General features: G+C 40.4%; 55 protein-coding genes and 1 pseudogene (1 of these 56 running past the window's edge). 44 read left to right on the top strand and 12 right to left on the bottom strand.

The annotated features are described in order from the left end of the window. The 26 genes from terL to MKL36_RS16615 form a co-directional block, all read left to right on the top strand. Nucleotides 1–816, top strand: partial view of a phage terminase large subunit gene (gene terL, locus MKL36_RS16740; protein WP_270909007.1) — the 3' portion only. It extends 711 nt beyond the left edge of the window; only the last 816 of its 1,527 coding nucleotides appear in the window; its start codon lies off the left edge, out of view; its stop codon occupies nt 814–816. Between the two features lie 8 nt (nt 817–824). Beyond that, the gene (locus tag MKL36_RS16735) at nt 825–2,159 is read left to right on the top strand and encodes a DUF1073 domain-containing protein (RefSeq protein WP_270909006.1); all 1,335 of its coding nucleotides are present in this window, start codon (nt 825–827) and stop codon (nt 2,157–2,159) included. Next, complete coding sequence (locus MKL36_RS16730) at nt 2,104–2,916, top strand: phage head morphogenesis protein (RefSeq protein WP_270909005.1); 813 nt, start codon at nt 2,104–2,106, stop codon at nt 2,914–2,916. Before MKL36_RS16735 ends, MKL36_RS16730 begins: the two co-directional genes overlap by 56 nt. 51 nt (nt 2,917–2,967) lie before the next feature. Continuing rightward, complete coding sequence (locus tag MKL36_RS16725) at nt 2,968–3,453, top strand: DUF1643 domain-containing protein (RefSeq protein WP_119062756.1); 486 nt, start codon at nt 2,968–2,970, stop codon at nt 3,451–3,453. 77 nt (nt 3,454–3,530) lie between these two features. Further along, complete coding sequence (locus tag MKL36_RS16720) at nt 3,531–4,730, top strand: DUF2213 domain-containing protein (protein ID WP_119062755.1); 1,200 nt, start codon at nt 3,531–3,533, stop codon at nt 4,728–4,730. A gap of 18 nt (nt 4,731–4,748) precedes the next feature. Further along, nucleotides 4,749–5,219, top strand: a complete 471-nt coding sequence (locus tag MKL36_RS16715) for a structural cement protein Gp24 (RefSeq protein WP_004738639.1) — start codon at nt 4,749–4,751, stop codon at nt 5,217–5,219. Between the two features lie 3 nt (nt 5,220–5,222). Continuing rightward, nucleotides 5,223–6,203 carry a major capsid family protein gene (locus tag MKL36_RS16710; protein ID WP_042076677.1) on the top strand — a complete coding sequence of 327 codons (981 nt, stop codon included), beginning with the start codon at nt 5,223–5,225 and terminating at the stop codon, nt 6,201–6,203. Between the two features lie 12 nt (nt 6,204–6,215). Next, nucleotides 6,216–6,593 (top strand): hypothetical protein, encoded by a 378-nt coding sequence (locus MKL36_RS16705; RefSeq protein WP_004888039.1) that lies wholly within the window; start codon nt 6,216–6,218, stop codon nt 6,591–6,593. A gap of 9 nt (nt 6,594–6,602) precedes the next feature. Continuing rightward, a complete protein-coding gene (locus MKL36_RS16700; protein ID WP_033854437.1) occupies nt 6,603–6,986 on the top strand; it encodes a DUF4054 domain-containing protein in 384 nt (127 codons plus the stop codon). 9 nt (nt 6,987–6,995) lie between these two features. Beyond that, nucleotides 6,996–7,187 (top strand): hypothetical protein, encoded by a 192-nt coding sequence (locus tag MKL36_RS16695; protein ID WP_033854436.1) that lies wholly within the window; start codon nt 6,996–6,998, stop codon nt 7,185–7,187. Nucleotides 7,188–7,194: 7 nt separating this feature from the next. After that, nucleotides 7,195–7,677, top strand: a complete 483-nt coding sequence (locus MKL36_RS16690) for a hypothetical protein (RefSeq protein WP_005128464.1) — start codon at nt 7,195–7,197, stop codon at nt 7,675–7,677. Beyond that, nucleotides 7,670–8,113, top strand: coding sequence for a hypothetical protein (locus tag MKL36_RS16685; protein ID WP_033854435.1), 444 nt, complete (start codon nt 7,670–7,672; stop codon nt 8,111–8,113). The genes MKL36_RS16690 and MKL36_RS16685 overlap by 8 nt, the downstream gene beginning before the upstream one ends. A gap of 62 nt (nt 8,114–8,175) precedes the next feature. Then, nucleotides 8,176–8,943, top strand: a complete 768-nt coding sequence (locus MKL36_RS16680) for a hypothetical protein (RefSeq protein WP_000090024.1) — start codon at nt 8,176–8,178, stop codon at nt 8,941–8,943. Between the two features lie 6 nt (nt 8,944–8,949). Beyond that, nucleotides 8,950–9,264 (top strand): hypothetical protein, encoded by a 315-nt coding sequence (locus MKL36_RS16675; protein WP_001159814.1) that lies wholly within the window; start codon nt 8,950–8,952, stop codon nt 9,262–9,264. 35 nt (nt 9,265–9,299) lie between these two features. Further along, on the top strand, nt 9,300–9,527 hold the full coding sequence (locus MKL36_RS16670; protein WP_270909004.1) for a hypothetical protein: 228 nt from the start codon (nt 9,300–9,302) through the stop codon (nt 9,525–9,527). A 70-nt stretch (nt 9,528–9,597) separates the two neighbouring features. Beyond that, nucleotides 9,598–10,098 (top strand): zinc ribbon domain-containing protein, encoded by a 501-nt coding sequence (locus tag MKL36_RS16665; protein WP_001229359.1) that lies wholly within the window; start codon nt 9,598–9,600, stop codon nt 10,096–10,098. Between the two features lie 94 nt (nt 10,099–10,192). Next, on the top strand, nt 10,193–12,964 hold the full coding sequence (locus MKL36_RS16660; RefSeq protein ID WP_118971289.1) for a phage tail protein: 2,772 nt from the start codon (nt 10,193–10,195) through the stop codon (nt 12,962–12,964). A 9-nt stretch (nt 12,965–12,973) separates the two neighbouring features. Beyond that, the gene (locus MKL36_RS16655) at nt 12,974–13,615 is read left to right on the top strand and encodes a DUF2460 domain-containing protein (RefSeq protein WP_119062753.1); all 642 of its coding nucleotides are present in this window, start codon (nt 12,974–12,976) and stop codon (nt 13,613–13,615) included. Then, a complete protein-coding gene (locus MKL36_RS16650) occupies nt 13,612–14,469 on the top strand; it encodes a DUF2163 domain-containing protein (RefSeq protein WP_270909003.1) in 858 nt (285 codons plus the stop codon). The genes MKL36_RS16655 and MKL36_RS16650 overlap by 4 nt, the downstream gene beginning before the upstream one ends. 59 nt (nt 14,470–14,528) lie before the next feature. Further along, nucleotides 14,529–16,352 carry a CotH kinase family protein gene (locus MKL36_RS16645; RefSeq protein ID WP_252174980.1) on the top strand — a complete coding sequence of 608 codons (1,824 nt, stop codon included), beginning with the start codon at nt 14,529–14,531 and terminating at the stop codon, nt 16,350–16,352. A gap of 11 nt (nt 16,353–16,363) precedes the next feature. Then, nucleotides 16,364–17,839: a BspA family leucine-rich repeat surface protein gene (locus MKL36_RS16640; RefSeq protein WP_252174979.1), complete on the top strand. Its 1,476-nt coding sequence runs from the start codon at nt 16,364–16,366 to the stop codon at nt 17,837–17,839. Continuing rightward, nucleotides 17,839–18,033: a hypothetical protein gene (locus MKL36_RS16635; protein ID WP_000133295.1), complete on the top strand. Its 195-nt coding sequence runs from the start codon at nt 17,839–17,841 to the stop codon at nt 18,031–18,033. Before MKL36_RS16640 ends, MKL36_RS16635 begins: the two co-directional genes overlap by 1 nt. Before the next feature lie 47 nt (nt 18,034–18,080). Further along, the gene (locus MKL36_RS16630) at nt 18,081–18,509 is read left to right on the top strand and encodes an NlpC/P60 family protein (protein ID WP_001171474.1); all 429 of its coding nucleotides are present in this window, start codon (nt 18,081–18,083) and stop codon (nt 18,507–18,509) included. After that, a complete protein-coding gene (locus MKL36_RS16625) occupies nt 18,509–20,998 on the top strand; it encodes a phage tail protein (protein WP_270909002.1) in 2,490 nt (829 codons plus the stop codon). The genes MKL36_RS16630 and MKL36_RS16625 overlap by 1 nt, the downstream gene beginning before the upstream one ends. 63 nt (nt 20,999–21,061) lie before the next feature. Next, nucleotides 21,062–21,451, top strand: a complete 390-nt coding sequence (locus MKL36_RS16620; protein ID WP_000433912.1) for a hypothetical protein — start codon at nt 21,062–21,064, stop codon at nt 21,449–21,451. Nucleotides 21,452–21,493: 42 nt separating this feature from the next. Beyond that, nucleotides 21,494–22,039, top strand: a complete 546-nt coding sequence (locus MKL36_RS16615) for a glycoside hydrolase family 108 protein (RefSeq protein ID WP_002121604.1) — start codon at nt 21,494–21,496, stop codon at nt 22,037–22,039. Nucleotides 22,040–22,183: 144 nt separating this feature from the next. Here MKL36_RS16615 and MKL36_RS16610 read toward each other — a convergent pair whose 3' ends face one another. Beyond that, on the bottom strand, nt 22,184–22,957 hold the full coding sequence (locus MKL36_RS16610) for a COG4705 family protein (RefSeq protein ID WP_001066070.1): 774 nt from the start codon (nt 22,955–22,957) through the stop codon (nt 22,184–22,186). A 178-nt stretch (nt 22,958–23,135) separates the two neighbouring features. Here MKL36_RS16610 and MKL36_RS16605 point away from each other — a divergent pair, with 178 nt between their 5' ends. Next, nucleotides 23,136–24,782: a phosphoethanolamine transferase gene (locus MKL36_RS16605; protein WP_270909001.1), complete on the top strand. Its 1,647-nt coding sequence runs from the start codon at nt 23,136–23,138 to the stop codon at nt 24,780–24,782. A gap of 258 nt (nt 24,783–25,040) precedes the next feature. Here MKL36_RS16605 and MKL36_RS16600 read toward each other — a convergent pair whose 3' ends face one another. Together MKL36_RS16600 and alaS are read right to left on the bottom strand one after the other, a co-directional pair. Then, complete coding sequence (locus MKL36_RS16600) at nt 25,041–26,243, bottom strand: tyrosine-type recombinase/integrase (RefSeq protein ID WP_114203993.1); 1,203 nt, start codon at nt 26,241–26,243, stop codon at nt 25,041–25,043. A 286-nt stretch (nt 26,244–26,529) separates the two neighbouring features. Next, nucleotides 26,530–29,166 carry an alanine--tRNA ligase gene (gene alaS / locus MKL36_RS16595; RefSeq protein ID WP_000199453.1) on the bottom strand — a complete coding sequence of 879 codons (2,637 nt, stop codon included), beginning with the start codon at nt 29,164–29,166 and terminating at the stop codon, nt 26,530–26,532. 269 nt (nt 29,167–29,435) lie between these two features. Between alaS and gap the strand changes: the two genes are divergently transcribed. The 5 genes from gap to MKL36_RS16570 all read left to right on the top strand — a co-directional run bounded on the left by gap (nt 29,436) and on the right by MKL36_RS16570 (nt 34,623). Further along, a complete protein-coding gene (gene gap / locus MKL36_RS16590) occupies nt 29,436–30,461 on the top strand; it encodes a type I glyceraldehyde-3-phosphate dehydrogenase (protein ID WP_001188823.1) in 1,026 nt (341 codons plus the stop codon). Between the two features lie 275 nt (nt 30,462–30,736). Further along, nucleotides 30,737–31,903: an ATP phosphoribosyltransferase regulatory subunit gene (locus tag MKL36_RS16585; protein ID WP_000155682.1), complete on the top strand. Its 1,167-nt coding sequence runs from the start codon at nt 30,737–30,739 to the stop codon at nt 31,901–31,903. 64 nt (nt 31,904–31,967) lie between these two features. Next, nucleotides 31,968–33,287, top strand: a complete 1,320-nt coding sequence (locus MKL36_RS16580) for an adenylosuccinate synthase (RefSeq protein ID WP_000517794.1) — start codon at nt 31,968–31,970, stop codon at nt 33,285–33,287. A gap of 122 nt (nt 33,288–33,409) precedes the next feature. Then, nucleotides 33,410–33,727: a hypothetical protein gene (locus tag MKL36_RS16575; RefSeq protein ID WP_000776215.1), complete on the top strand. Its 318-nt coding sequence runs from the start codon at nt 33,410–33,412 to the stop codon at nt 33,725–33,727. Between the two features lie 116 nt (nt 33,728–33,843). Then, nucleotides 33,844–34,623, top strand: a complete 780-nt coding sequence (locus MKL36_RS16570) for a M48 family metallopeptidase (protein WP_001034598.1) — start codon at nt 33,844–33,846, stop codon at nt 34,621–34,623. Nucleotides 34,624–34,681: 58 nt separating this feature from the next. Here MKL36_RS16570 and MKL36_RS16565 read toward each other — a convergent pair whose 3' ends face one another. After that, a complete protein-coding gene (locus MKL36_RS16565; protein ID WP_001159805.1) occupies nt 34,682–35,731 on the bottom strand; it encodes an NADP(H)-dependent aldo-keto reductase in 1,050 nt (349 codons plus the stop codon). 160 nt (nt 35,732–35,891) lie between these two features. Beyond that, nucleotides 35,892–36,599, bottom strand: coding sequence for a cAMP-activated global transcriptional regulator CRP (gene crp / locus MKL36_RS16560; protein WP_000203217.1), 708 nt, complete (start codon nt 36,597–36,599; stop codon nt 35,892–35,894). Between the two features lie 239 nt (nt 36,600–36,838). Here crp and MKL36_RS16555 point away from each other — a divergent pair. The 3 genes and pseudogenes from MKL36_RS16555 (at nt 36,839) to MKL36_RS16545 (ending at nt 37,979) form a co-directional block, all read left to right on the top strand. Beyond that, a pseudogene (locus MKL36_RS16555) lies at nt 36,839–36,958 on the top strand (hypothetical protein). A gap of 78 nt (nt 36,959–37,036) precedes the next feature. Next, nucleotides 37,037–37,459 (top strand): OsmC family protein, encoded by a 423-nt coding sequence (locus MKL36_RS16550; RefSeq protein ID WP_001195082.1) that lies wholly within the window; start codon nt 37,037–37,039, stop codon nt 37,457–37,459. A 94-nt stretch (nt 37,460–37,553) separates the two neighbouring features. Then, a complete protein-coding gene (locus MKL36_RS16545; protein WP_001026236.1) occupies nt 37,554–37,979 on the top strand; it encodes a GNAT family N-acetyltransferase in 426 nt (141 codons plus the stop codon). On the opposite strand, the gene MKL36_RS16540 is transcribed toward MKL36_RS16545, so the two are convergent. After that, complete coding sequence (locus MKL36_RS16540) at nt 37,976–38,782, bottom strand: peptidoglycan DD-metalloendopeptidase family protein (protein ID WP_021510948.1); 807 nt, start codon at nt 38,780–38,782, stop codon at nt 37,976–37,978. The two genes, MKL36_RS16545 and MKL36_RS16540, sit on opposite strands and share 4 nt — an antisense overlap. Nucleotides 38,783–39,082: 300 nt before the next feature. Between MKL36_RS16540 and clpB the strand changes: the two genes are divergently transcribed. Further along, entirely contained in the window at nt 39,083–41,662 is a 2,580-nt protein-coding gene (gene clpB / locus MKL36_RS16535) for an ATP-dependent chaperone ClpB (protein WP_001210050.1), read from the top strand. A 56-nt stretch (nt 41,663–41,718) separates the two neighbouring features. On the opposite strand, the gene MKL36_RS16530 is transcribed toward clpB, so the two are convergent. Beyond that, nucleotides 41,719–42,207, bottom strand: coding sequence for a CinA family protein (locus tag MKL36_RS16530; protein ID WP_021510947.1), 489 nt, complete (start codon nt 42,205–42,207; stop codon nt 41,719–41,721). Between the two features lie 268 nt (nt 42,208–42,475). On the opposite strand from MKL36_RS16530, the gene MKL36_RS16525 reads away from it, so the two are divergent. Further along, on the top strand, nt 42,476–42,892 hold the full coding sequence (locus tag MKL36_RS16525; protein ID WP_001060738.1) for a hypothetical protein: 417 nt from the start codon (nt 42,476–42,478) through the stop codon (nt 42,890–42,892). Nucleotides 42,893–42,917: 25 nt separating this feature from the next. On the opposite strand, the gene rlmKL is transcribed toward MKL36_RS16525, so the two are convergent. Next, on the bottom strand, nt 42,918–45,122 hold the full coding sequence (gene rlmKL / locus MKL36_RS16520; RefSeq protein WP_021510946.1) for a bifunctional 23S rRNA (guanine(2069)-N(7))-methyltransferase RlmK/23S rRNA (guanine(2445)-N(2))-methyltransferase RlmL: 2,205 nt from the start codon (nt 45,120–45,122) through the stop codon (nt 42,918–42,920). 239 nt (nt 45,123–45,361) lie between these two features. Between rlmKL and MKL36_RS16515 the strand changes: the two genes are divergently transcribed. The 5 genes from MKL36_RS16515 (at nt 45,362) to MKL36_RS16495 (ending at nt 50,589) form a co-directional block, all read left to right on the top strand. Continuing rightward, entirely contained in the window at nt 45,362–45,706 is a 345-nt protein-coding gene (locus MKL36_RS16515; RefSeq protein WP_000655897.1) for a hypothetical protein, read from the top strand. 123 nt (nt 45,707–45,829) lie between these two features. Then, on the top strand, nt 45,830–46,846 hold the full coding sequence (locus MKL36_RS16510; protein ID WP_002059721.1) for an aspartate carbamoyltransferase catalytic subunit: 1,017 nt from the start codon (nt 45,830–45,832) through the stop codon (nt 46,844–46,846). 12 nt (nt 46,847–46,858) lie between these two features. Further along, complete coding sequence (locus MKL36_RS16505; RefSeq protein WP_021510945.1) at nt 46,859–48,094, top strand: dihydroorotase; 1,236 nt, start codon at nt 46,859–46,861, stop codon at nt 48,092–48,094. A gap of 213 nt (nt 48,095–48,307) precedes the next feature. Further along, nucleotides 48,308–49,723 carry an OmpA family protein gene (locus MKL36_RS16500; protein ID WP_000026487.1) on the top strand — a complete coding sequence of 472 codons (1,416 nt, stop codon included), beginning with the start codon at nt 48,308–48,310 and terminating at the stop codon, nt 49,721–49,723. 86 nt (nt 49,724–49,809) lie between these two features. Next, nucleotides 49,810–50,589: a Rossmann-like and DUF2520 domain-containing protein gene (locus MKL36_RS16495; protein WP_021510944.1), complete on the top strand. Its 780-nt coding sequence runs from the start codon at nt 49,810–49,812 to the stop codon at nt 50,587–50,589. Nucleotides 50,590–50,599: 10 nt separating this feature from the next. On the opposite strand, the gene MKL36_RS16490 is transcribed toward MKL36_RS16495, so the two are convergent. Continuing rightward, entirely contained in the window at nt 50,600–51,226 is a 627-nt protein-coding gene (locus MKL36_RS16490) for a glutathione S-transferase family protein (RefSeq protein ID WP_000912925.1), read from the bottom strand. A gap of 170 nt (nt 51,227–51,396) precedes the next feature. Next, complete coding sequence (trmB, locus tag MKL36_RS16485) at nt 51,397–52,113, bottom strand: tRNA (guanosine(46)-N7)-methyltransferase TrmB (RefSeq protein ID WP_000020860.1); 717 nt, start codon at nt 52,111–52,113, stop codon at nt 51,397–51,399. Nucleotides 52,114–52,258: 145 nt separating this feature from the next. On the opposite strand from trmB, the gene MKL36_RS16480 reads away from it, so the two are divergent. Next, nucleotides 52,259–54,697 carry an ExeM/NucH family extracellular endonuclease gene (locus MKL36_RS16480; RefSeq protein WP_021510943.1) on the top strand — a complete coding sequence of 813 codons (2,439 nt, stop codon included), beginning with the start codon at nt 52,259–52,261 and terminating at the stop codon, nt 54,695–54,697. 207 nt (nt 54,698–54,904) lie between these two features. Then, nucleotides 54,905–55,516: a glutathione binding-like protein gene (locus MKL36_RS16475; protein ID WP_000781338.1), complete on the top strand. Its 612-nt coding sequence runs from the start codon at nt 54,905–54,907 to the stop codon at nt 55,514–55,516. A gap of 63 nt (nt 55,517–55,579) precedes the next feature. Here the strand turns inward: MKL36_RS16475 and MKL36_RS16470 are convergent, their stop codons facing one another. Further along, entirely contained in the window at nt 55,580–55,924 is a 345-nt protein-coding gene (locus MKL36_RS16470; RefSeq protein WP_001037894.1) for a hypothetical protein, read from the bottom strand. Nucleotides 55,925–56,097: 173 nt separating this feature from the next. Beyond that, on the bottom strand, nt 56,098–57,663 hold the full coding sequence (ahpF, locus tag MKL36_RS16465; RefSeq protein WP_139845140.1) for an alkyl hydroperoxide reductase subunit F: 1,566 nt from the start codon (nt 57,661–57,663) through the stop codon (nt 56,098–56,100). Nucleotides 57,664–57,671 lie beyond the last annotated feature (8 nt).

The raw sequence follows: 57,671 nt of genomic DNA, 5'->3' as shown, positions 1-57,671 counted from the left end.
GAGTGGGAACAGATCAGTATTCCCGCACTTATTGATGATGAGTACATCATTGAGCTACCAGAGCACATACAGCGCAAAATTCCACGTGATGTTGAGCGTGATGAGAAAGGCCGACAAAGCTACTGGCCATTAAAAGAATCTTTACTTTCATTGCTGCAGCTGGAGAAAGGCGGGGAAGATAAAGACGGCGCCACAGTGTCACGCTATACGTTTGCAAGCCAATACATGCAAAACCCTAAAAAGCTGGGTGGTGATCTTGTTAAGGCTGAATGGTTCCCACGTTACCTAGATTTACCTGTTCTTAAATGGCGTGCGATTTGGGCAGATACGGCGCAAAAGACAAAAGAACATAACGACTTCTCAGTGTTCTTATGTGCTGGTCTTGGCTATGACAATAACCTTTACATCATTGACGTGAAGCGTGGCAAATGGGAAGCACCAGAGCTATTGAAGGAGGCTAAAGCCTTTATCAATAAACATAAGGATAGCAACACCAAAATCGGCAAACTTCGCTATATGGCCGTAGAAGATAAGGCGAGTGGTACCGGATTAATTCAGTCCATATCTAAGCAGACCACTTTACCAATACGTGCGATTCAGCGAAGTACTGACAAGCTATCAAGGACTATGGATGTCATTCTTTATGTTGAAGAACGCCGTGTCTGGTTGCCAGCTAATGCACCGTGGCTTTTGAACTACATTGAAGAGATTGAAGGCCTTACTGCTGATTGGTCACATGATCATGACGACCAGTGGGATCCAACGATTGATGCAATTAATGATTCATTAGCCAAAAAGCCAACTGTATTTGATTAGAGGAAATTATGGCTGAAACTAAAAAGCCCGATGCAATTGGCGATGCAGGGGCGTATACAAACTTTGTCTCAAATATTGGTACCGAACGTGACAAAGCTTCACACGGTTCTTTTGTTAAGAAAGTAATTCCTGATGAGCAATTAGAAGCCGTGTATCAACACTGGTTAGCTAAGCGAATCGTCAACCGACCAGCAAGTGACATGCTCCGAGCAGGATGGTTTTTTGAAGGGATTCAAGACAACGATTTATTGAGGCTTAAAGAGGCGTGTAAGGCTTTTAACTTAGATGGGGTTCTCTTATCTAGTTTGGTACTTTCTCGCTTATATGGTGTTTGCTATGTGCTTCTAGGTACTGTAGACGGCGGCAACTTAGATCAACCGTTCGATTTAAACAAGTTAGGCGTTGGTCGTTTAGAGTTTTTCACTGTGCTTAAGAAAAAGTACATTGAAGCTGATACCAGTAAATACTTATCGCCTAAGGAGGCAGGTGGACTTTTAAAGCAGCCTGAATTTTATAAGTTAAAGCTGGACGGGAAATCAACTCAAAGAATCCACCATACCCGCTTATATAAGTTTGGCCATGCCGATGTAGTTAATGAAGAGCCGGTAAGTGTCTTACAGGAAGTTTATGAAGATCTGCTTGATCATGCCGCCGTTAAGAAAGCCTCAGCAAGTCTAGTGCATGAATCAAAAATTGACGTGATTAGAACCCCCGACTTGGTCGATAAGATCAAGGAGGACATGAAATCCGTAGTTGAACGTTTTTTCAGTGTCGGATTGCTAAAGGGTTTAAACGGAATGCTCGTCTTGGATAAAGACGAGGAATACGATTCAAAGTCTTATAGCTTTGGTGGTTTGCCGGATCTAATGCGTGAATTCTCTATTCAAGCAGCTGGGGCTGCTGATATGCCTTATACGATTTTATTCGGTCAATCACCTGCAGGGATGAATGCAACAGGCGAGCATGACACACGGAACTATTACGACAGTATTGCAACTAAGCAAATATGGTCCTTAAAGCCATTCATGATGAAGCTTTTAAGAGTAATTGTTCAAGCCACATTTGGTCGTCAGATTCCAAGCTTAGATGTTGTGTTCAATCCTCTATGGCAATTAGACGCTAAGGTCCGCTCTGAAGTTGAGAAAGCTAACGCTGAACGGGATTCCAAGTATTTAGAAATGGGCATCATCACAGAGCCACAGATAGCAAAACAGCTTGTTATTGATGGTGTTTATTCAGTGATTGATGAAAAACATATCAAAGAGCTTGAGACAATGGTGAAGCTTAATGACAACGATAATTCAGATCCTGAAACCCCACCTCCAGCAGGCGAAGAAACGTAAAAAAGGTCGTAAAGCTTCCAAGCCGAGAGCCGTGCACGTAAATCGCCGTGTAGAGCTATATTACACACGACAACTACTGGCTATTTCAAAATACTGTCAGGAACAAACAAAAGAATTGGTTATTCCTACAGTCGGCCAGAATATCGGTGATGCTTGGTTTTCTAACATGATGACGGCCTTTAGGGAAAGGCTCACAAAGTATGTTGTTGAGATTTCTCGACCGTTGGCCACTAAAGTTGTGACTGACACCCAGAAGGAAGTGGACAAGCAAATTGCAGAGCACACTAAAACGATTATTGGTGTGGATCTTACGCCTTTCTATCGAGCTGCTGATATTCAGGATGAGATAGATCTAAACATCACGGCAAATGTCAGTTTGATTAAGTCTATTCCACAGCAATACGCCGATAAGCTTGAAGTGCTAATCACCAATGCTTTGCAGACCGGCCAAACCAATGAAGAGTTGGCCAAAGCAATTAAGCAATTAGGATTATCTACCGATTACCGTGCACGTCTCATTGCTAGTGATCAGATGGGCAAGATTAACGGCCAAATCAACCAAGCCCGACAGCTTTCAATGGGTGTAGAGACATACACATGGCAAACGGCCAAAGATGAGCGTGTGCGGCCAGATCACCAACATAAACAGGGCAAGACATTTAGATGGGATTCACCTCCAGATGGTGGACATCCCGGTCAGCCTATCCGATGTCGTTGTACAGCGCTGCCTAACTATGAGGATATTTTGATTGATTAGATTTTAACATTCTGATATTTAAATACTTATTAATATATATGAGCCTAGTAAATGTCAGCAATATTTAGTGATTGTCAAAAGCATAGATTTAGACTTGAAAGGCAATTAGAAGGGAATAAAGTTGTTGTGGCAGTTTTTGGAGTAAATCCTTCAACGGCTGACAGCGTGAATAATGATTCTACTGTAAAAAAATGGATTGTCTTTGCCAATAAGTTAGAAGCTCGCAAATTAATAGTTGGGAATATGTTTAGCTATATATCTCCTTATGTTAAGGACTTAGCGACTTGTGGAGAAGTGACAAATATTGAAAATGAAAAGCATCTTGAGGATATTATCCGTGACGCAGATGTTCTAATTGCATGTTGGGGAGCAAGATCAAAAGTGCGTGCCGCATTGCGACCCTATTTTGATCAATTGATGGTTAAATTAAAAAATTCAAATAAACCCGTATATTGTTTTGGTTATACCAAATACGGTGATCCCAAACATGTTGGTAGAATTCCTTATTCAACGCTATTGCAGTTAATTCAAAAATAATTTTTAAAGCCTCTTCTAGTCAATTTATAAACTTAAGTTAAGCCACCTTCGGGTGGTTTTTTTATTGAGCGCAATTTATGAAAACCATTTACCAACTCAAAATTGGTGACTTTGCGCCTAGTGAATCGACTCGCTCATTTACCAAAGAAGGGTATTTGAAGTGCGTCAATGTTCGCTTAGCTAAAGCGCCACAAGTACGACAGTACTATGCGTATGAGTTTCCATCTCTGGAAGGTTATACCCCTGATCAAGTCATCAATGTCTACACGCCTGCAGAAGAGCTTTTCAAACCTGAGGCTATTCAAAGCTTCAATGGTGTAGACGCTACTGACTATCACCCGCCTAAGAATGAAATTAACGCTTCTAACTGGAAGGATTATCACATTGGCTATTGTGAGAACGTCCGGCAGGAAGGCGATTATCTGGTGGGTGATTTGCTCATTAAAGACAAGATCAGTATTGATTTGATCCAAAGCAACGAGCGGCTAGAAATGTCGCTTGGCTATGGAGCCTTATTAATCGTTGAGCAGGGTACGGCGCCAGATGGTACGCCGTATCAAGCGAAATTTATCAATTTTATAGGCAATCACGTAGCGCTCGTTAAATATGGCCGTTGTGGTGGTGATTGCCGCATCGGTGACAAACAACAAACTCCACATAAGGGGAATATATCAATGGAAGTTATTGTAAATGGTGTGCGCTATAACATTGGCGACAACACGCCTTTAGCGGATGCATTAAAAATCCAGCAAGAGCAGCTTGAAAATTTAAAGGCGGCAAAGCTCAAAGTTGGTGATAAGCAATTTTCTATCGGTGATGAGCTTGGAGCTATCCAAGCAGTCGTAGATCAGTTGCATGCCGAAAAAACTGCTCTTGAGCAAAAAGTAGGTGATTTGGAAAAGAACCAGATGACGCCTGAAAAGCTTGAGCAAGCTGCTGCAGAACGTGCTGCTGTGATTGCGGATGCTAAAGCATTGGTACCAACAGTTAAAACAGAAGGCTGCACATGCGAGCAAATCAAGCGTGATGTAATTGCTGCTAAAGCGGGTGATGCATTAGTAACAGCTTTGATGGGTAACGTGTCGGTAGGCGATGCAAAGCCTGAGCAGATCGATACAACTTTCCGTGCACTCTGTGCTGTGAAGGGCACACATCCTTCTAATCCTGTAGGTGATGCTCTTCACCAGCAACAGCAAGTTAAAACTGGTGACGGTAAACCAGTAGATGGGGAACCCAAACCTAACAACAAAAAAGAAGCTTGGAAACAAAGTTTCTAATTAACTGGAGAACTGCAAATGTCTTTAACCCCTCAAGCTATTCCGGGTATGCGTGCTCGCCTGCACATGCCCGAAGAAATTTTATCTTTGCCAGTTGCTGGTACAGGCGTAGTTAGTGACGGCGAAGTGGTGGTCCAATCTGCTGACGGAAAAACCGTAAGCGCAGTAACTGAGGCAACCAATACAAAGTTTGGTGTAGTGGTTTTTCAGCACGTGGGTAAATCTGGAAAAAATGCCTTAGGTAAAGAAGCCTATCAAGCTAAGGACTGTGCACCTGTAATGCAAATCGGTTCTATCTGGGTGAAGCCTTCAGCACCAGTGATCGATATCAATGCGAAGGTATATGTACGTACTGCGAACCCTACTGCCCAAGCGCCACTTGGTTCACTTTCTTCTGCAGCATTAGATTCTACGGAACTTCCTAATGCCTCTTGGGAAACCATCACTGGTCCTGATGGATTAGCTATTCTTCGTTTACGTGGAGCATAATCAATGTCAAAAAAATTAGAACAAATGAAAATCCGTCTATCAGCAGTTGCACATGGGGTGCAAATCGCTGTAGGAGATGCCTTTAATTTAGATAACTTTGCCAAGTTATTATTAAAGCTTGAATCAATTGATGAAATGACACCGCAACTTGCTGAAGCTCAAGCATATGCCAAGTATTTACCAATTGAAGGTTTGGAAGGTGCTGTCATTGGTTCAGCAAGTGTCTTGCAACGTAAGAGAGGTGTAGGACGTGGTAAGCGCTTCTCAGGTCAAGGTAATGACGTGCCATTAGCAGAGGTTGTTTACGATGAAGTAAAACTCACTGTACAGCCTGGTGTTATTGGTTATGAAATCAGTATTTTTGATGCTGCAGCTGCCTTAAAAGCAGGTATTCAGTTAACGACTGACAAAGTTGCAGCAGCTCGATTGGCCTATGAAAACCATATGAGTGATGTCGCTTGGTTTGGCGAGCCTGAAACTGGTTTGCTAGGCTTCTATAATCAAACAGGTGTTGAGGTGATTACTTCTACGGTAGATTATGCGACTGCCACAGTAGAGGTCATTCTTGCCGATATCAATAAGGCAATTAAAGGTGCTTCTAATGCCTCTAAGTTCGATGGCAGTATTCAACCTGATACTTTCGTGATGCCTGAGAATAAGTTCACTATTCTAGCGAGCCGTATCGTTCCAGATTCAGCGGGTAAAACGTTCCTTGAATACATTAAGGAAAAGAACACCTTTGCAATGCAAGGTAAAACACTGACATTCACTTCTGAAAGTATGCTTGAAGGTAAAGGTGAAGGTGGTACTGACCGCAGTATTATTTATCGCCGTGATCCGAGCTGTATTACTTTCCGTTGTAATGAACTGGAATTCTTGGCTGCTCAGCCTATCAATTATGTGATGCGTACACCGGGACACTATATGTATGAAGGTGTCTATTTAAAACGTGTCGATTCTCTCCGCTACTACGATGTTGAATAAGGATAACTAAACATGCCAAAAATTACTTACAGCGGCTCTCAGGCCGCTTTTTCTTTTGATGGAATTCAGGTCGGTCAGGGACAAACTGTGCAAGTTAGTGCTGCGGATCTCACACGTATTTCAAAAGGTAAAGCCTTTAAATCACTCGTTGAAAAAGGTGAACTTGAAGTTCAGGAAATTGCGGAAGATGAGCCAAAAACAGCGGGTAAAACTGGTGGTCGTGGCGGTAAAGGCGGCAAGCAAAACGATGCAGCAGGTGAGCAGCAAAAGCCAACTGATGAAGACGCTTTGGCCGCCGTGAAGGCTGAATTAACAGCGCTTGAAGTAACGTTCAGTGATGATGAAACACTTGAGCAGTTACAAGCTAAGTTAGCTCAGGCTAAAGAATAAGGTGAGTCTATGGACGTACAAACGTTTCGTGAAAAGTTCTCGACTGATTCGAGTTTAATGTCTTTGCCAGATGCAAAAATTCAGGATGCTTTAGAAGAAGCGGATCTGATTGTTTCTCAAATTGAGTTCGGGGCATTAAAGGAACGTGCTGTAGGTCTATATGCAGCACATATCCTTAAAGTAGGTATCTCAAGCGGCAATGGTGCTGCTTTTGGTACTGCCTCAAGTATGACAATTGCGGGCCAAAGTGTGAGTTATTCACGATCATCGAAAGAAGCTTTCTATGATCTCAGCATGTATGGCCAGCGCTATCTTGCGTTAAAAAATTCCATTCCAATCGATGATGAAGGCACAAACCCTAATTGTTTAGGCGTTGGTGCCTTTGTTGTATAGGAGAATCCCATGCCTTTTAAATATCAGGCACCAGAAGGTTATAAGCCAACAAAACTCGTTATTGCCGGGCAAAACCTAGATATCAAAAACGGCGTTTTAGAATCGGATAATGACATTATCCATATTTTAAAGCCCTTATGTTTTGAGCGTTATGTTGAAGTGGTTGAGCCAAAGAAATCTGCAGCATCTGCTAAAGAGTAATTAAGTTATGAGCGATTATCGTGTTGATGCTCAGGTCAATTTTGATGAGATGAATAATCGCGTTAGGTTTGAAATAAGACGCACGGTTAACGCTCTTACTTTGCGCTTACAGCGGATTGTTCAGGAAGACATGTTAAGTGGCCAACGACTCAAAGTTCAGTCTGGCCGTTTGCGTGGATCCGTTTCATCAAAGGTGGATGAGGATAAGGATTTCATAGAGGGAACCGTAGGCGCTGGTGGTGCTTTGGTGCCTTATGCACCTGCACATGAATTTGGTCTAAATGGAGCTTTGGGTGTTAAAGCACACCTTAGGACGATTAAACAGGCTTTTGGCCGACCTATTTCACCTGTTCAGGTCAATATTAAGGCCCATTCTAGGAATGTTCGGTTTAGAGAATTGCGGTTCATGCGTGATTCACTGGATATCGTGGCCAAGATTGTGCCGAAAAATATTGATGCAGCAATTGAGCGAGGTATAGCAGGTGGATAGCGAAGCAATCTATCAGGCGTTGTTTGAAAGGTTAAGCACAAGGGTAGAAGGATTGATTACGGTAAGTCGCCGTTTACGTCACTTTAACCATGTAACACCAGAACAGCGCCCAGCCATGTTTATTACACAAGGCAATCAGCAAGAAGTCCCGGTACATGGTTTAGATTCAAAAGTTGAACTTGCTGCTGAGGTTTATCTCTATATCCATGAGGCTGATAGAGCAAAGCCCCCATCATCACAGATGAATATTTTCATCGATCGTGTACGTGAAGCTATTCAGCCAGATCATCCAGATTTTAATGAGTGTCAGACCTTAGGAGGTTTGGTTGAGCACTGCTGGATCGAGGGCACCGTAGAAGTATATGAAGCAGTAGAAAACATGCTGGATGATCAGGCGATTGCCATTATCCCTATTCGGATCCTTACAACCAATTAACAAAACATTCATTTTATGACCGCCTCGATGGCGGTTTTGTCATTTTAGAGAGGTCAAAATAAATGGCTCAGTATTTATTTGGTGCCGGCAAGATCTTTGCTACACCGATTCAAGATGTTTATGGGCAACCGATTAGTAATCCCACACCAGTTGAAGTAGGGGTGATGCAATCCGTTGGTGTAGATATTAGCTATGACTTAAAAGAGCTTTTTGGTCGTGGTCAATTCGCTGTAGATGCAGCACGCGGTAAAGGTACCATTAAATGTAAAGCTTCTTTCGGGCGGATTAACGGCACCTTATTAAATTCCATTTTCTTTGGTGGCGTTGTTGCAGAAGGTGGAATCGAAACCGTTTCCCAAACCATTAATGGTGAGGTTATTCCGGCTGGTGGTTCAGTTACTCCGGTTGTTCCTAACAGTGGTACGTTTGTAAAGGATCTAGGCGTAACGGATGCGAAAGCAATCCCACTTAAACGTGTAGCTTCGGCACCAGCAACAGGACAATACAGTGTAGATGCGGCAACCGGTGCTTATACATTTGCTGCTGCAGATGCAGGGAAAACGGTATTTATTAACTTCCGTTATTCAGCAATGGTAGCGGGTGCTAAATCAATCACTGTATCTAACCTAGATATGGGTTATACGCCAGAGTTTGCCGTTGACCTGCAACGTGACTACAAAGGCAAGTTCATGCACATGAATTTCTTCCGTTGTACCAGTAACAAACTTGGATTCAGTTCAAAACAGGACGATTACGATATTCCTGAGTTTGAATTCCAGCCTATGGCTGATGATCTTAACCGTGTTTTCAAAATCGATTTATCGGAGTAATGCCAAATGCAATTTAAGCAAGTTGATAACCCACGTGGTAATAGTAAAGAGATTGCTGGTCAGACATGGATTTTTGCTCCGGCACCATTGGGTACACTTGAGCGTTTCCAAGAACAGTTAAGCTCAAATGATGTGCCTGTTTCCGTCATTGTGGATATGGCTCATATTTGTTTAAAACGGAATTACCCGGATATTACCCGTGAATATGTTTCGGATGAGCTTTTAGACATGGCAAACATGGAAGAAGTTTTAGCCCTAGTAACTAAAACATCTGGCTTGGAATATACAGGTAAACCCGCAGGTGAAAGCTCGGGGGAATAAACTGGGAGGAGCTGTACACGCATTTAGTGTTAACGATGGGTAAAGATTACGACTATGTGCGTAATGAAATGGACCTGCCTAGATTAAGAGCATTAAGTGCGTATCAGCAAAGTAACCCTCCCGCGCATATTGGGATACAACGGCTTTGCTGTATTTTGGAAGCATTTATGGGAATTGATGAAACTCCGCAAGCTATCACCGTTTCAGATGATGACGAGGATGATATGCTGGAAGTTTTGTCGAATTTTCCACAGGGTGGTTGAGGCTGCCCTGTTTGCATTATTTGTAAGCGTTGGTTAAAGTTTGTTGATTAAACTTTATAAGGATAAATCAATGGCTTTAACAAATTGTAAAGAGTGTGGGGCACAAGTTAGTACTCAAGCTAAAAATTGTCCAAGTTGTGGAGCAAAAGTTAAAAAACGCTCCTTATTAAAATGGATCTTTCTAGGATTTGTTATTCTATTTATTATTGGCATTATTGCTGGTGGTGGAGAGGGATCTTCTTCATCAAGTAGCACTAGGGAATTGTCACCTAAAGAAGATGCATTAAAAAATACTGTACTTGATTATGATTGGTCAAAAGGTGGTTTTGATAGTGTCATGTTGGTTGATTTTAAAATCAAAAATAATAGTAAATATGACATTAAAGATATCACTGTAGAGTGTGAGCACTATTCTAATAGTAAAACAAAGATCGACAGCAATAGCCGAGTAATTTATGAGATTGTTAAAGCTGGTGAAACTAAAACAGTCAAACAATTTAATATGGGATTTATACATTCTCAAGCTGCATCGTCAGGTTGTGGAATAACTGACTTAGTTGTAATTCAATAAATTTTCTTTAGAAAATAACCCCGTTCACACGGGGTTTTTTATTTTTCAAATTTACCTTGCATCGGCAAGGTTTTTTTATGCCTATGAGGTGTGTATGGCAAATAATAACCGTGTCGAAGTGCATGTTGGTGCTAAAACTTCCGAGTTAAAGGAAGGTATGCAAGATGCAGAAAAAATAGTTTCAGATTCCGCCAAGAAAATTGAAAATACTACTAAAGGTGTGAACTTTAAGTTTAATCTTTCGGGCATTAAACGCCAATTTGATGAAGTTTCAAAATCAATTGCAGACGAGTTTAATAAACAGATTGGGGATGCTTTAAGTGGGTCACGATTAGGTTCTGCTTTTGATGGTATTACTTCCAAATTAGGAGCTCTGCGTGGTGGTGCATTAGTTGCGGCTGGAGCAGTTGCAGGACTGGCAGTGGGTGGGACCATAGCAGCTACTGCAGGCTTAGCAACATTAGCAATTGAAGTGGCTAATAACAATGTTGAACTTGCGAGATTCTCAGCCTTAGCAAATACCTCGATACAGTCATTTCAGGGATTATCTGGCGCGGCACAAACATTAGGTTTTTCACAAGAAAAACTCTCAGACATGATGAAAGACTTCAACGAAAAGATCGGTGAGTTTGCATCAGTAGGTTCTGGTGGTGCTAAAGATTTTTTTGAGCAAATCGCCGTTAAAACGGAGTCTGGTGCTGAGGGGGCAAAAAAGCTCGCCGAAGAAATGTCCAAGATGGATGGGGTAGAAGCCTTACAAACCTATGTAGATAAGCTGGAAGAAGCTGGAGTCAACCAGCAACAAATGTCGTTCTACCTTGAAAGTATGGGCTCTGATCTCACTGGTTTAATTCCAATATTGCAAGATGGCGGTAAGCTTTGGAAAGAATATCAGTCTGCTATGGAAGAAGCAGGGATTATTACTGGTGAAGAGGCAATTCAAAAATCTATTGAATTAAAGGCTCAAACTGAAGTACTTCAAATGCAGTACACCGGCTTAAAAAATCAATTGGCTCAAGCAGTGATGCCAGCTTTAAGCGGTGTTATTAGTCATTTTATGAATGGCACCACAAAAGGTGGAGCATTTACCGGAGTTATTCAGACATTAGGCTCGGTTGCCAAGGGCGTGGCAGTCGTTATTGTTGGGCTTGGAGCTGGATTACAAAATCTTGTGCGATTAATGTCTGGTGTTATGAGTAACCTAAGGACTATTGGAAGTACTGCCGTAAACTTTGTAAATGCGGATGGGATCTTGGCTAAAGGTAAGGCTCTGGCTGGTGGCGTTAAGGCAATCTGGACTGAAACCAAAGATACTGTGGTTGATATTGCTGGTACCACCAAAGCCGCAATTAATTCAGCTTCTAATATCTTTAGTGGAACACCTTCTTTTGATCGTTTAACTCAGGCAAAGATTGACATACAGAATGCACAATTAGGTGCTAGAGGTGGCAGTAAAGGGGTTACTTCTGGTATCGGACAAAATAAGGCACTCAATCCTGATGGTGGTAAATCAGAGAAGGCAAAGCAGGGTAAGTCCGATGCTGTACGACAAGCAGAGCAGGCAGCTAAAGCACTTGCGGATATTCGGTATAAATATGCATCCGAAGAAAAGAAGGTCGCTTTAGATCTGCAAAAGGCACTAGATGAAATTGAAAAATCTAAGATGACTGCCGATGAAAAAGCTGCTGCAAAAGTCAAAGCTGAAAAAGATGCATCCGACAAGATTATTGCTATCCGTTTAAAAGAGTTTGAGGAATACAAAAAAGCTCGTGAAGAACAGATCGACAATTATCAACAGCAAGCACAACGACTTTATGAAATCGAAGCTGCACGGATCCAAGCTGAATTTGATGCCAAGAAAATTTCAAATGTCCGTAAAGTTCAATTGGAAAAACAGCTAGAAGATCAGTTACGCGAAATTAAGCGGCAAGGTCTTTTAGAGCGTTTGGCTTTGGAAAATGAGCAGACCAACATTATTGGCAAACAAGGTAATCAAAACCAAATCACTAATAATATTTCTGATTTAGAGACTGATCAGAAAGTTGCTGACACTAAGTCTATGGGCTTAATCAGTGATGCGGAAATGAAAGACTTTGAAGCTAAGTTCGGTGGGTTTACTTCTCGACTTTCTAACCTTTGGGATCAGGGCATTCAGTCTCTTATGAATGGTACCTTGACTTGGAGTAATGCAACTAAAGCAGTTCTGGCTGACATGGGGCAATTTGCCTTGCAAACAGCTACTAAAGAGTTGCAAGGATGGCTAAGAATCCAAGCCATTAAGTTGGCTCGTAAACTTGGTTTCGTTGGTGCTGAAACAGCGGCCGAGGCTTCCGGCCAAGCGGCTCAAACGGGAGCAACGATCGCAGGTGAGGCAACACGTACCAGTGTTACAGCTGCGGGTGGTTTAGCTCGATTGGGATTAAAAGCAGCTGAAGCTATCAAAGGCATCATGATGTCCGCTTGGGAAGCAATGGCCGGAGCTTTTAAAGCGATGGTCGCAATTCCGTATGTCGGTCCAATTTTAGCCGTTGGTGCTGGTGCGGCTGCTTTTGGTTTGGTTGCTGGTCTTGCGGGCAAGATCAAATCTGCTCGAGGCGGTTACGACATTCCATCTGGTGTAAACCCTATGACGCAATTGCACGAAGAAGAAATGGTATTGCCGAAACAGCATGCCAATACCATTCGTGCCTTAGGTAAATCTATGGCCAATGCTGGGTTTGCTGATCCTGCTTCTGCATCTGGTGGTGATTCGTATCACTTTAATCTTGGATTTGTAGACACCAAAGGTGCTGATCGATGGCTGAAGAAAAACGGTAAAGCTGTAGCAAACAGCTTGAAAGGCTATAACCGCAATTTTGGTAAATAAGGAGGATTCATGTCAGACGTATTGTTTCCTGAACTGCCGGGTTTAGAGTGGGATCTCACCAAAACCCCGATGTTCAATACCAAGATCATGCAGTCCGTAAACGGCCGCGAGCTACGGGCCAGTTATCAGGCGGTACCCAAGTATCAAATCAGCATGTCCTTTGCCTTTCTTCGTGAAAGCAAAGGACGCAAGGAATTACAGCAGCTTGAGGGGTTTTTTCTTGAACGCCGTGGCTCATTTGATTCATTTCTTTTCAAGATGCCTGAGGATAATGAATTTCAGTGCACATTCATTGGCGATGGTGTTCAAACGTCATTCCAGCTTTATAAGCAGATCAATACCACTCAGATCCCTTTACAACATACCCAAGCGGAACAGAGTGAAGATCCGTTGATGTGGAGTGAGAATGCATCAAAACCGATGTGGTCAGATCCTGAAAGTCAAATGTGGTTACTTCAATTCGGTATTACTACAAATGGTTTGCTGCAGATGCCTATTCCATTGGCCGCGGGTGAATCCATTACGATCAGTGGCACCTATTATTATCGCTGCCGCTTTGCAGATGATGAACAGCAGTACACCAATTTTATGAGCAAACTCTGGAAAGCTGGAAAAGTTGAAATGGTAGGCTCACTGGGGAATAAAGTATGAGAGCAGCTTCGGAAAAACTGATCGCGTTACTTGATGCAAATCAGTTCGTGATGGCGGATCTATATACGATCACGACGATCCAGAATGATATCTATAGATACACCAATTATGACTTTGATCTCATTGTTGCGGGTGAACTTTATCATTCTGATGGTCCCATCATTAGTCGGGATGGCATCACATTATCATTGGGTGTAGAAGTGGATAATTTATCTATAACAATTGATGTTACAGATAAACAAACTTTTGAAAGTTTGCGTATTGTCCAAGCCTTTCACAATGGTCAGATGGACGGTGCACGTTTCAAGCTTGAACGTATTTTCATGGATGCCAATACACCTACCGATACCAGCGCGGGAACCATTAAGCTGTTTGAAGGCCGGATTATTGAACCTGAGTTTGATCGCAATACGATACAGGCCAGTGTCGCATCAGATCTGGATGAACTGAATGTGCAGATGCCACGTAATTTATACCAACCGAGCTGCAGCAATACACTGTTTGATCACGCCTGTGGTTTGAATCGTGAAAATTATGCGCTTGAAACTACGATTGCTGCTGGCAGTACTGCATCGCGGATCCTGTGTGATATCAACCAGCCGCAGGGCTGGTTCACGCAAGGGGTGATTGAGTTTTTAGAAGGTGGAAACAAAGGGCTTAAACGCACGATTCGTTTGCATGAGCTTGATGTGCTGCTTCTTACATTGCCATTACTTGAAAATCCTGAGGTGGGGCAGAGAATCAAGGTGTATCCGGGTTGCGACAAGCGTCTGGAAACTTGCCAGAACCGCTTAAATAACTTTTCCCGTTTCCGCGGCGCGCCTTTTATACCAATCCCTGAAACATCCGTTTAATCAAATTTAACTTTCTAAGCCTCGCATTCGCGGGGTTTTTTGTTCTTGAGGGTAACCCAATGACTGTACCGAGCGATTACGATTTTATCGGGAACACTATCACCGAATCACAGTTTAAAAATGCATTAACCGTTTTGCTCAATCATATTCGTCAAATGTCACTTGATTTAGTCGAGGCGCAAGGTGGCAACTATAGCTATGCAACAATGGCCTTATTTGATGCAGATAAAATAAATGTACCTGCTAATTCTACCGTACGTATTGCTCGGGGAGACGATGCAGGGCTTTATGTTTGGGATGGCGCAAATTTAACAAAAGTAGAAACCTCGAATAATCCTTATACAATTTCCTCAACCCCAGATGACTTATTCATCATTTCAGATGCTTTGGATAATGTTTTATTCTCAATTGGAAGAGATGGAACGGTAAGAGGTTCATTTGATCTTTCAAATATTGATTTGAATATCGAATCTACAAGTGAGGTTGGTGGAGACACGGTTCTTGCAGTTTCCGATAATACAGGAAACATGCTTGCCTCTTTGAATTCTAAAGGTGAGTGGTATTTCACAAAAATCATAGCAGATGAAGTAGTTACTCCTTTCGGTAGCAGCTCGGAATCATCAGACGAAGTGATCGAGCAAACCGAAATCGCCATCCCTGAATTGAGTTTTTACAGGATCGATTTCACTATGGTGGGCCAGCCGCCTACCGATTTAGGCGAGACAACTGTATCGGGTGTGTGTTCGTTTAGTGACCCATCTAACTCTCAGACATTTTTCAAATCAAACATGGAAGTAACGGTCCAAGGTCAAGGGTCAGCATACGACTATAAGAAAAACTACACATTGGATCTTTTTAATTCAGATATGGAATCGCTCAAGGTCAAAGTAGGTAGCATGATCGCCACTGACTCTTTTCACTTAAAGGGATTCTACAGGGACCCTACCCATTTCCGCGACCAAGGTGGCTACAGATTTTGGAATAGCCTTGTAAGAAAACTGGATTATCCTTACTGCAAAGTAAATAATATTATTTATCAAGCAAATACTGATAGGAAAGTAGATGCAGAATACACAGCTGATGCAAAGTACTATCCTCACGGAATACCTTGTGTTGTCTATTTAAATAATCAGTTTTATGGTCTATATACCTTAAGATTAAAGAAAACTAGACAAAATTACGCACTTAACAATGCTGATTTGAACCATATCTTTTTAGATAGTGCAACATATGATGCACACTTGAGTCAAAGTTTTGATCCACATGACTGGGAAATAAAGTCTCCTAAAATGTCAGGATATGAAGACCAAGGGCCTGTACCCAGTAAATTTGCTGCGGTACAAACCTCGATCGAAAGACTTTTCAACTTTACTAAGGACTTAGATAGTAATTATCAAAACCACGCTTCTGTTTTGGTTTTACCTCACTGGTTGATATTTTACATCTTTGCTGAATTAGTTGGGCATTGGGATATCAATGGCAATAACTACAATATCATGACATGGGACAATATCCACTGGTCTATTCTGCCTTACGATTTGGACTGGACTTTAAACTGGTTTACTGGCGAAAACGCGGGAGCCACTCAAACAGGTTTCATTGTCAGTGGTGATATCTGGCCTAGATTTAGACAAGTATATCTGCCTCAAATCCGTGAGCTTTACACAAAGTTAAGAAAAAGCGGAGACATATCTACATATGCGGTAGTTAAGCATTATGTGGAAGTAGCCCGAAATATCCCCAGAAACATCTATTCGAAAGATAAAGCCAAATGGGGGGTAACACCGATCTTCGGCAATAGTAATTATCCAGATCTAGAGCAGGCATATAGGTATATCGATGCCAGAATCAACTACCTAGATACGGTATGGTTAATCAATTAATCAGGTGAGATATGTCAAATACTCTTTTACTTAAAACAGACGGATCTATCAATACTAGATCTAAAGTATTCCCTAAATTAGGCAAGTGCAATATTGCGATTTATCGCAGAACTAACGGAGCCGACGAGGTTGAACTCTGGACATGGGGCCTTTCACATGCTGAAAACCCTATCACCATAAACGGAGGCAAATTCGTCGCATGGGCCGCAAATGTTCCAGATAGACTGGTAGTTCCAGAGAACCCTATCGCGATTGATACTACTGAGTTAACTTTACCTAGACAAATAGTATGTTATTTTAAAATAAAAATCGATGATGGTCTGAAAAGTTGTCAGTTGATGTTCAACAATTATCTTACCGATACATCTCTCTGTGGCGGAAACAAACCAGATCAGATGAAGATCGATTACTCTAGAAGACCGTATACTATTAACAGTATGGCTAAGATGTTTTGGAACCAATTTGTGGCATATGATTTATCAGACTGGGACATGTCTGACGTAGTATATGCCGTAAGTATGTTTCATAATTCCCCTAATTTCAATCAGGATTTGAGCTTGTGGGATGTTAGGAAAATAACTGAGTTTTCTTCTATGTTTCAAGGGACTCCATTCAATCAGCCCCTAAATTCATGGGTAACGGAATCAGCCGTTGCATTTGCAGGGATGTTCGCGAATTGTGTTGATTTCAACCAGCCTTTGGATAAATGGAATACCTCTAAGGTATCTGATTTTTCATCTATGTTCGGCTGGGCCAAGTCTTTTAATCAGCCTATTGGCAACTGGGACACGTCTTCTGCCACAAATATATCGTATATGTTCGAAAACGCCCATGCGTTTAATCAGGACCTGAACGACTGGAATGTTCAAAAGGTCGAATACATGGATGGCTTATTCAAGTACGCTAAGTCGTTTAATCAGCCACTAAGTAACTGGGATACAAGATCTGTTGTGACGGCTAGTCAAATGTTCATGGGGGCTGAATCCTTCAATCAGACCATCGAGAACCTCAACTTCTCTAAATGCACAGCATTAAGGATGTTCATGCACCAAGCCAAGTCGTTCAATAAGCCAGTGGCAGCTTTGGATGTATCTGTGTGTACGGATCTTGCGCAGTTCTTTGAAGAAGCTTTGTCATTTAATCAGCCTGTGGAATCATGGAACGTGTCTGCGTGTTTGGACATGTGGAGAATGTTTGCATATGCAACGGCGTTTGATCAGCCACTAGCAGCATGGTGTCCTAAGTTCAACGTAGAGGTATCTTTGGATTCTTTCATGGAGGGTAAGGCATATAGAACATCCTATTATGATGATTTCTTGAACGCTTTATGGCTAGATGTAAATACGACAAGAAGAAACCAGTGGGCATCAAGAATTAAACCTAGATTATTGGGCATGGGTTTATCAAAATATTCTTCTGTATCTTCGAGTGCTAGAGCAAATTTAGTAAGTGCAGGTTGGACAATTACAGATGGAGGACAAGCATAATGACTGATTATACAATTACAGATGGGCAGTTCTACAAAGTTATAGATAAAGACACTGGTGCTGTCATCACAATGGGTGAGCTATCTGACACAAATACACTTTCGACAATTCACAACGTCGAGTTCATTTCAGAAGAGCAGTACGAAGCTGAGCGCCCGAAGCCTGAAGCGTTGTCTGAAACCAAGATGATATAAAAGGCCGCATTTAGCGGTTTTTTTATTACCAAAATTTAGGGGAGTCTATGCAGAAAAACCAGCTCGCTGTTCAAGAAGCACTGACTTGGCTCGGCACCCCATATCACCACCAAGGCCGTGTCAAAGGCGTGGGTGTGGATTGCGGTACGCTGATCTGTGAGGTCTATGAAAAAGTTGGACTCATGGACCATTTAGATCCGCGTCCGTATCCGCCAGACTGGCATATGCATCAGATGGGTGAGCGCTATCTTGAGCATATCAGGAGTGTCTGCTTTGAAGTGGACGGGCCACCAGAGCCGGGGGATATTGTGCTTTATAAAATTGGCAAATGTGTCAGCCATGGCGCAATTGTCGTTGAATGGCCAACAATCATTCATTCATATATCCATCTGGGAGTCATTCTTCAAGATGGTACCAAAGGAAGTTTAGCCCGGCGAATCGCCGGGTTTTTTCGTATGAAGAGGCTGAAAAAATAATGGGTGGAATCTTTGGTAGTACAACAATCAGTACATCAGACAACCGCATCAACTCTATGCGTGTTCAGCAATCTGCATATGGACTATGCCAGCCACTGGTCTACGGCAAAAACCGGTTGGCTGCGAATATGTTCTGGTATGGCGATTTCTCATCGACTGCGCATACTACGACAACCAAGTCGGGAGGTAAGGGCGGTAAAACGAAAACAAGCAATACAACGTATACATACAGCGCATCGTTAATGCTGGGTTTATGCGAAACCAAAATACGCGATATTGGCAATATCTGGCGAGATAAGGAGCAGATTGTTCCAAAAACTGAAGGCGGTGTGCAGCTCAAGCCAATTGATCAACTCGGATTTGAACTCTTCGACGGTGATCATAACCCAGTGTGGGGTTATCTGGCGTCAATGCATCCTGATCAGGCAGTACACTATCCATTTCTCGGCTATATCGCGTGTGCAAATTATGACTTAGGTGGTAGTGCATCATTATCGAATCATAACTTTGAAGTGATTAGCGACATTACGTTTTCAGATACGATTCATGATGCTAATCCGGCCGACGTTGTTGAGGATCTAATTAGTCATCCACGCTACGGTGCTGCACCTAACTTAAACATGGCAGATCTGTCAGAGTTTCGACGTTACTGTACAGCAACCGGCTTATTTATCAGCCCTGCACTGACAGAACAACGTGCCGCTCATGAAATCATTAATGAAATTGTTGAGGCGGTAAATTGTGCAATCGTACCCAGCCCGGATGGTTTAAAAATTCGCTCATATGGTGACACTGCGGTATCTGGAAATGGAGTCACGTTTACACCGGATCTGACACCAGCCTATCATTTAACAGATGATGACTTCATTGGTGATGATCAGCCCGTTCGCGTGAAGCGTAGCCGTGATACAGATGCGTTTAATCATTGTCAGATTGAGTACGTGAATCGCTTCAATCAGTACAACACTGAAACCGTTGAGGCCAAGGATCAGGCCAATATTGAAATGTTTGGACTACGCACTCAGGATCCAGTGAAGTACGACTTTTTCTGTGAGCCGAAGATTGCCCGACATGCTGTGCAATTATTGCTACAGCGCAAACTTTACGTGCGCAATGAATATGAGTTTGATCTGGGCTGGAAGTACTGCCGACTCGAGCCGATGGATATCGTGACGCTCACAGATGAGTCTTTGGGTTTAGATCGCTTCCCAGTGCGTATCACGCGTATCGAGGAGGATCAGGACGGATTACTCACAGTGACTGCAGAAGAACTGGCCTTAGGTTCACGCTCAGCCGTTGAATACGACTTACAGGCATCAAACGGATATCAGGGGGGTAACGAGGAACCAGGTAATGTTAATGCGCCGGTAATCTTTGAACCGCCGCTCGATCTGACGGATGGTAAAAATCAGGTATGGGTAGCAGCATCAGGCGGAAGTAACTGGGGCGGCTGTAATGTCTGGGCGAGTCTAGACAATACAACGTATGAAATGATTGGAACAATTTACGGATCTGCGCGCTATGGCCAGTTGGTTACTGCAATTAATGCCAGCACCTCATCTATGCAAGTGCAGCTAAATACATCAAGTCAGATTTTTAGTGGGACGTCTGAAGATGCTCAGGTGAATACAACGCTCTGTAGAGTCGGTGATGAATATGTCAGCTATGTCGAAGCAACCTTAAACGGATCTGGCTTGTATACGCTTGGTGGTGTGTTACGTGGACGGTTTGATGATGCTTTAGCGCATAATGCCGGTGAATCCTTTGTTCGAATAGATAAAGCGATCTTTCAGCATGAATTCAATTCGAATCTGATTGATAAAACCATCTATCTCAAATTCACCAGCTTCAATGGTCTGCAGCAGAAAGAACAAACTTTAGATGAAGTCACAGCTTATAGCCATACTTTAAATGGTGGGCGTCCATCTGGTGTGAAGGGTTTATCACTGCAGTCGCCATTTGTTGGAATGTCATTTAAAGTGCAGTGGCAACCTGCATATGGTGCGGAAAGTTATGTGGTGCAAATCTTATCTGGTAGTCAATTACTCAGAACTGTTGAAACACCCAGTACTGATTATAGTTATTCCATGGACGAGGCTAAGGTAGATGGAATACAGAGAAACTATACCGTTCGTGTTGCCAGTAAAACAGCCAACAGTACAAGTACTTTTACAGATCTGAATATCAGCAACCCAGTGCCACCGATCTTGACTAACGTCTATACATCAACTACATCCAACTCAATCACGGTGACATGGATACTAAGTGAAGTACCAGACTTGAAAGATTACCAAGTGTGGATCAGTAAAAATGCCAGCTTTGATCCGGAAACGCTGGCAGCGAGTTGGACCGGTACCGAGAATGCCTGCACAATTGGAAATCTGGATTCGACCACAACCTATTACATTCGGGTTGCGGCGCGTGATGTCTGGAAACCTACATCATGGAACTACTCGGCGAGAGTGACACAGGCGACTTTAGAAGTTTGATTTTAACTAAAACACGGCACCCAAATGGGTGCTTTTTTATTGCCTAATTCTGGAGTAAAAGGCATGGAACCAGTTTCTACAAGCGGTTTTACAGCACTTTTAAAATTATATGGGGTTGCAATCATGGTGACTTTAGCAGTCGGCTTGGTTGCAGCAGTTGTATTAATGACTCGTATGCCACGCTCACCACAAGAGTGGGCAGTTGGTTTGATCTGTACGGTTGTATCAAGTTTGGCTGGCGGCTCATTCATTATTGTGAAGTGGGGACTTCATGAATGGGTTACTGATGTATGGGGGATGATTGCTCTAGGTGGGTTCTTCTTTGTTTGTGGTTTACCCGGTTGGGCTTTAGTCCGTTGGATTTTTAATTTTATAGATAAACAGGAAGGTAAAACGATCGTTGAAGTGATCAAAGAGTTTAAGAATGCCAGAAAAGACATTGAAAACAGTTAATACCGCCTTCGGGCGGTTTTTTTATATCTGAAGGAAACCGAAATGAATATTGAAAAATATCTTGATGAATTAATTAAGCGTGAAGGCGGGTATGTAAATAACCCAGCTGATCGGGGCGGTGCAACTAAGTATGGAATTACTGAAGCAGTTGCTCGAGCAAATGGATTCAAAGGCAATATGCGAGATTTACCTCTGGATGTGGCCAAAGCAATTTATCGCAAAAACTATTGGACTGCTCCACGTTTTGATCAGGTTAATGCAATTTCCTCTGCTGTAGCTGAAGAACTTTTAGATACTGGTGTGAATTGCGGTACCGGCTTTGCAAAACCACTTTTACAACGAGCTTTGAACTTGCTTAATAACCAAGGTAAAGCAGGGTTCCCCGACTTAGAAGTAGACGGTGTTTATGGTTCAGAAACGCTAGGTGCTCTTAAAACATACTTGTCAAAACGCGGGAAAGAAGGCGAAAAAGTTTTAGTTCGAGTTCTGAACATTATGCAAGGACAACGCTACATTGAAATCTGTGAGCGTAATCCAAAGCAGGAACAGTTTTTCTATGGTTGGATTGCCAATCGGGTTGTTATATGACTTTCTTTCAATACAGACGTTCAAAGATAGCTTTCACAATCACACTGCTGTGCATTCTATTTTCAGGATGCACAGCTCATACTATCAACAACTATGTGAATGTGGGTATTTGTGTGAAAGCCCTCTGAGGAGAGCTTTTACAATTTATGCATTTTTTACATTACCTAACTGATTATTTTTACTAAAATAAATACATATTAAAATAGCAACTAATATTACTCCTGATGCTGCAAAACGGCTTAAGTCTAAACCTCCAGCGGAAAGGGGCTTATCTAGAAAGTCTCCAACTACAGCACCCAAAGGACGAGTTAAAATAAAAGTGCTCCAGAATAAAAATGTTCGTGAAACAGAAGTGAATTTATACAAAAACACCATCAATAAAATGAGTGCTGAGAAAAGAGCAATCCCGCCACTATAGCCTAATCCAATCGTATCTGCTGACCAGTCACCAAGAGCTGTACCCAAAGTTTGGCTAAAGGTAATTGTTAACCAATAAAAGACTTCTGATTTAGGTTTATTAACGGTATGAGGGGAGACGCTGCCTTCAACTTTATACCAACCCAATAATGAGAAGATGACTAAGCCGAGGAGTAAGCTACTTCCTCCACTATAACCAATACCTAAAGATCGAGTGACAAAGTCTGCTAATGTTGTACCAACAGTTGTACTCGCAATAATGGTAAACCAATATAAATATGGTTTATAACTTTTTGCCTTAATTTGACAGATCAATAAGATAATAAAAACTATGGCAAAAATAAAAGTACTAGTTAAATACCCAAGTTTCAATGACATTGAAAAACTATCTCCGCCAGTTTCACCAAAAGTAGTTGCGAAGATTTTAGTAATCCAGAATAGAAGGGTAACTTGGGGGACTTTAGTTATATACTCACTCATTTCATGACTTGAATTATTCATCTAAGAGTCTCAAATGATAAATTTATCAAACAATAAATTTTTAAAATTAAGATGAGCTTAATGATTTGTTTTTAATAATATAGCTTTGTATTCTTATTGGTTACTAAGCTCATTTTTTAATTTCTATTTAAGTTTTACTAGCTAAGATTTCGAGTTTTTAATGTTTAGTGGTTTTTAAATGCTAGTAAATTTTTTAAAATTCAAAGAGATATGTAATAATATTACACTATTAAATTTTAATTTGCTTTTATCTATCTGGCTAGGTTTATTTCTGAATATAGGTTTTTTTAAAAAAATCCATCAACTTACACCTTATAATGGTATTAAGTCAGTTCTTTTCTTAGGGGCGACATTAGTTATTTTAATAGCGGCATATAATTTAATTTTTCAATTAATAAATTGGAAATGGACTGCCAAAATCTTTGCAATTTTATTGATATTTATTGGTGGTTTTAGCTCTTATTTTGTAAATACATTGGGTGTCATTATTTCACCCGACCAAATTCAAAATATGGTCCAGACCGATGTGTCGGAAGTTACCGATTTAATCTCTTTGCGCTTTGTTTTATGGACAGTTTTTTTTGTTATTTTGCCCATTTTTTTAATTTCTCAAGTTAAATTTAAACAAGAAAAAGCATCACGGTTGTTATTGAAGAAAGTATTCTCACTGGTAGCTTCATTTGCAGTGGTCTGTGTTTTACTTTTTACTTACTATGTCGATTTCGCTGCAATATTTCGTGAGCATCGTGATTTAAAAGGGATGATTTCACCGCAAAATAGTATTTCATCGCTTATGTCTTACTATCATAAGAAGGCTCCGAAGAAAAATCTGCCTCTTGTGATATATGGACAAGATGCTCATCAAGTTCAGCAAGTACAAAAGAACCTCCCTAAGTTAATGATACTTGTTGTAGGTGAAACGGCACGTGCCGAAAGTTTCTCTCTAAATGGGTATGCAAAAAATACGAATCCGGAGCTTTCTAAACAAGATATTTTCAACTTTTCGCAAGTGAGCTCATGCGGTACGGCAACAGCGGTTTCTGTGCCATGTATGTTCTCGGGTATGCCACGTGTAGATTATGATGAGCAATTAGCTAGTCACCGCGAAGGTTTACTAGATATTGCAAAACGTGCGGGTTACCAAGTGACTTGGATTGATAATAACTCGGGTTGTAAAGGTGCATGTGATCGCGTTGAGCAATACCAAATTCCTGAAAACTTAAAGAAAAAATGGTGTAAAGATGGCGAATGTTATGATGACATTCTCATTGACAGCTTAAAGCAGTATTTGGGTACTATTGCCAAAGATGATGATCGTCCGCGTTTGATTGTCCTGCATCAGGTGGGTAGTCACGGGCCTGCATATTACAAGCGTGCACCTGAGGCATATCAACCCTTTAAACCGACTTGTGATACGAATGCGATACAGGGCTGTTCGCAAACCGAATTGCTAAATAGTTATGATAATACAATTGTATATACAGACCATGTATTAAGCCAAATGATTAATACTCTAAAAGAAATATCAAAATATCAGACAGGTTTATGGTATTTATCTGATCATGGCGAATCAACCGGAGAACATGGTTTATATTTACATGGTTCACCTTATGCAATCGCACCGAGCCAACAAACACATGTACCAATGATTATGTGGTTCTCTGAAAGTTGGAAACAACATAATCTTGCTCAAGTGAATTGTTTAAGCCAACAAACTAAACAAAAGTTAAGTCAGGATAATTTATTCCCAAGTTTGTTAAGTTTGCTGGATGTAAAAACTAAGGTAGTAAATAACAAACTTGATATGTTGAGCCAATGTAAATAAATATATTTTTAATTTATATAAAACGAAGCAAAATAGACTTGTTTCGTTTTATAAAATGTATTGGTTCGTAATTAGCACACATTTTAAGATCCCTCTAAAATTATTTAATAAACCTTCGTCAGCTATGCATCAAACTTACAACAATATAATTATTCTTAAAACCCAAAGACCACCCAGATTCTTTATAGAAAGGTTCACCATATTTAATTGTATGCTCGATATAAAAGTAAACCCAATATTTCATTTCTTAATTCTCAATTATTTAGTAAGTGATTTAATTTTTTCTAACCATTTTGCATATGCTTCAGTTTGCTGGGGTAGGTACTCATAATAATCATACGTGCCTTGTTCGCCAGACATTACATGGCCAATCATGAGTTGAGCCACATCACGCGATGTAAATGCACTGAAGTTAGTTCGTGCTGTTCTTCGTAGGTCATGAAGGGACCAATGCTTCATAAAATAGTCATGATGTCTTCTTAGGCGCTCCATTAAGTAAGCTGGCAATGAATTAGAAGAACCATGGCTCATAGGGGTATCTTCATTATCATTTGTCAGGAAATACTCAGAATCGTTGTATTCGAATGCTTCCAGAATCAAATCTTCCATTTCTGGGAGGATAGGTCGAATAATTTCACGGCCTGTTTTCTTACCAGTCTTGTTATTGAATACCGGAACTATCCAGACCTTCCTTTTTAAATCGAAATCAGTCTTTTTTGCTTTTCTGAGTTCGCCATTACGACACCCAAACATTAAACATAACTTCAAGAAAATTTTGTTTTTAGGCAAAATGTTTGATTCTTCAATAGCCAGCCATACCATTTTTATTTCATCATCAGATAGAAATCTGGTTCCTCTATTTCGCTCAATTCCCAAATCTTCCTTGGCATAGATGTCAGATAAAACATTTACCTCAAGTAATTGTCTCTTTTTAGCCCACTTAAGGACCTGTTTTGCATTCGTTAAAACTCGATCTGCAATAGAAGGTACATCATCTGCTAATTCTTCAAGTAAGGCTAACCATTGTTGCAGAGTAATGCGCTCAACTGGTAAATCACCGATTTCAGGTATTACATGCTGCTCAAAAGTATTCTTAATTTGCTGGGCAGATGTTTTCTTCTTTAGACAATAACTTTCATACCAATCATTAAAGACATCTTCAAATGTGCTTGCATCGATGTATTTTTGCTGCTGTACACGAACCTCAACTTTAGGATTCATTCCTTTATCTAAAAGCGACCGCATTTCACCAGCTTTAATGCGTGCATCTTTGAGTGACATATGAGGGTAGGTGCCCAAGTCTAAGCGTTCAGCTTTTCCAGCAAAACGATATCTAAGCTGAAAAACAATTTTACCTTTAGGTGAGATTCTGACACTCATTGAATCCCGATCTGCTATTTCTTCAACCTTATCACGTGCCTTGCCGTTATTAGCTTTTAGCCACACTTCAGTTAAAGCCATAGTCCACCTGTGTACATAATTTTGGTCAAGTAAGAGATAAGTGCGAATATGTACACGTATGTGTACATAATTGATAGGGCTTATTCTGTCCTAAAATGTCTTAGTGTGTCTATATTAAAAATGGGGGAAATATTGAGAAATAAGGCTTTTATTGTTGTTTTTGTCTTAGTGTGTCTTAGAGTGGCTAAATGGCATTAATTCTTTTGAACGATTAATGCCATAGTTGTTCCATATAAGCCATGACCCTGAGAGGCTTGTCAGGGTCAGTTACACAAAAAGTGAAGTCTTATTTTTGTTCAAGCCAAGCAGGTAATGCTGCCATAACTTGTCCAAACTTCTCGTTAAGTGGCGCGCCACCTTGTGCTAAGTCAGGTTTACCACCACCTTTACCACCTAACTCGGTCGCTAAATGTTTGATGATGTCACCTGCTTTTAGATTTGCAGTGTATTGCGACGCGACTGATGCAAGCAGGCTGACTTTGTCACCCTCTACACCTGCTAACACAATCACTGCGTTCTCTAATTTTGATTTTACACTGTCATGTAAGTTGCGAAGCGCTTTGGCATCAACACCCTGAACAGTAGTAATAAGCGTTTGACGACCAGCAATAGTTTGAACTTGGTCAATCAAATCAGCCGCTTGGAAGTTTGCCAATTTTTGGTTGAGTTGTTCAATCTGCTTTTGTAATGCAGAAACCAATTCTACATTGGCTTGTACACGCTCAACCGTTTGGTCTTTCTGTGCTTTTAATAAGCTATTAATGTGCTGGATATCATGATCAGCTTTTTGTACTACTTCTAATGCTTTAGTACCGGTCACTGCTTCAATACGACGTACGCCGGCAGCTACACCACCTTCAGAAGTGATTTTGAATAAACCAATATCACCTGTACGTTTTACGTGAATACCGCCACAAAGTTCGATTGAGAAGTTTTTCTCGTCAATGACTGAGCCCATAGAGAGCACACGAACTTCATCACCGTATTTTTCACCGAACAACATCATTGCGCCTTTTGCTTTCGCAGTTTCAATGTCGAGTAGTTCAGTTGTTACGGCAGTATTTGCAATGATTTCAGCATTTACGAGACGTTCAACTTGTTGTAGTTGTTCAAATGACACAGGTTGGTCATTTGCAAAGTCAAAACGTAAGATATCACTTGCAACCAAAGAGCCTTTTTGTTGTACATGCGAACCTAAAATTTGACGAAGGGCAGCATGCAACAAGTGAGTTGCTGAGTGGTTACGCGCAGTAGCTTCACGAATGTCTGCTTTAACAATCGCTTCTACATTTTGATTGGTTTTAAGGTTACCAACAGTCACAATACCTTGATGAACAAAGGCACCACCAGACTTTTTCGTGTCCTGAACTTCAAAAATACCTGTTTCGTTTTTGAAGATACCAGTATCACCAATCTGACCACCGCTTTCAGCATAGAAAGGAGTTTGGTTTAAAACGATAAGTGCTTCGTCGCCTTCAGAAACTTCATCAACTTGTACGCCATCTTTATAGATCGCTACAATCTGGCCTTGACCGGTTGTGTTGGTATAACCGTCGAACTGAGTTTCGCCTTCAACTTTTACAATGTTGTTATAGTCAACAGCAAATTTACCAGCATCACGCGCACGTTGACGCTGTGCAGCCATTTCAACTTCAAAACCTGCTTCATCAATAATAAAGCCACGTTCACGTGCAATATCAGCAGTTAAATCTGTTGGGAAACCGTAAGTGTCGTAAAGTTTAAATACAGTCGCACCCGGAATAGTTTTATCTTTTAACTGAGCAAGTTCACCTTCAAGGAGTTTTAAACCTTGCTCTAAGGTTTTAGCAAACTGTTCTTCTTCACGAATTAATGTTGCTTCAATGACTTCACGGCGAGCTTCTAACTCAGGATAAGCCTGTCCCATTACTTCAATTAATGGTTGCAACATTTTGTAGAAGAACGTACCTGTTGCGCCAAGCTTGTTACCGTGACGGACAGCACGGCGGATAATACGACGTAATACATAACCACGTCCTTCATTACTTGGGTTTACACCATCAGCAATTAAGAAGCAGCAAGAACGGGCATGGTCCGCAACTACACGTAAAGAAGGCTGACCTTCATCTTCAATACCAATGATGTTTGCAGCAGCTTTTAATAAGTGTTGGAACAGGTCAATGTCATAGTTTGAATTAACATGTTGCAGTACGGCAGAAATACGCTCTAAGCCCATACCTGTATCTACAGATGGAGCAGGGAGTGGGTGAAGTACGCCATCAGCAGTACGGTTAAACTGCATGAAAACGTTGTTCCAGATTTCAATGAAACGGTCACCGTCTTCTTCAGGTGAACCAGGTAAACCACCCCATATGTGTTCACCGTGGTCAAAGAAAATTTCTGAACATGGACCGCAAGGACCTGTATCACCCATTGCCCAGAAGTTATCTGATGCGTATTTTTCACCTTTGTTATCACCAATACGGATAATACGTTCTGGTGCTAGGCCGATTTCTTTATTCCAGATGTCATAAGCTTCGTCATCAGTATGGTAAACCGTGACATAAAGTTTATCTTTCGGTAAAGCAAGCCATTGTTCGCTAGTTAAAAATTCCCATGCGAACTTGAGAGCATCACGTTTGAAATAGTCACCAAATGAGAAGTTACCCAACATTTCAAAGAATGTATGGTGACGAGCTGTATAACCAACATTATCTAAATCGTTATGTTTACCGCCTGCGCGTACACATTTTTGTGAGGTTGTTGCACGTACATAATCACGTTTTTCAAGACCTAAAAAACAGTCTTTAAACTGGTTCATCCCAGCATTTGTAAATAATAAAGTTGGGTCGTTGGCAGGAACAAGAGAACTCGATGCAACACGTGTATGCCCTTGCGTTTCAAAGTAGCGCAAAAATGCTTCACGAATTTCAGCAGATGTCATTAAACGAGTACTCACAACCAAGTCACTCCATATTTTCGAATTTGGCTAAAAGCATCACCACAAGTTTATTTGTTCACAAAACTCGCATGTGATACGGGGCTTATTTTTAAAAAACGCTAAATTGTAACGGAAAAACCCCACCGAACCAACGATTTTAGAGGGAATATCTTACAAAACTGTGATTTGGCTAAAAATCTATATTCAATTAGCCATGACGTGTTTTACTATATGCCTTCTTTCGCTTCTCGATTTGTAGATAAGGATAGGTCATGCAACGTATCGCCATTAATGGGTTTGGCCGGATTGGACGTAATGTTTTACGTGCCTGGTTTGAGAGCCCGAAACAATTTCATTTTGAAATCGTGGCGATTAACGATATAGCAGATGTACATACACTGGTACATTTATTCAAATATGACTCAACGCATGGTCGTTTTAATGGCAAAGTTGATATCACCATTGAAAATGAAAAGATTTATTTAAATATTCAATCTAACCAGAGACTCTTAAAGGTTGAAGTTTTGCAGCAAAAACAGCCGGAACTTTTACCGTGGGCAAGTTTAAAAATTGATGTTGTACTTGAGTGTACAGGTTTATTCCGCTCCCATGCTGATGCTACCCGCCATTTAGAAGCAGGGGCTAAAAGGGTTATTATTGGCGCTGCGCCTTTTGATCATGTTGATGCTGCAATTGTTTATGGTGTTAACCATGCTGATGTGAAAGCGACTGATCAGATTATATCGAGTGTGTCATGTACGACACAGGCTTTAGTTCCACTGGTTAAAATCATTGATGATGCATTTGGCATAGAAACAGCGCTTATGACCGAAATTCATGCGGTAACAGCAGATCAGTCTGTGCTTGATCATGCGCATCGTGATTTGCGTCGTGCTAGAGCTTCTGGACAAAACATTATCCCGACTACTTCTAGTGCGCTTGGTGCTTTAAAGCGTGTGATGCCAAAAATGGAAGACCGTATTGATGGTTACTCAATTCGGGTACCTACCATTAATGTAGCGGCAATTGATTTAACGTTTATCGCGCAATCTCCAATTACGGTCCATCATATTAATGAATTGCTGATTAAAGCATCTCAAACAGATTATGCAGAAATTATGGCTGTAACAGATGAACCATTAGTTTCAAGTGATTTTAATCATTCACCCTATTCACTTATTGTTGATTTAACTCAGACCATGGTTGTTGGACATCAAGCCAAAGTATTTGCTTGGTATGATAATGAATGGGGCTATGCAAATCGTTTATTGGATTTGTGCGATTCTTTCAAAAGTTAAATTTGGTTAATTGGAAACCGGGTGATAGTTCAGTTATTCCCCCATTCTTTGGTCTAAGAACTTTTATTGATAATAGAAGTCAAAAACAATAAGTCTTTGAATATTATTTTTAATTCATAGAGTCTACTTTTTGACTTTAGAGTTTATTAAGAAAGATTTATGCAAATTGTCAGGTGCATGGCACAAAGTATCATGCTACACTAAGAGAAATCGGGTGTGTTCCCGATTTTTTTATGTGGGGTCGTTCCACGTTGATCAGATTTTAGGCTTGAAATATGACCATTTCAGAGACATGGTTGCTGCCTGACGGGGTAGCAGATGTATTGCCGGAACAGGCGCAAGTCATTGAAAAACTTCGCCGTGAAGCTATAGATTTCCTCGCAGTACGAGGTTATCAACTGGTATATACACCATTTATCGAATACATCGAATCGTTGTCTTCATTATCAGAATCAAATCAAGACCTGGATTTAGTAACTTTTAAGGTGATTGACCAGCTTTCAGGCCGTTTACTCGGTATCCGTGCTGATATGACACCGCAAGTTGCACGTATTGATGCACATGTAAGACCTGTTGAAGGTGTTGCACGTTACTGTTACGCAGGGACTGTATTACATACAAAACCACAAAATTTCAATGCGACTCGCGCACCTTTACAATTAGGGGCAGAGTTATATGGGCACGATAGTATTGAAGCTGATGTCGAAATGGTCGACGTAATGCTTGGTCTAATTGAAAATGCCTATACTTTGCAAGGCGCACATTTAGACTTAGGGCATGTAGGTCTATTTCGTAGCTTAGTAAAATATGCTGGTCTTTCTAAAAATGAAGAGCATGAGTTATCTGATCTTTATCAAAGAAAAGCATTACCTGAGTTAGCTGAATTTACCCAAAATTTAAATATGGGTTCAGATTTCTATGCACTTGGCCGTTATGCAAGTGATTTAGATGCCTTACAAGCGCATTTAAGTGCAGATATTTTAAAAGATACTGAATTTGATGCTGCATTAAATGCACTTAAAACCACTCTCGAACAGATTAAAAACCGTTGGCCAGCACTTAATGTTGGAATTGACGTGGTTGAACTTCGCAGTTACCACTACCACACTGGTTTGATGTATGCAGTTTATGCACCAAATCGTGCCGCACCTTTAGCGCAAGGCGGCCGTTATGATGGTATTGGGGAACACTTCGGTCGTGCACGTCCGGCTACCGGTTTTAGTTGTGATTTATATGCTTTAGGTGCGAACCAGTTTGCCGAAATCGAAACTGTAGTGGCACCTAAAGGTACAGAAGCTGATTTACTTAAAGCAATTGCGAATGCGCGTTCAGAGGGTTTACGTGTAGTTCAATTGTTAGGTAATGATGATTTAAGTTCTATTCCTTATGCAACACATCAATTGGTATTGCAAAACGGACAATGGAATATTGAAAAGATTTAAACGCCAGCAGTAAGTTTTTTACTGATGGTTTCCAATTTTAACAGCATGATGTAATGAGGCTATTATGGGCAAAAATGTTGTGGTACTTGGTACCCAATGGGGCGACGAAGGTAAAGGTAAAATCGTCGACCTGCTCACAGATCAGGCGGCTGCGGTAGTACGTTATCAAGGCGGACATAACGCAGGTCATACTCTTGTCGTAGGTGGTAAAAAGACTGTATTACACCTCATTCCATCAGGCATTTTACGTGAAAACGTATTGTGCTTAATTGGCAATGGCGTGGTGCTTTCACCAGCAGCATTAATTGAAGAAATGGGAATTTTGGAAGCTGAAGGTGTTCCGGTTAAGGAGCGTCTACGCATTTCTCCAAACTGTCCACTTATTTTGCCTAACCACATTGCTCTTGATCAGGCACGTGAGAAGAAACGTGGTAACGCTAAAATCGGTACTACAGGTCGTGGTATCGGCCCTGCGTACGAAGATAAAGTTGCGCGCCGTGCAGTGCGTGTTGCTGACCTTGTTCGTGGTGGTGCAGCGTTAGAAGAAAAACTAACCGAAATGCTAGAGTTACATAACTTTCAATTGACTCAGTTCTACGGTGTAGAAGCGGTTAAATTTGAAGACGTATTGGCTCTTTGCAACCAATGGCGTGAAGTTCTTGCTCCATTAGTGATTGACGTAACTAAAGTATTACATGACTACCGCAAAGAAGGTAAGGCTGTAATGTTTGAAGGCGCTCAAGGTTCACTTCTAGACATCGACCACGGTACTTATCCGTATGTTACCAGCTCAAATACAACTGCTGGTGGTGTAAGTTCTGGTTCAGGTATGGGTCCTTTACATCTTGATTATGTATTAGGTATTACGAAAGCTTATACAACACGTGTAGGTGCTGGTCCGTTCCCAACTGAATTGGTTTACGATGCTGCGAGTGATTCTGGTGACCCAATTGGTAAACATTTGGGTACTGTGGGTCATGAGTTCGGTGCTTCTACTGGTCGTCAACGTCGTTGTGGTTGGTTTGATGCTGAAATCTTACGCCGTTCTGTAGATGTAAACTCACTTTCAGGTATTTGCTTAACTAAACTTGACGTTTTAGATGGTTTAGAAGAAGTGAAAATCTGTGTGGGTTATGAAAATACAGATTCAGGTTGTGTAGGTTCTTCTGATGCGGTTTCTTTCGAATGCTTGAAACCAATTTATGAAACTATGCCAGGTTGGAGCGAGTCAACTGTTGGTTTAACGAGCATTGACCAATTACCTGCAAATGCTTTGGCTTATGTAAAACGTATTGAACAATTAATCGAATGTCCGATTGATATCGTTTCAACTGGTCCAGACCGTGCAGAAACAATCATTTTACGTCATCCATTCTCTGCGTAATTCGCAAAGATAAAAATAGCCTCCTAAAAGGGGGCTTTTTTTATACCCTACTAAAGTGCAGTTTTGGTTTGGTTCGATTCAGATTAAAACATGATATATAGTTCAGGAATCATAGGCTCAGGATGAAGCTGCAACCCACTATTTCAAAAACCATTTTTTATTCTTTTTTATTTGCTATAGGTGGTTCACCCACATTAGCAATGCTGATTATTTATGGTCAAAATTATAATCCGGACTTCTTCATGACGGCATTTATGAGTCTTTCTGTCCTGATTGCTTGTGTCCTCATTCCTGTTGTTCTCATACAAAACAGTTATTTACTCTGGAAGAGGAAAAATCCTAATCTTGAAGAGAAAGTTAAGACTTTAAGTCATGTTTATCTTGGTTTAAACATAATATGTTTAATATTCTGGATTTATTTGATGACTTTATCTAATTGACCGTTACATAAATACTATGATCGTGAAGAAATGAGAGATTTAAAGCGTGAGTGGTATTTCTTATAATAAGTGCAAAAGAATAAACAGTTTTTTAACGATTTAGGTGACCCATGTTAATGAATAAAAAGTTCGTTCTAAGCTTGTGTGCAGCAGGTGCAGTAACAATTTCTGGTTGTGCCACAATGGCTGATATGGCAGGTGCAGATACCGCAACCTTAAATGCTCAATCTGCGCAAAGTTTCAATAAAATGGTGCAGGAAGCGCGTGGTAAAGGTGCTTTAGATACAAGTTCAAGTACCTATAACCGTATTAATGCGGTTTTTAACCGTTTAAAACCTTATGCGAATCAAATGAATCAGACAGGCCAGCCATTTAGTTGGCAATTGGCTGTATTGAAGTCAGATACGATTAACGCTTACGTTGCACCTGGTGGTAAGGTCGTGTTCTACACAGGTATTGTAAATAAACTGAACTTGACTGATGCTGAAATTGCAGCAGTTATGGGCCATGAAATGACTCACGCCTTGGAAGAGCATGCAAAAAGTAAAATTGGCGCACAAGCTTTAACTGATTTAGCGTTAAATATTGGCTTAAGTCAGATTAATGGTGGTAATGTGAGTCAACTAGGCGCGGCTGCGGCTCAGTTAGGCACGCAAGTAGGTGTGGGTCTGCCATATTCTCGTAGTTTGGAAAGCCGTGCTGACCAAGGTGGTTTAATGCTAATGGCGCGTGCAGGTTATAACCCGAATGCAGCGATTACGCTTTGGGAAAAAATGAACAAGCTTGAAGGCAGTGGATCATCTTTCTTGTCTACTCACCCATCAAACGCTCAACGTATTAATGACATGCGTAAGAATTTACCTGCGGCATTAGCTATTTATAATGGTCGTAAGTAAGTTTTAACATTTATAGAACTGATGTTAAAAACGGATGCTTGAGCATCCGTTTTTGTTTTTAAGGAGCAGGATTAGGCTGTTGTATATGAATAGCCTCAATGCCTTGTAAAATCTCTGGTGAAAGCTCGATTTCAAAAGCTTGGATATTTTCTTTGAGCTGATCTAAATTGGTTGCACCAATAATTGTACTCGTCACAAAAAATTGCTGCTTAATAAAAGCTAGAGCCAATTGAGTCAGGCTTAAACCATGCTTTTCAGCAAGCTGTGCATATTGTTCAGTTGCCCATTCACTTTGCGGGTTGCTGTATCTGCTAAAGCGAGGGAAGAGTGTAACGCGGGCATTGGCTGGTCGAGCCCCATTTCTAAATTTGCCAGTTAAATAACCAAAAGCAAGAGGAGAGTATGCAAGTAAACCTACACCCTCATATTTGGCAATTTCTGACATACCGATTTCATAGGTGCGATTAAGCAGACTATACGGATTTTGCACACTCACAAATTTACTCACACCTAAATTTTCAGCAAGCTGAAGAAACTTCATGGTGCCCCACGGTGTTTCATTAGATAAGCCGATGTAACGAATGCGGCCTCGATTAATCTCTTTTTGGAGAGCGAGTAATGTTTCTTCTAAGGGAGTAGTATCGTAATCATTTTGGGCTTGTTGATTACCATAAGCGAGTGTTCCAAAGAAGTTGGTATGGCGTTCAGGCCAATGTAATTGATAAAGATCAATATAATCAGTTTGTAAGCGTTTGAGAGAGCCATCAATCGCTTGCGAAATATGTTCACTATTAAACTTGGTATGGCCTTCTCGAATATGTGTTCCACCAAAACCAGGACCTGCAATTTTTGAAGCAAGGAATACTTTATCGCGCTGACCATGCTGTGCAAACCAATTGCCTAAGATGGTTTCGGTTGCTCCATATGTTTCTGGTTTAGGAGGCACAGAATACATCTCTGCCGTATCCCAAAAATATAAACCGTGTTCTAAAGCGTAATTGAGTTGTTCGAAAGCTTCTTGTTGAGTATTTTGCTCACCAAATGTCATGGTACCTAAGCAAATTTCAGGAAGGTTAATGCCAGTGTGACCAAGTGGTTTAAATTGCATACTGCGAAATCCTTAAGAAATTTTAAGTTAGCCTAACGGAGAATATGTATTCAACTTAAATCATAAAAACAGAATAGTTTGTAAGCTTTGTGTATTAACTCATTGTTGCATATAAAAAAAGCAAACCGAAGTTTGCTCTTTATTCAATAATTACGAGTAATTATTCTTCGTCATCATAGTCTTCGTCAGTGACTGGGGTTTCTTCTAATGAAGTATCAAAAATCAAAATAGCTTTACCGTCAGTTTGAATCATACCTTGATCTTCTAAGGTCTTTAATACACGGCCAACCATTTCTCGTGAACACCCGACAATGCGTCCAATCTCTTGTCGAGTAATACGAATTTGACGGCCATTCGGCAAGATCATTGCTTCTGGTTGTGAAGATAGGTCGATTAAGCAACGCGCAATACGACCTGACACATCAATAAATGCAAGATCGGTCATTTTACGAGTTGTATTTTTTAAACGACGAACGAGTTGCGCGAAAACGGCATAGCTGAGATCTGGATACTGTTTGCTCAGTTCGTGGAAGTTGTCATATGAAATTTCTGCAATTTCACAGACATCACGGGTACGAACTTCAGCTGTACGTTGAGGGTTCGGTTCGAAAAGCCCCATTTCCCCAAAGAAGTCACCAGGATTCAAATATGCCACAACAATTTCACGTTCATCGTCTTCACGTAAAATAATTGAAACTGAGCCTTTTAAAATTAAATATAAAGATTTTGACTCTGTTCCGGCATCAACAATTGTGGTTCGTTTTGGATATCTGTTGATGTGAGCACGTTTTAACAATGCTTTAACGGATTCAGGTAGTTGCCCCGGAGATAAAGCATCTGTGCTGAGTTGTGAAAAATTTGAAGTCATGCTTGATATGTTCCGAATAGGGTAAACAATTCACACAAGCTCGAGATGAGCTATTACACAGAAGAGATGAAATTCCTTATCAACTCATTTTATGTTAGTGTACAAAACAAGGGTCTGTTGACATTTCACAGATGGTTGCGACATAAGACAATTTTTCTGGACGTTACGAAGCAAGAACTATGGAATTTAGTCATTCTAAATCAATAGAGCTTAACAACGAAACGAACAAAAATCTGGCCTTGCGCTGCATCAAAGATGCTTTAATTGCACCTCAGATTCCGGCTGAAATTTAACAAACTTTATTACAAAACTGGACAAAGGATTGCCCTTGTCTGTGTTTTGCGTTTTATTTGGATTAATTTTTAGCTATTACGCAATCCATAGATGAAATGTCAACAGACCCTGCTTAAATTTATAATTTTTTTTGGGTAGTTGCAATGCAAACAAGTGTACATTGGCTAGAGAATGTTGCTTTTGAAGCGAAATCAGAGAGCGGTCATAGTGTAGTGATGGATGGCTCACCTGAGTACGGTGGTGAAAACCGTGGACCACGTCCTATGGAGTTGATATTAATGGGACTTGGTGGGTGTGCTTCGTTTGATATTGTGACTATTTTAAAGAAATCCCGTCAAGATGTGACGAATGTCGTATGTCAGCTTAAAGCTGAGAGAGCAGATGCAATTCCGGCAGTTTTCACCAAGATCCATTTACACTTTGTAGTGACAGGTAAAGCTGTAAAAGAAAAACAGGTCGCAAAAGCAGTAGAGCTATCAGCTGAGAAATATTGTTCAGCAAGTAAAATGCTTTCAGATGGTGGCGTAGAAATTACTCACGATTTTGAAATTATTGAAGCAGCGTAATTTTATTTGTGAATGCCTAAAAAATAAAAAGCTAACAGTCATGTTGGCTTTTTTTATGATAAGAATAATTAAAAAAATAAAAGGAGAGAGTTAAGTGAATATCCGTTTAGCACAATGGGAAGATACCGAAACCATATGTTATTTACTTAAACAAATGGGATATTCACAGCCTTTAAAAGTAGTTCAGGAACAATTTCAAATACTAAGTAAAGATCCTAATGCGATTACGTTGGTCGCAGCTGACGATTTAAAAGTGTATGGAGTTTTATCGCTTTATTTTATTCCACAAATTGCCTTACAAGGTGAGTTTGCCAAAATATGTTATCTGTGTGTTGACGAGAAGATGCGTAGTAAAGGAGTGGGACATTTGCTTGTGCAAGAAGCAGAACGGTTAGCAAAGCAACGTGGTTGTGACCGAATGGAACTTCATTCGGGGATACAAAGACCTTTGGCACATCAATTTTACCTAAGAGAAGGCTATGTCGAAGCGCCAAAGTACTTTCGTAAAGCTTTAAATTAATGAGTCGTAGTTAGAAAAAGTTGAGGGTCTACCCGTGCATTGTTAAGGCTCATTCCCCAATGTAAATGAGGGCCTGTGACACGTCCTGTTTTACCGACTAGACCTAAAGTTTCCCCTTGACGAATATGCTGGCCTTTTTCTACTTTTATCTCGCTTAAATGGCAAAACATACTAATTAAGCCTTGGCCGTGATCGATTAATACAGTTTGTCCATTAAAAAAATAATGACCTGTTTGAACGACTACACCGTCTGCTGGAGCAACTACTTTTTGGCCTATTGGTGCTGGGATGTCTAGACCTGAGTGTGGAGCACGTTCTTCACCATTAAAAAAGCGTTTTCTTCCAAAAGAATTGGTAAATTTACCCGAAGTTGGGCGTATAAATTTTGGTAAGGCTTGCCACGAACTTTGCGTAAATGAACTATATACATCATTTTGTTCTTTAGCTTCTTGAGCGTAACGATCTAATTGACTTTGATTGGGATTTACATAGTCTTGATTGGTAACTTTAAGGCGTTGCTCAGCATATGGATAAGATTTAACTTCTATTTGAATAGGGGCTTTATTGGTATCGAGTTGAACACTACCAAGTGGAGTAGATAACGGAATGCCGAAAACAGCATAACGCTGCTGTCCTTCTTGGCTAATTAAAACCGGTTTGTGTTGAAAAGTGACCTGAGTAATATCCGAAGTTAAAGGAATAACTGCAATACCACCGGGTCTTCTTGAATCTTGGGGTAACTCCGCCATTGCTAGAGTCGAGCTGAAAAGACAAGTTGTTAATACAATATGTTTTAAGCGCATTTTTAATTTCAAAAACAGGATGGAATTGGAAAGATAAATTAATTCTTAATTCGCGAACTCTCAATGAAGTCTTTGTGAAGACTATAAAATAGATGAGAGTAAATATAAATATTCAAGATATTTAATAAAATGTAGCCGAAGTGTACTTGAAATATATACAAAACAAACCCATATTATAATCGAGTTTTACTCGCAGTATTTTTTATAAATTAATGAAAAATATATAAAAATTTATTTGAAATCCGAAAAAGTGTTCCCATCTATTACACAAGTACGAATTTGTTGTGAGGAATAACAAGAATGCGATTTGAAAAATTTACGAACCGCTTGCAGCAAGCCCTCTCAGATGCTCAATCCTTAGCGATGGGTAAAGACCATACAGCTATAGCAGGTATTCATATTTTGAGTACTTTATTGGAAGAGCCGTCCAATATTAGTTTGTTGCAACAAGCAGGTGCACGGTTACCTGAACTTAAACAAAAGCTAGAGCAGGCTTTAAAAGATGCTCCGACTATTGCTAACCCGACGGGCGATGTCAATTTAAACCCAGAAGCAGTTAAAGCACTCAACTTGGCAGATCGATACGCGCAAAAAGCTGGCGATGAATTTTTGTCAACTGACTGGGTTTTATTGGGCTTGGCGGAAACTGGTGAAACAAAAAATATTTTAAGTGCCGTAGGTGTAACTCCCGACAGCTTACGCAAAGTAATTGAAAATATTCGAGGTAGTGACAAAGTCATGAGTAATAATCACGAAGACCAACGTGACTCACTTAATAAATATACGATTGATTTAACCGAGCGGGCTTTATCGGGGAAACTTGATCCGGTGATTGGGCGTGATGATGAGATCCGCCGTACCATTCAGGTCTTGTCACGCCGTACTAAGAATAACCCAGTACTCATTGGTGAACCTGGGGTAGGTAAAACCGCTATTGTTGAAGGTTTGGCACAACGTATTGTCAATGGTGAAGTACCAGAAGGCTTAAAGAATAAACGTGTTTTATCGTTAGATTTAGGTTCATTGCTTGCTGGTGCTAAGTATCGTGGTGAGTTTGAAGAACGTTTAAAAGCTGTTTTAAAAGATTTGGCGAAACACGAAGGCGAAATCATCTTATTCATTGACGAGTTACATACACTCGTTGGTGCTGGTAAAGGTGACGGCGCGATGGATGCAGGTAATATGTTAAAACCTGCGTTGGCTCGTGGTGAGTTGCGCTGTGTGGGGGCAACAACCTTAGATGAATATCGCCAATACATTGAAAAAGACGCAGCCTTGGAGCGTCGTTTCCAAAAAGTGCTGGTCGATGAACCAAGTGTAGAAGATACCATTGCGATTTTACGTGGTCTGAAAGAAAAGTATGCGACTCACCATGGCGTACAGATTTTAGACTCAGCGATTATTGCTGCGGCGAAAATGTCTCATCGTTATATTACAGACCGTCAATTACCAGACAAGGCGATTGACCTGATTGATGAGGCAGCTTCTCGTATTAAGATGGAAATCGATTCTAAGCCAGAAGCACTTGATAAACTTGACCGCCGTTTAATCCAGTTGAAAATGCAATTGGAAGCGGTGAAAAAAGATGAAGACGCAGGCAGTAAGGCCGAAGTTACTCATCTTGAAAAACAGATCGCTGAAGTAGAGAAAGAATACAACGATCTGGAAGAAGTGTGGAAAGCTGAGAAAACACTGGTAGAAGGCACTAAACAAGCTCAGGTTGAACTTGATAAAGCACGTATTGCTTTTGAAAAAGCTCAGCGTGAAGGCGATTTGGCAGAAGCAGCACGTTTGCAATATGGCGTAATCCCAGAGCTTCAAAAACAATTGGAGCAAGACGAAGTTGCTGAAGAAAACGAAGAGCCAAAACTCATTCGTACAAAAGTAACTGAAAATGAAATTGCCGAAGTCGTTAGTGCTGCAACAGGTATTCCGGTTGCTAAAATGATGCAAGGCGAGCGTGAAAAACTCCTTCATATGGAAGAGTTCTTGCATGACCGTGTTGTAGGGCAAGATGAAGCAGTCGTTGCGGTATCGAATGCTGTTCGCCGTTCACGTGCCGGTTTGTCTGACCCGAATCGTCCTAGTGGATCATTCTTGTTCTTAGGACCAACAGGTGTTGGTAAAACTGAGTTGACTAAAGCTTTAGCTAACTTCTTGTTTGACAGTGATGATGCCATGATTCGTATCGATATGAGTGAATTCATGGAGAAACATTCTGTCAGCCGTTTAGTTGGTGCGCCTCCGGGTTACGTAGGTTACGAAGAGGGCGGCGTTTTAACCGAAGCTGTTCGCCGTAAACCATATAGCGTAGTGTTGTTTGATGAGGTTGAAAAAGCGCATCCAGATGTCTTCAATATCTTGCTACAAGTGTTAGATGATGGACGCTTAACCGACTCACAAGGTCGTGTAGTGGACTTTAAAAATACGGTTATTGTGATGACATCGAACTTGGGTTCACAAGATGTACGTGAACTTGGTGAAGGTGCAACTGATGATGAAGTGCGTACTATTGTAATGAATGCGGTAAGTCAGCATTTCCGTCCGGAGTTTATTAACCGGATTGATGAGCTGGTGATTTTCCATTCACTCAAAAAAGCACAGATTCGTGGCATTGCCGATATTCAGTTAGACCGTTTACGCTCACGACTTGTTGATCGTGATATGAGTTTAACTGTAGATGACAGTGCATTTGACTTATTGATTGACGCTGGTTTTGACCCTGTATACGGAGCGCGTCCATTGAAACGTGCAATTCAACAACAGGTTGAAAATACACTAGCTCAAAAAATCTTGTCAGGTGACTTTGTTGCGGGTGATACCATTTTAGTTAAAGGCGAAAATGGTCACTTAGTGTTTGATAAGCTGAAACTCAGCTAAGTTTTTTCTGCTAAAACCGAAAAGAGAATATGGAAACATATTCTCTTTTTTTATATTTAACTTTTATGCTGATTTGAAGATATAAGCGCAATAATTGAGTCTGCTACTTTCTGTGTGAGAGTTTTAAGTTTTTGTTCGGCATGACCTGATAAAAAATAATGGTAATGATAAATACATCCTAGATAAGAAATACAAATAAAGAAAGTACCTACAGGTTTTTCCGTAGTTTCACTTCCGCCAGGTTTTAATAAACCTGTGCAGCTCACAACAATGTCAGCTTGTTGAAATAGGGTTTGACCAAGCCTGCACATTTCTTCAGTTACTTGTGGCGATTCTGCTGTGTAGGTTTCAATTAACTTTGGATCAACTTTTAAAACACTGATTTTAATACTGGGGTCATAACTGACTAACCCACCCAGTAAAATATCAGCACCACTATTTTTATGAATCGAAAACTGACTGGTTAAGTAACCTGAACTGGCACTTTCAATAAACGCGACTTTAAGTAAACGGTCTTCTAATAACTGACAGCATTGCTGAAGCATTATTCCACCTCGTATGGTGTTTATTTATGAATAAATCTAACTACAAATAAATTATAAAATCACGTTAAGTGATCTAAGGGTATGGTTCAAGTCTAAGATAAAAATCTATAAAACTATTTGAATATTCACAAAAAGCCTGTGAAGAATTTCAGGTTTTAAAATGATCAATGCTAATTATCGGGAAGTTTCTTTATAACATTGCGACAAGGTTAAAAACTTGTTAGTTTGATTCGATATAACAAACAATAACAATTTTAGGATGAACATGATGAACAATAAGCAAGGGTGTGTGCTGGGAATTTTAAGTTGTATAGCGGTATTACCGACGAATCTATGGGCTGCGCAGCCTATGAATGAAAGTGCGCTTGCAACTCAAACAGGAGCAGTAACGGCAGCTCTACCCGTAATTATTGCAAAAGCTCAAGATGATGCGAAGAAGCCAGAAATAGAGCAACGTCAAGTTCGGCAAACACTAGGGGATAACTATTTACAGCAGGTTCGATGGAATTCACTGCGCACAAGTGTGTTATCACCTTATCAAGAACAAAAGCAAAATCAGGTCATTGATGGAAAAGAGAAGAAAAAGTTAGAAATGGTTGCTCTGCCAGAAAGAGCTGATCGATTTACGCGTTATGATTTTGAGTCAAAGAATGTACATGGTGAAGTTATCATTACCGTGAAGTAATGATAACTTCCTTTTCAAATTCAGATTAATTTAATCCAGGATGCTGAATTTTCCATGCACGGTGGATTTTTTGATTACGTTTAAAATCGGGTCCAATCGTTTCAGAAGTAATTTCTTCAACGTTATATAAAGCCTCGATCTCTTCATCCATCTCAAAACCACGATAGTTATTTGAGAAGTAAAGTGTACCTTCACTTGTTAAGCGGTTCATTGCACGTTTAATTAAAGAGACGTGATCGCGCTGCACATCAAAAGTACCGTGGAACTTTTTAGAATTAGAGAATGTTGGCGGGTCAATAAAAATAAGATCATATTGTTCATGACCTTCTTTTAACCATTCAAAACAGTCACTTGCAAAGAACATATGCTGTTCGTCTGCATGATCTACCGTTAAACCGTTTAAAACGAAGTTTTCTTTTGACCAGCTCAAGTAAGTATTAGATAAATCTACACTGGTTGTACTTGCAGCGCCGCCTAAGGCCGCGTGTAAGCTGGCTGTCGAGGTATAACTATAAAGATTTAAGAAGTGCTTACCACGTGCTTCTTTAGCAATACGTAAACGCATTTGACGGTGGTCAAGGAACAAACCTGTATCGAGGTAGTCAGTCAGGTTCACTAAAATTTTAGCTTTACCTTCTTGCACGATGAAACGTTTATTGGCTGTACTTTGTTTGGTGTACTGATTGGTACCAGTTTGACGCGCACGTGTTTTAATAAAGATTGCATCACGATTTAATCCTGTCACCGCACGAATAGCAGCAAGCGCTAAGTTAAAACGTTTTTTTGCTTTTTCAGGATCAATCTTTTTAGGTGGTGCATATTCCTGAACATGTAAACGGTCGCCATATAAGTCTACAGCAAGGTTAAAGTCAGGGAGGTCTGCATCGTATAAACGTAAGCAATAGATATTTTCTTTGGTTGCCCATTTTTTCAAGGCAGTCATGTTCTTTTGCAAACGGTTAGCAAAGTCTTGAGCTTCTTCCATTTCAACAGGTTGAGCTTGCCAGTTTGCCAAGAATGGTTGAGTGACTTTTTCAGGTTTAACTGTACCGAAACGAACATAAATCGGTAATTTACCATTCATTAAGCGTAATGTTTCTGGTGCTTCAAATGCTAAAACATCCGCTTGTTCAATTTGTGCGGCAATAATTGCTGCATATTGATTTGGGAAGTTCTTTTGTAAGAGGGCAGATAAACCTAAGTAAAGAGAACGGTTAGAAGCTTTGTCACCTAAGCGCTCACCATATGGGGGGTTGGTAACGATAAAAGCAGTTTTATTTTCAGCACCGAAATCTGGCCAGTCTGCTAAAGTACGCTCTTCAATTTGAATATCGCCTAGTAGCTTTTCAAAACCTGCTGCAATAATGTTTTCGCGTGTTGCTTTTACAGCTTCCCAGTCAGCATCGTATGCATAAAACTTAGGTAACGGTTGTTCAAGTGCTTTTTCATGACGCTCTGCTGCTTCCGCTTTGAGTGAAAGCCAAAGTTCACGGTCATGACCATGCCAGCCATTAAAACCAAAACGACGTACAAGACCCGGCGCACGATCAGTTAAAATCATTAACGCTTCAATAATAAATGTGCCTGAACCACACATTGGGTCAAGTACGATTTCCGGGTTACGTTCCTGAAGCTTGGCTTTTTGTAAAATTGCTGCTGCGAGGTTTTCTTTAATTGGTGCATCTGTCATGAAACGACGGTAGCCGCGTTTATGTAATGAATCACCAGATAAATCTAGGCAATATGTATGCTCGGTTTTGCCCGCAAGCACATATAATGTAATTTCCGGTTGTTTGGTATCAATACTTGGGCGGCGACCTACAGCTTCCATAAAGGAATCAACAACACCGTCTTTTACACGAAGGGTTGCAAACTGCGTATTTACCTTAATTTCACGCTCTGCGTGTAAGCGAATTGCAAAGGTACTTTGTGGTGCAAAAATAAGTGACCAATCAAAACTAATTGCACCTTCATAAAGCTCTTCAGCTACATCACGTGCATCGTGGGTACGTTCAAGTTCATAAGTATGAATTGGAAGTAAAACACGTGAAGCAAGACGTGACCACATGCAAATACGGTAAGCATGTTCAAGCGTTCCTTCAATGATTAAACGTCCTGCTTTACGTTCTGTCACTTTGGTGCCAAGCTGTTCTATTTCTTCTTGTAAGAGGGTTTCTAAACCATCAGCACAAGTAATCCAATAGTGGTTTAAACGTAAAGAGGTATTCATAAACTCGATTGACCAAAACATATAAATATTAACGATGCAAAGTTTAACGTATTTTGGTGTCTAAAAGTTTTTAAATTATTGCAACCTATCACTTGGCAACCAATAAATTGATTTTTAAAGTTTAAAATATAAAAACTGGTATGTATTTTGCTAAATCTTTCGAAATAAAACTTATTTAATTAATCATTATTAATGGTTTTTAACCAATTTTTATGATTTGAATACATAGGGGAATATAAATGAAAGATGTGATGGGGAATGGTTTTATAGCGAATGCAGAAGCTTTCACACTAGCTACTCAAATTTATGTGCGTATGCGCAGAGTAACGGGACGGGTGATAGATGCAATGTATGTTGTTCAAAATAAAGACTATGCGAAATATGTAATTGCACTGGCACTAGAAGCAGAAGATGACGAATTAAAACGCTGTGTTGAACGATTAATGGTATTGACTGATTCAATACCAGAGCAGTCTCAAAAAGAAATGACAGTAAGTATTCAAACTAGTGAAGAATCAGAAATCACAGCCGAAGACATTTATCGGGCACAAGTTCCACATCATTATATTGGTGCTTTAAGGTAATCTGAGCACGGCTCTAAATTTTCTGGTCAATTTAGGGCCTTATTCTGTAAAGTTCTTCTGCGAAAAGAACGGAATTCAGCTACACTATGCACGTTTTCGCGATTCGACCCATAGGAATCCATTATGCATATTGCAGCGTTGCATCAACCGAGCCAGGTTCAGCTCAATCAAGACGGAAATTTAAAACATTTTTTAACGATTGAGGGCCTTTCAAAAGAAAACCTCACTAAGATTTTAGATACCGCGCAAAGCTTTTTAGATGATAATAATAATTTAATTAACCGCCCGCTTTTAGAAGGTCGGACGGTTATGAATCTCTTCTTTGAAAACTCCACCCGTACTCGTACTACTTTTGAAGCAGCAGCAAAACGTTTGTCTGCCAATGTATTGAACATTGATATTGCACGTTCAAGCACGTCAAAAGGTGAGACTTTACGAGATACGCTTTGGAACCTCGAAGCAATGGCTGCCGATATTTTTGTTGTACGTCATTCATCTTCAGGTGCTGCACATTTCATTGCTAAAGATGTATGTCCGAAAGTCGCAATTATTAATGCCGGAGATGGACGTCATGCCCATCCAACGCAAGCGATGCTCGATATGCTCACTATTCGCCGTGAGACGAAAAAACCATTTGAAGAATTGAGTGTTGCCATTATTGGTGACATTAAACACTCTCGCGTTGCGCGTTCAGATGTAGCTGCACTTCAAACACTCGGATGTAAAGATATCCGTGTGATTGCGCCGAACACCTTATTACCGGTTGGTTTTTCAGAATATGGCGACCATGTTCGTTTGTTCAATAACATGGATGAAGGCATTACCGGTTGTGATGTGATTATTGCTTTACGTATTCAAAATGAACGTATCGATTCACCAGCATTATCTTCGCAATCTGAATTTTACAGAATGTACGGTTTAAACAAAGAGCGCCTTAGCTTGGCTAAACCGGACTGTATTGTTATGCATCCGGGACCAATGAACCGTGGTGTAGAAATTGATTCGAGTATTGCTGATGGCGAACAGTCAGTGATTTTAAAACAGGTCACTAACGGTATTGCAGTTCGTATGGCTGTGCTGGCGTTGTCTATGCAAGGGCAACTCCAAGAACAAGGTTTAATTGAAGCGATTGCGTTGTAAGGAATGGATCACATGAGTATTGTAAAAATTGAAAATGTACGTGTGTTAGACCCAATCCAAAAAACAGACAGCGTACAAACTGTATATCTTCAAGACGGTAAGCTCATTGCTCCAGTCGACCAAGTTGAACAAACTATTGATGGTCAGGGTAAATGGTTAATGCCAACTATGGTTGATTTGTGTGCACGTTTGCGTGAACCAGGTCAGCAGCAGCATGGAACGTTGAAATCAGAAGGTAAAGCTGCACGTGCTAACGGTATTTTGCACGTCATTACGCCGCCAGACTCAAAGCCGATTGTACAAGACAACGGTGCGCTCATTCACGGCTTAATTGAAAAAGCTTGGCATGATGGTGGTATTCACATGCATATCATCGGTGCCCAGACTCAAGGCCTAAATGGTAAGCAACCAGCAAATATGGCCGGCCTTAAAAAGGGTGGTTGTACTGCTGTTTCAAATGCCAATGCTGCTTTTGAAAATGACGATGTCGTTGTTCGTACATTAGAGTACGCTGCGGGTCTTGGTTTAACCGTCGTTTTCTATGCTGAAGAGCCACAACTTGCTAAAGATGGCTGTGCTCATGAAGGTTTTATTGCATCACGTCAAGGTTTACCAATGATTCCTGCAATTGCAGAAACCGTAGCGATTGCAAAATATCTACTTATGATTGAAGCGACAGGTGTTAAAGCTCACTTTGGTTTATTGTCTTGTGGCGCTTCGGTCGAATTAATTCGTGCTGCAAAAGCAAAAGGTTTACCGGTTACTGCCGATGTAGCAATGCATCAGTTACATTTAACTGAGCAACTAATTGATGGCTTCAATTCACTTGCACATGTTCGTCCACCATTACGTTCTGAGCAAGATAAAGAGCTTTTACGCCAAGGTTTAAAACAAGGTGTAATTGATGCAATCTGTACCCACCATGAGCCTTTAAGCAGTTCAGCCAAAATGGCTCCATTTGCAGAGACCCAACCGGGTATTACTGCATTTGATACTTATGTGGCTTTAGGTATTCAGCTCATTAATGAAGGTCTATTTGAACCTTTAGAATGGGTAACTAAAGTGACAAGTGCTCCTGCACAGGTAGCAAACATGACAGCTCGTTGGCAAGCTGAAGCAGGATGGGTGTTGGTAGATCCTGAGTTAAGGTGGACTGTAAGTAAAGACACTATTTTATCTCAAGGGAAAAACACCCCTTTACTGGGTCAAAAGCTTACAGGTAAAGTCTTACAAACTTTTGCTGTTTAATTTTAAGCAGAAAAATGCCGATATAAAATATAAACAGGTAGATCATAAAGATCTGCCTGTTTTGTAAATACTAGATGGAAAATTGTATATAAATTATTTAAAAAACAACAAAAGATTTCGAGCGCATTAGAATAAAAAACTATCAGCAAAGAGAAGTATTTGAATAATCAAAAAGTTGCTGGTTACGACGTATAAGATTCGGGAGAATAACCAATGTCGATAAACCCTATAGAACTGCTTAAAGAAAAAGTATCTTCAACAATATTAAATAATCAGGATGGATACCTCGGCGAAAAAACAAACGCTTTATCTAAGTTTTATCCAATTCTACTTTCATTATTAGCTGCTAAACCTGATCTTATAGGACAATTGAAAAACAGTTTGGCTCCGTCATTATCCGATCTTTTTTCTCATAATGAGCAAATTAAGAATACTGTGCTTACCCATTTAAGCGGTACAGCACCAAATAATGAAATCGAAAATACCCTCAATAGCGCATTAAAACCGAGCCTTAATGCAATTTCTGACGTTGCCGGAAATGATCAACAAAGTATTGTGAACTATTTACGTCAGCATGCTGAAACGATCCGTTCATATTTACCAGGATGGGCCGTGGGCTTATTAGCTCCATTAGGTATTGGAGCTGGTTTATCTTCTGTAACTTCATCGACAGCACCGCCACTTGCAGCAGCAACAGAGACTACGGGCAAATCTCGTGGTTTTTTACCCATTATTGCGCTCATTATTCTTGGGTTATTAATTGCTTGGTTGTGGCGCTCTTGCCAGCATAAAGAAGCTACACCTGCACCAGAAACTAAAGCTGCAAGCGGTGTAGAGGCCGCGGCTGCTCCAGCTACTTTAACTTTAAGCACCGATGATAAAGGTGCCGTGAGCCAGTGTCAGGCTGGAATTGGCGATCAAGGTTTCTTGGCGACTTTACAAACTCAAGTTAAACAAGTCTTTTCAGCTACTAAAGATTGTGATGTTGATACAAGTCAAACTTATGCGGCTGCTTTTACCGATAAGGATGCTTTGGCAGGAGTGCTAGGTGCATTAAAAGGTATTCCAAACGCTTCTTTAGAATGGGTGGGTGACAAGATTACATTGAAAGCAGGTGATGCTGCAGCGTTAGAAGCGTTAACTGCTAAAGTAAAAGCACTTGTTCCACATACTGAAGTTGTTGCCTCAGCACCAGAAACAGCTGAACAGTCTGTAAGCAACAGTTTAAGTGCTTCACAAACAGCCTTAACTGCAATTGACCCGAATAATGTAGATGTAAACGCACTAGTTAAAGCACTTAATTTACAAATTATTAACTTTGCGAGTGGCTCAAGTGACATTCCTGCAGATAACAAAGCTATTCTTGATCAAGCAGCAACCCTTTTAAATAAAGTGTCTGGTGTTAAATTAGATGTAGGCGGTCACACCGACTCAACAGGGAATGCCGCTGCTAATAAAGCGCTTTCTCAACGACGTGCTCAAGCAGTAGTAGATTATTTAGTTTCTAAAGGAGTGGATGCTTCTAAACTGGTTGCTAAAGGCCATGGTTCAGAACAGCCAGTTGCAGACAATACGACCGAAGAAGGACGCTTTAAAAACCGTCGTATTGAGTTTTCAGTAGCTCAATAAAAAACAGATTTTATTGAATTCTAATTTGAAAAAAGCTTCTCATTTTGAGAAGCTTTTTTTATAGAAATAAATATTGTTAGGTTGGCATGAAAATTAGTTTGTTAGGGAGTGGGCGTGTTGCCTTTCATTTGGCAAAGGCACTGTTGGCTCAAGGTCATCACATCGCACAAGTCTATGCACGTGATTTTGAGAAAACCAAGAAGTTTGCAGAGCAAATTCAAGCGAAAGCATGTCAGTCTCTTCAAGAGTTTCAACCAAGCGATTTAATTATTCTAGCTGTTTCAGACAGTGCTATTGCTGAACTTGCAACGCAGGTACACGAGTTATTTCCCGAAACGCTTATGGTTCATACTTCGGGGAGTACAGACATTCAAGTCATCAGTCAGGTACATGAAAAAGCAGGGGTGTTTTACCCTTTGCAAACGTTCAGTCTTGAAAGAGACGTTGATTGGCAAGCCACACCATTATTTGTAGAGGTGACCAATAAAGACGATTTAGTCATACTTTCTGATTTAGCAAATAGCCTAAGTAAGCGAGTATATCAATACACCTCCAAACAACGTTTAACTTTGCATTTGGCAGCCGTGTTTGCCTGTAATTTTAGTAATTATTGTTTTGATATAGCAAAGCAAGTCGTAGACGCGGAACAGGTCGACTTTGGCTTGCTTTATCCATTAATTCTGGAAACAGCAAAAAAAGCTACTGAAAATGATCCAAAGCAAATGCAAACAGGACCTGCAATGCGAGGAGATCAGAATATCTTGGCAATGCATCAAAGCTTATTAGCCCAAGCAAATCGAGATGATTTAAAACAGGTTTATCAACTTTTAAGTGATGGCATCGTAAATCGCCATCACTCATCTTAATTTTAAGAGGTTAAGGTTGACCGTTATTGCCCCATTTTAAAAAGCCTTTACGCTGATTTAAACGTTCAAAATATTGGTCGACATGTTTAAGCGCTGGATGGTCAAAAGGAGTTGCTTTCCAGCGTTGCACAGACAGCCCAATTGGTATATCGGCTAGGGTAAACTCAGTACCTGCAACATAGGCTTGAGTTTTTGCAAGTTGTTGATCGAGAATCTGCATTTGTTTATTCCACTGATCAATACCTTGTTGTAACAAATTCGGATCTTGATGAAGGGCTGAATGTCGAATGAGCGACATAAATGCATAAGTCCAACTGTTATTCAGTTCTATAGCTTGCCAATCAATCCACTGGTCAATAATAGCTCTTTGCTTAGCTTGAGTTGGGTAGAGTATATGGTCTTTATCATAAGCATTTGCTAGATAACGTATAATGCTATTCGACTGCCAAAGGACTAAGTCGCCATCTAAAATCACTGGAATTTGACCATTAGGATTTAATTGCAAAAATTCAGGAGATTGAGCGGAGCGAAAACCTATGCCCCAATCTTCTCTCTCATATGTAAGATTTAATTCGTCACATAGCCATAAGACTTTGCGAACATTAATAGAATTATCACGCCCTAAGATTTTTAACATGTGTTGTCCTTAGTATTTTTAGTATGGCAAGTACCTTTTCTATAAATAACGAGATTGAGTTCAATTGGCAATCTTTAATTAGCCAGAAAAATGGACAAGATAAGTTATAGGTTTATTTAATTTTTAATATTGAAATGAAAAGGGCCTAGTTTGTTACTAAGCCCTGTTTCTTACTTAATCTTCTTAAAGATAAAATCATTAATCTTATGACCTGACTCAATGCCACGGCGTTCAAACTTAGTCACTGGGCGCCATTCTGGTCGAGGATAACTGTTGCCTTTACCAGCCAAGTTTTCAAGGTTTGGACGGTTGTCTAAAACATCTAACATCCACTCAGCATACGGCTCCCAGTCTGTTGCAGCGTGGAATGTGCCACCAAGCTCAAGTTTTTGTTCAACCAATTGCATACGTTCATGAATAACGAAGCGGCGTTTGAAATGACGTTTCTTTTGCCAAGGGTCCGGGAAGTAAAGTTGTACGCAGTTGATACTGTTGTCAGGCATTTCACGTAGTACTTGAATTGCGTCAGCATCGAGTACACGTAAATTTTTAAGCTCTGCCATACCTGCTTCATAGACACATTGAGCAATGCCCGGTACATGGACTTCAATACCCACATAGTTACGTTCAGGGTTCGCTTTAGCCATAAGCACTAAAGAACGGCCCATACCGAAACCGATTTCAACAGTTAAAGGGCGCTCTGGATGCTCGAAGTGCTGACGTAAGTCACCCACGGGATATTCCAAAATTAAATCGCGATGTTGTTCTAAAGCCGTGCGTTGAGACGTATTGAGTGGGGCTGAACGACGCATAAACGTCACAATTTCACGGTGTTCAGGCAAATTGTCCAATTCTGCAATTTGCGTTTCTAACTGATCGATCGACATAACCTTGGCAATATTGAAATTCAAATGCGGTATTTTAAGTCTTCAGGTGGTCAAGTCAAATGTTTCGGTGTTTTTCTTCATGTAGATGTCATGATTAATATTTAATCTAAGAGGCTAATTAAAACTCACATGAATATTTTTACTCATGAAAACTTTTCAATTAAAAACACTTTCGATTTTTTTAAGTGCATTAGGTGCATTTTCATATAGTTCTGTTGCTCAGGCACAGCTCATGTTTAGCCAGTATGTTGATGGTAGCAGTAATAAAAAAGGGTTAGAAATTTATAACCCGGATGGGACTACAGTTAATTTAGCCGACTATGAGATTCAACAATTTAATAATGGCGGTACAGCAAAAACAGCAACTTTCCGTTTACAAGGATCGTTAACCAGTAAGCAGAAGTTTTTGGTAGGTCGTTCTGAGTTACAGGCTGAACTTGGTAGTAAAGTAAATCAGGTCGCTGCATTATCTTTTAATGGTGATGATGCCGTTGTACTCGTTTATAAAGGCACACCTGTAGACCGTTTTGGGCGTATTGGTGAGCGACCAGAAGCAGGATGGGGAACAGCCGTTTCGAGCTTGGGAAATAGTTTTAAGCGTAATGAAACTGAGAACCCAGCTTTAAGTATTGATGCAACCGCTACATTTGATTTGGACCGTTCATGGTCGGCTTGGACAAACCGAAATGACTTTTCAAATTTATCTGGCTCAATAACACAGCCACCTGTTGAAACAGTAAGTTGTTCAAGTTCCGATACACCAATTGCTGATTTAGCAACCGCAGCACAAAACCAGATTTATACCGTACGTGGGGTGATTACTGCCGACTATCGTTATGCCAATGGTTTCTCTGGTTTTTATGTTCAAACACCTGATACGAAAGCACGTGCAAATGTGAGCAATGCCATTTTTGTTTATATTCCGAATAGTAGTACGGTGAAAGGTGGACAAATTGGTGATGAGGTTATTTTACGTGGTCGTTTAACGAGCTATCAAAATCAGCTACAGATTGACCAATTACAACAAGATATTCAAACCTGTAATAGCAATATGGTAAATCAGGTTCAGCCAATTAGCCTTGAATTACCATTTTCGAGCTTAACAGCCGGTTCAACCCATTCTCCGCAGCGTTATCAAGGCATGTTGGTGAAATTGCCTCAGACTTTAACGGTGAGTGAGAATTATAATTATGGTCGTTATGGTGAACTATCTTTAAGTTTAGGTCGCTTATATATTCCAACCAATTTATATCCAGCACTATCTCCTGAAGCTAAAGCTCTAGCTCAGAAAAATTTATTATCTAAAATTATTTTTGATGATGGTTATAACAATCAAAACCGTACACCATGGTTACCTACAAATTTTAGTGCTGCCAATACATTGCGTTCAGGCTATCAGCTTAAAAATGTCGAAGGGATTTTAGAATATCGTTTTAACGGTTGGCGCGTACAACCAGTGCTTGGACGTACGCAACCAGAAGTTATTGCTCAAACCAACTCTCGTCAAAATGTTATTGCGAAAAATGCCAATCATATTCGTGTAGCTTCATTTAACGTCTTGAACTATGACAATGGTGCAACAGGTTTCCCAACAGAGCGTGGCGCAAACACACAAGCAGAGTTTGATAAACAGCACCGTAAAATTGTGAGTGCATTAAAAGCGATTGATGCTGACGTATACGGTTTAATGGAAATTGCCAACAATGGCTATGGCCCAAACAGCGCGATTGCTCATTTAACGAGTGCACTAGGTCCAGACTGGAAATATGTTATTCCTGAAAATCTGGATCGTTTAGGTAGCGATGTTATTGCTGTTGCGATTATTTATAACAGCAAGCGTGTGAAGCCTTTAAATAAAGCTGTTGTGCTTGATTTAGGTGATAAAAACAGAACGACCTTAGCTCAAACGTTCCAAGCTGTCCGTGGTAATAAAACATTTACCGTTATTCCAAACCATTTGAAATCAAAAGGATGTAGTGGAGTAGATGCCAACTCTTCTGATGCAGATCAAAATGATGGTCAGGGATGCTGGAATCCAACCCGCGTAAAAGCAGTTGATCAAATTGTGCAGTGGCTAGCAAAAAATCCAACGCAAGTGCCTAAGCAAAATGCTTTACTCGTTGGAGACATGAACAGTTATGCAAAAGAGGCGCCGATTTTGGCATTTGAAAAAGCCAATTATAAAGTCTTACTCAATGACGCTAAAGTTGGGCAAGGCGCTCAGGCGTACAGTTATGTTTTTGGTGTGGCAAGTGATGCAAATGGTAATGGTGGAGCGGGTAACTTAGACCATGCTATTGCTGATGCAGATTTATATCCAAAAGTAGTTCGTACTTTTGCTTGGCATATTAATGCTGACGAGCCGACGGTTCTAGATTACAACGAAGAATATAAAACTGATGAGCAAAAAGCTTTGTTCTATGGTGAAGATGCCTATCGTTCTTCGGATCATGACCCTGTGATTGTCGATCTAGATTTAAATGGCAAAGACTCGAATCAGCCAAATGATGACCAGAAAAGTCCAATTTTCGATTTCTTATCTCAATTAATGGAATGGATTAGCCAGCTTTTTAAACGTAGTTAACGGTAAAAATGCGTGATGTGAATGTGTTTTATCATATTTTAAACAATCGTCACGCAAGACAACTTGCAAGGGAAAACTTTTTCAAGAATATTAGGTAGTGTAAGTAATTTATAAATTTACGCTTTTTTACAATTAAGGAATTGTACAAACCTTGCAGGTTTTTTAGAACCAATTTAAAACGTTAATGTGAGATAACAAGGATCAGATATGAAATTATATTATTCGCCAGGCGCATGTTCTTTAGCTGCACATATTATTTTAAATGAAATTAATGTTGATTTTGATTTAGAACGAGTAAATTTAAAAACACATAAAACAGAAAAAGGTGCAGATTATTATGAAATTAACCCAAAGGGATATGTACCAGCTTTAGAAATTAATCCGGGTTTAATTTTAACTGAAAACGTAGCGATTTTACCTTTCCTTGCTCAGCATGACCCTAAACAAGATTTGATTCCTCCTTCGGGCTTAGGCCGTGCGAAAGTGTTGGAATGGTTGGGCTATTTAAATTCTGAACTGCATGATGCATACGCGGTATTTTTTGGGGCGCCGTTAACAAATGATGAAAAAACCAAAGCTTATGCTGAAATCGACCGTCTTTTAAAATATATCGATAATTATTTGGCTGAGTCGGATTATGACTATTTGGTAAATGATAATTTTGGTCCAGCAGATGCGTATTTATTTGTTTTAACAAATTGGTCAAACTCAATTGAGCATGATTTAACGCCATATAAACATATTATTGCCTTACGTAATAAAGTTGCAGAACGTCAGTCAGTACAAATTGCAATGCGTGATGAAGGTTTAATTTCATAAGCAATTTTCAAAAGTATTAAAAAAGCCCCTAAGAAATAGGGGCTTTTTTAATGCTAAAGCGAATTAGTGTTGAGCATCTTTTTTCACATCAGCAGCTGCATTTTCAACAGCTTGAGCTGTATCAGCAGTCGCTTTACGTGCAGTAGCTTCTGTTTCAGCTGCAGCTTTAGCAGTCGCATCAGCAGCGTGGTCGGTTGCAGCATCAATTTTAGCTGAAGCGTTGTCTGTTGCAGTTGCAATATCGCTCGCAGCTTGATCACCAGCAGATTTGATATCAGCACTTGCTTGTTGAGCAGCATTTTCTAAGTGTTCACCTGTAGTCGCGCCAGTTTCTGGAGCTTTATCTTTATTACAACCAACAAGGGCAACAGTCGCAGCAAGACCTAAAGCAACAAGTAATTTATTCATTGTGTTTTTCCTTCTAATTCATAGCATCCAAAATTATGGATGTCTAAAATATAAACATAAAGTAACTGATTAATAAAGATCGAAAATTGTTAAAAAGTTGTAACTCTAGTATTAAAAAAGCCTAGCATTTTGTAATGCTAGGCTTGAACTAAATGATAGTGATTTGACCGATTTTACTGCCCAGAACGAATGATGTAATCAAACGCAGAGAGTGATGCTTTAGCGCCTTCACCTGTAGCAATAATGATCTGCTTGTACGGTACAGTGGTACAGTCACCTGCAGCAAATACACCTTTTACATTGGTTTCGTTGCGGTCATTGACAATGATCTCTCCACGGTTGGTTAACTCAACCTCACTGTCTTTTAAGAAGTCAGTGTTTGGAAGTAAACCAATCTGTACAAAGATCCCTGCAAGCTCGACCACATGCTCTTCATCAGTCGCACGGTCTTTATATTTAAGACCGGTTACTTGTGAACCGTCACCCAATACTTCTGTGCTTAATGCATTCATAATCACAGTGGTGTTTGGCAAGCTGTTTAACTTGTTTTGCAAGACTTGGTCAGCACGAAGTTTAGTGTCAAACTCAACTAAAGTCACATGCTCAACAATACCTGCAAGGTCAATTGCCGCTTCTACACCTGAGTTACCGCCACCAATCACGGCAACACGTTTGCCTTTGAACAATGGACCATCACAGTGTGGACAGTACGCTACACCACGGGTACGGTATTCAGCTTCACCCGGTACATTCATTTCTCTCCAACGTGCACCTGTAGAAAGGATCACAGTTTTCGATTCAAGTTTTGCACCGTTTTCAAGTTCAATTTCAACCAAGCCATTTGCTGTTTGGTCTGCACCAGTGATTTTGCTGACACGTTGCAGGTTCATGATATCGACTTCGTATTCACGAACATGGGCTTCCATCTCAGCAGCAAACTTAGGACCTTGGGTCTTTTGCACAGAAGTGAAGTTTTCAATGTCCATGGTATCCATGACCTGACCACCAAAGCGTTCAGCCACGATACCTGTGTTAATGCCTTTACGTGCCGCATAGATTGCAGCTGTTGCACCCGCAGGTCCACCACCAATCACCAATACATCAAACGCATCTTTGGCATTGAGTGCTGCTGCGTCTTTTTCAGCCGAGTTGGTATCAAGTTTTGCCACAATCTCTTCAAGGGTCATACGACCTTGACCAATGTGCTCATTGTCCTGGAATACCATCGGTACAGCCATGATTTTGCGTTGTTCCACTTCGTCTTGGAAGAATGCACCATCAATCATGGTTGCCGTGGTGTTCGGGTTATAAATGGCAATCAGGTTAAGCGCCTGTACCACATCCGGACAGTTATGACAGCTTAATGATACGAATACATCAAAGTTGGCTTTGAGGTTTAAGCCTTTAATCTGATTTAAAACTTCATCCGACACTTTAGGTGCATAGCCAGACACTTGTAACAAAGCCAAGATCAAAGAGGTAAACTCATGGCCCATTGGTAAGCCTGCAAAGAATACACGAGGCTGTTCACCTGCTTTAGCCACACCAAAGCTTGGACGACGTGTATTGTTACCATCAAAACGGGCTGTTACCTTGTCAGAAAGCTCAGCGATTTCAGTTACTAATTCTTTAATTTGAGCAGCTTTATCTGATTCATCTAAAGCAGCAACTAATTCGATTGGACTTTCTAAACGTTCTAGGTAAGCTTTTAATTGAGTTTTAATGTTTTGATCTAACATCTGTTTTT

This window comes from Acinetobacter sp. AOR12_HL, from assembly GCF_027855275.1.
Taxonomy (GTDB): Bacteria; Pseudomonadota; Gammaproteobacteria; order Pseudomonadales; family Moraxellaceae; genus Acinetobacter; species Acinetobacter baumannii.
The sequence above is the reverse complement of the archived record's forward strand: the minus strand, read 5'-3'. Positions and strand labels throughout refer to the sequence as shown.

Coding starts and splice junctions, on each gene's coding strand:
- MKL36_RS16735 (WP_270909006.1), top strand. CDS start 825: ATGGCTGAAACTAAAAAGCCCGATGCAATTGGCGATGCAGGGGCGTAT.
- MKL36_RS16730 (WP_270909005.1), top strand. CDS start 2,104: ATGACAACGATAATTCAGATCCTGAAACCCCACCTCCAGCAGGCGAAG.
- MKL36_RS16725 (WP_119062756.1), top strand. CDS start 2,968: ATGTCAGCAATATTTAGTGATTGTCAAAAGCATAGATTTAGACTTGAA.
- MKL36_RS16720 (WP_119062755.1), top strand. CDS start 3,531: ATGAAAACCATTTACCAACTCAAAATTGGTGACTTTGCGCCTAGTGAA.
- MKL36_RS16715 (WP_004738639.1), top strand. CDS start 4,749: ATGTCTTTAACCCCTCAAGCTATTCCGGGTATGCGTGCTCGCCTGCAC.
- MKL36_RS16710 (WP_042076677.1), top strand. CDS start 5,223: ATGTCAAAAAAATTAGAACAAATGAAAATCCGTCTATCAGCAGTTGCA.
- MKL36_RS16705 (WP_004888039.1), top strand. CDS start 6,216: ATGCCAAAAATTACTTACAGCGGCTCTCAGGCCGCTTTTTCTTTTGAT.
- MKL36_RS16700 (WP_033854437.1), top strand. CDS start 6,603: ATGGACGTACAAACGTTTCGTGAAAAGTTCTCGACTGATTCGAGTTTA.
- MKL36_RS16695 (WP_033854436.1), top strand. CDS start 6,996: ATGCCTTTTAAATATCAGGCACCAGAAGGTTATAAGCCAACAAAACTC.
- MKL36_RS16690 (WP_005128464.1), top strand. CDS start 7,195: ATGAGCGATTATCGTGTTGATGCTCAGGTCAATTTTGATGAGATGAAT.
- MKL36_RS16680 (WP_000090024.1), top strand. CDS start 8,176: ATGGCTCAGTATTTATTTGGTGCCGGCAAGATCTTTGCTACACCGATT.
- MKL36_RS16675 (WP_001159814.1), top strand. CDS start 8,950: ATGCAATTTAAGCAAGTTGATAACCCACGTGGTAATAGTAAAGAGATT.
- MKL36_RS16670 (WP_270909004.1), top strand. CDS start 9,300: ATGGGTAAAGATTACGACTATGTGCGTAATGAAATGGACCTGCCTAGA.
- MKL36_RS16665 (WP_001229359.1), top strand. CDS start 9,598: ATGGCTTTAACAAATTGTAAAGAGTGTGGGGCACAAGTTAGTACTCAA.
- MKL36_RS16660 (WP_118971289.1), top strand. CDS start 10,193: ATGGCAAATAATAACCGTGTCGAAGTGCATGTTGGTGCTAAAACTTCC.
- MKL36_RS16655 (WP_119062753.1), top strand. CDS start 12,974: ATGTCAGACGTATTGTTTCCTGAACTGCCGGGTTTAGAGTGGGATCTC.
- MKL36_RS16650 (WP_270909003.1), top strand. CDS start 13,612: ATGAGAGCAGCTTCGGAAAAACTGATCGCGTTACTTGATGCAAATCAG.
- MKL36_RS16645 (WP_252174980.1), top strand. CDS start 14,529: ATGACTGTACCGAGCGATTACGATTTTATCGGGAACACTATCACCGAA.
- MKL36_RS16640 (WP_252174979.1), top strand. CDS start 16,364: ATGTCAAATACTCTTTTACTTAAAACAGACGGATCTATCAATACTAGA.
- MKL36_RS16635 (WP_000133295.1), top strand. CDS start 17,839: ATGACTGATTATACAATTACAGATGGGCAGTTCTACAAAGTTATAGAT.
- MKL36_RS16630 (WP_001171474.1), top strand. CDS start 18,081: ATGCAGAAAAACCAGCTCGCTGTTCAAGAAGCACTGACTTGGCTCGGC.
- MKL36_RS16625 (WP_270909002.1), top strand. CDS start 18,509: ATGGGTGGAATCTTTGGTAGTACAACAATCAGTACATCAGACAACCGC.
- MKL36_RS16620 (WP_000433912.1), top strand. CDS start 21,062: ATGGAACCAGTTTCTACAAGCGGTTTTACAGCACTTTTAAAATTATAT.
- MKL36_RS16615 (WP_002121604.1), top strand. CDS start 21,494: ATGAATATTGAAAAATATCTTGATGAATTAATTAAGCGTGAAGGCGGG.
- MKL36_RS16610 (WP_001066070.1), bottom strand. CDS start 22,957: ATGAATAATTCAAGTCATGAAATGAGTGAGTATATAACTAAAGTCCCC.
- MKL36_RS16605 (WP_270909001.1), top strand. CDS start 23,136: ATGCTAGTAAATTTTTTAAAATTCAAAGAGATATGTAATAATATTACA.
- MKL36_RS16600 (WP_114203993.1), bottom strand. CDS start 26,243: ATGGCTTTAACTGAAGTGTGGCTAAAAGCTAATAACGGCAAGGCACGT.
- alaS (WP_000199453.1), bottom strand. CDS start 29,166: ATGACATCTGCTGAAATTCGTGAAGCATTTTTGCGCTACTTTGAAACG.
- gap (WP_001188823.1), top strand. CDS start 29,436: ATGCAACGTATCGCCATTAATGGGTTTGGCCGGATTGGACGTAATGTT.
- MKL36_RS16585 (WP_000155682.1), top strand. CDS start 30,737: ATGACCATTTCAGAGACATGGTTGCTGCCTGACGGGGTAGCAGATGTA.
- MKL36_RS16580 (WP_000517794.1), top strand. CDS start 31,968: ATGGGCAAAAATGTTGTGGTACTTGGTACCCAATGGGGCGACGAAGGT.
- MKL36_RS16575 (WP_000776215.1), top strand. CDS start 33,410: ATGAAGCTGCAACCCACTATTTCAAAAACCATTTTTTATTCTTTTTTA.
- MKL36_RS16570 (WP_001034598.1), top strand. CDS start 33,844: ATGAATAAAAAGTTCGTTCTAAGCTTGTGTGCAGCAGGTGCAGTAACA.
- MKL36_RS16565 (WP_001159805.1), bottom strand. CDS start 35,731: ATGCAATTTAAACCACTTGGTCACACTGGCATTAACCTTCCTGAAATT.
- crp (WP_000203217.1), bottom strand. CDS start 36,599: ATGACTTCAAATTTTTCACAACTCAGCACAGATGCTTTATCTCCGGGG.
- MKL36_RS16550 (WP_001195082.1), top strand. CDS start 37,037: ATGCAAACAAGTGTACATTGGCTAGAGAATGTTGCTTTTGAAGCGAAA.
- MKL36_RS16540 (WP_021510948.1), bottom strand. CDS start 38,782: ATGCGCTTAAAACATATTGTATTAACAACTTGTCTTTTCAGCTCGACT.
- clpB (WP_001210050.1), top strand. CDS start 39,083: ATGCGATTTGAAAAATTTACGAACCGCTTGCAGCAAGCCCTCTCAGAT.
- MKL36_RS16530 (WP_021510947.1), bottom strand. CDS start 42,207: ATGCTTCAGCAATGCTGTCAGTTATTAGAAGACCGTTTACTTAAAGTC.
- MKL36_RS16525 (WP_001060738.1), top strand. CDS start 42,476: ATGAACAATAAGCAAGGGTGTGTGCTGGGAATTTTAAGTTGTATAGCG.
- rlmKL (WP_021510946.1), bottom strand. CDS start 45,122: ATGAATACCTCTTTACGTTTAAACCACTATTGGATTACTTGTGCTGAT.
- MKL36_RS16515 (WP_000655897.1), top strand. CDS start 45,362: ATGAAAGATGTGATGGGGAATGGTTTTATAGCGAATGCAGAAGCTTTC.
- MKL36_RS16510 (WP_002059721.1), top strand. CDS start 45,830: ATGCATATTGCAGCGTTGCATCAACCGAGCCAGGTTCAGCTCAATCAA.
- MKL36_RS16505 (WP_021510945.1), top strand. CDS start 46,859: ATGAGTATTGTAAAAATTGAAAATGTACGTGTGTTAGACCCAATCCAA.
- MKL36_RS16500 (WP_000026487.1), top strand. CDS start 48,308: ATGTCGATAAACCCTATAGAACTGCTTAAAGAAAAAGTATCTTCAACA.
- MKL36_RS16495 (WP_021510944.1), top strand. CDS start 49,810: ATGAAAATTAGTTTGTTAGGGAGTGGGCGTGTTGCCTTTCATTTGGCA.
- MKL36_RS16490 (WP_000912925.1), bottom strand. CDS start 51,226: ATGTTAAAAATCTTAGGGCGTGATAATTCTATTAATGTTCGCAAAGTC.
- trmB (WP_000020860.1), bottom strand. CDS start 52,113: ATGTCGATCGATCAGTTAGAAACGCAAATTGCAGAATTGGACAATTTG.
- MKL36_RS16480 (WP_021510943.1), top strand. CDS start 52,259: ATGAAAACTTTTCAATTAAAAACACTTTCGATTTTTTTAAGTGCATTA.
- MKL36_RS16475 (WP_000781338.1), top strand. CDS start 54,905: ATGAAATTATATTATTCGCCAGGCGCATGTTCTTTAGCTGCACATATT.
- MKL36_RS16470 (WP_001037894.1), bottom strand. CDS start 55,924: ATGAATAAATTACTTGTTGCTTTAGGTCTTGCTGCGACTGTTGCCCTT.
- ahpF (WP_139845140.1), bottom strand. CDS start 57,663: ATGTTAGATCAAAACATTAAAACTCAATTAAAAGCTTACCTAGAACGT.